At 28.2% G+C, this 57,671-nt stretch carries 54 protein-coding genes, 1 tRNA gene, 1 other RNA gene, 1 riboswitch and 1 other annotated feature (2 of these 58 running past the window's edge); of the genes, 44 read left to right on the top strand and 12 right to left on the bottom strand.

The window, feature by feature from the left end:
• From I4V63_RS06975 to ppdK, 16 genes are all read left to right on the top strand, one after another.
• On the top strand, positions 1–147 hold the 3' portion of the coding sequence (locus tag I4V63_RS06975; protein ID WP_196000571.1) for an RsmE family RNA methyltransferase. Its footprint begins 615 nt before the window's first position; 147 of the gene's 762 nt are visible here — the last part of the coding sequence; the start codon falls outside the window, past its left edge; its stop codon occupies positions 145–147.
• A complete protein-coding gene (mtaB, locus tag I4V63_RS06970) occupies positions 147–1,451 on the top strand; it encodes a tRNA (N(6)-L-threonylcarbamoyladenosine(37)-C(2))-methylthiotransferase MtaB (RefSeq protein WP_196000570.1) in 1,305 nt (434 codons plus the stop codon). The genes I4V63_RS06975 and mtaB overlap by 1 nt, the downstream gene beginning before the upstream one ends.
• A gap of 124 nt (positions 1,452–1,575) precedes the next feature.
• Positions 1,576–1,920: a histidine triad nucleotide-binding protein gene (locus I4V63_RS06965; protein ID WP_196000569.1), complete on the top strand. Its 345-nt coding sequence runs from the start codon at positions 1,576–1,578 to the stop codon at positions 1,918–1,920.
• A 123-nt stretch (positions 1,921–2,043) separates the two neighbouring features.
• The gene (gene rpsU, locus I4V63_RS06960) at positions 2,044–2,220 is read left to right on the top strand and encodes a 30S ribosomal protein S21 (RefSeq protein ID WP_003441547.1); all 177 of its coding nucleotides are present in this window, start codon (positions 2,044–2,046) and stop codon (positions 2,218–2,220) included.
• A 114-nt stretch (positions 2,221–2,334) separates the two neighbouring features.
• Complete coding sequence (locus I4V63_RS15645; protein ID WP_347707726.1) at positions 2,335–2,484, top strand: GatB/YqeY domain-containing protein; 150 nt, start codon at positions 2,335–2,337, stop codon at positions 2,482–2,484.
• Positions 2,485–2,793: 309 nt separating this feature from the next.
• Complete coding sequence (gene yqfC, locus I4V63_RS06950; RefSeq protein ID WP_196000568.1) at positions 2,794–3,072, top strand: sporulation protein YqfC; 279 nt, start codon at positions 2,794–2,796, stop codon at positions 3,070–3,072.
• A 7-nt stretch (positions 3,073–3,079) separates the two neighbouring features.
• Positions 3,080–4,219 (top strand): sporulation protein YqfD, encoded by a 1,140-nt coding sequence (yqfD, locus tag I4V63_RS06945; RefSeq protein ID WP_196000567.1) that lies wholly within the window; start codon positions 3,080–3,082, stop codon positions 4,217–4,219.
• Between the two features lie 30 nt (positions 4,220–4,249).
• On the top strand, positions 4,250–6,310 hold the full coding sequence (locus I4V63_RS06940) for an HDIG domain-containing metalloprotein (RefSeq protein ID WP_196000566.1): 2,061 nt from the start codon (positions 4,250–4,252) through the stop codon (positions 6,308–6,310).
• A gap of 119 nt (positions 6,311–6,429) precedes the next feature.
• Positions 6,430–6,930: an rRNA maturation RNase YbeY gene (gene ybeY / locus I4V63_RS06935; protein ID WP_196000565.1), complete on the top strand. Its 501-nt coding sequence runs from the start codon at positions 6,430–6,432 to the stop codon at positions 6,928–6,930.
• Between the two features lie 21 nt (positions 6,931–6,951).
• The gene (locus I4V63_RS06930; RefSeq protein ID WP_196000564.1) at positions 6,952–7,653 is read left to right on the top strand and encodes a diacylglycerol kinase; all 702 of its coding nucleotides are present in this window, start codon (positions 6,952–6,954) and stop codon (positions 7,651–7,653) included.
• A 78-nt stretch (positions 7,654–7,731) separates the two neighbouring features.
• On the top strand, positions 7,732–8,133 hold the full coding sequence (locus I4V63_RS06925) for a cytidine deaminase (RefSeq protein WP_196000563.1): 402 nt from the start codon (positions 7,732–7,734) through the stop codon (positions 8,131–8,133).
• 9 nt (positions 8,134–8,142) lie between these two features.
• The gene (gene era, locus I4V63_RS06920; protein WP_196000562.1) at positions 8,143–9,033 is read left to right on the top strand and encodes a GTPase Era; all 891 of its coding nucleotides are present in this window, start codon (positions 8,143–8,145) and stop codon (positions 9,031–9,033) included.
• A 7-nt stretch (positions 9,034–9,040) separates the two neighbouring features.
• On the top strand, positions 9,041–9,790 hold the full coding sequence (gene recO, locus I4V63_RS06915) for a DNA repair protein RecO (RefSeq protein WP_196000561.1): 750 nt from the start codon (positions 9,041–9,043) through the stop codon (positions 9,788–9,790).
• Between the two features lie 7 nt (positions 9,791–9,797).
• Positions 9,798–10,409 carry a DUF4342 domain-containing protein gene (locus tag I4V63_RS06910; RefSeq protein WP_196000560.1) on the top strand — a complete coding sequence of 204 codons (612 nt, stop codon included), beginning with the start codon at positions 9,798–9,800 and terminating at the stop codon, positions 10,407–10,409.
• A gap of 187 nt (positions 10,410–10,596) precedes the next feature.
• A complete protein-coding gene (locus I4V63_RS06905; RefSeq protein ID WP_196000559.1) occupies positions 10,597–11,235 on the top strand; it encodes a helix-turn-helix transcriptional regulator in 639 nt (212 codons plus the stop codon).
• Between the two features lie 69 nt (positions 11,236–11,304).
• The gene (gene ppdK / locus I4V63_RS06900) at positions 11,305–13,938 is read left to right on the top strand and encodes a pyruvate, phosphate dikinase (RefSeq protein WP_196000558.1); all 2,634 of its coding nucleotides are present in this window, start codon (positions 11,305–11,307) and stop codon (positions 13,936–13,938) included.
• A 152-nt stretch (positions 13,939–14,090) separates the two neighbouring features.
• On the opposite strand, the gene I4V63_RS06895 is transcribed toward ppdK, so the two are convergent.
• Positions 14,091–15,143: a CotS family spore coat protein gene (locus I4V63_RS06895; RefSeq protein ID WP_196000557.1), complete on the bottom strand. Its 1,053-nt coding sequence runs from the start codon at positions 15,141–15,143 to the stop codon at positions 14,091–14,093.
• Positions 15,144–15,302: 159 nt separating this feature from the next.
• Here I4V63_RS06895 and I4V63_RS06890 point away from each other — a divergent pair, with 159 nt between their 5' ends.
• The 8 genes from I4V63_RS06890 (at position 15,303) to I4V63_RS06855 (ending at position 23,912) form a co-directional block, all read left to right on the top strand.
• Positions 15,303–16,331, top strand: coding sequence for a deoxyguanosinetriphosphate triphosphohydrolase (locus tag I4V63_RS06890; RefSeq protein WP_196000556.1), 1,029 nt, complete (start codon positions 15,303–15,305; stop codon positions 16,329–16,331).
• Positions 16,332–16,558: 227 nt separating this feature from the next.
• Positions 16,559–18,340, top strand: coding sequence for a DNA primase (gene dnaG / locus I4V63_RS06885; RefSeq protein ID WP_196000555.1), 1,782 nt, complete (start codon positions 16,559–16,561; stop codon positions 18,338–18,340).
• Between the two features lie 8 nt (positions 18,341–18,348).
• A complete protein-coding gene (gene rpoD, locus I4V63_RS06880; protein WP_196000599.1) occupies positions 18,349–19,479 on the top strand; it encodes an RNA polymerase sigma factor RpoD in 1,131 nt (376 codons plus the stop codon).
• Between the two features lie 322 nt (positions 19,480–19,801).
• Positions 19,802–20,494 carry a class I SAM-dependent methyltransferase gene (locus tag I4V63_RS06875; protein ID WP_196000554.1) on the top strand — a complete coding sequence of 231 codons (693 nt, stop codon included), beginning with the start codon at positions 19,802–19,804 and terminating at the stop codon, positions 20,492–20,494.
• Positions 20,495–20,507: 13 nt separating this feature from the next.
• Complete coding sequence (locus tag I4V63_RS06870; protein ID WP_196000598.1) at positions 20,508–21,290, top strand: Nif3-like dinuclear metal center hexameric protein; 783 nt, start codon at positions 20,508–20,510, stop codon at positions 21,288–21,290.
• Between the two features lie 141 nt (positions 21,291–21,431).
• Positions 21,432–22,097: a M15 family metallopeptidase gene (locus tag I4V63_RS06865; RefSeq protein ID WP_196000553.1), complete on the top strand. Its 666-nt coding sequence runs from the start codon at positions 21,432–21,434 to the stop codon at positions 22,095–22,097.
• 23 nt (positions 22,098–22,120) lie between these two features.
• Positions 22,121–22,816: a response regulator transcription factor gene (locus I4V63_RS06860; RefSeq protein ID WP_196000552.1), complete on the top strand. Its 696-nt coding sequence runs from the start codon at positions 22,121–22,123 to the stop codon at positions 22,814–22,816.
• Entirely contained in the window at positions 22,806–23,912 is a 1,107-nt protein-coding gene (locus I4V63_RS06855) for a HAMP domain-containing sensor histidine kinase (protein ID WP_196000551.1), read from the top strand. Before I4V63_RS06860 ends, I4V63_RS06855 begins: the two co-directional genes overlap by 11 nt.
• A 38-nt stretch (positions 23,913–23,950) precedes the next feature.
• On the opposite strand, the gene rnpB is transcribed toward I4V63_RS06855, so the two are convergent.
• Positions 23,951–24,315: RNase P RNA component class A (gene rnpB, locus I4V63_RS06850), an RNA gene on the bottom strand.
• A gap of 462 nt (positions 24,316–24,777) precedes the next feature.
• Here rnpB and I4V63_RS06845 point away from each other — a divergent pair.
• Positions 24,778–25,440, top strand: a complete 663-nt coding sequence (locus I4V63_RS06845) for a VTT domain-containing protein (protein ID WP_196000550.1) — start codon at positions 24,778–24,780, stop codon at positions 25,438–25,440.
• 45 nt (positions 25,441–25,485) lie between these two features.
• Here the strand turns inward: I4V63_RS06845 and I4V63_RS06840 are convergent, their stop codons facing one another.
• Positions 25,486–27,036, bottom strand: a complete 1,551-nt coding sequence (locus I4V63_RS06840) for a ClC family H(+)/Cl(-) exchange transporter (RefSeq protein WP_196000549.1) — start codon at positions 27,034–27,036, stop codon at positions 25,486–25,488.
• A 225-nt stretch (positions 27,037–27,261) separates the two neighbouring features.
• Between I4V63_RS06840 and I4V63_RS06835 the strand changes: the two genes are divergently transcribed.
• From I4V63_RS06835 to I4V63_RS06770, 14 genes are all read left to right on the top strand, one after another.
• Positions 27,262–29,268 (top strand): molybdopterin-dependent oxidoreductase, encoded by a 2,007-nt coding sequence (locus I4V63_RS06835; protein ID WP_196000548.1) that lies wholly within the window; start codon positions 27,262–27,264, stop codon positions 29,266–29,268.
• Positions 29,269–29,378: 110 nt separating this feature from the next.
• Positions 29,379–29,831: a GNAT family N-acetyltransferase gene (locus I4V63_RS06830; protein WP_196000547.1), complete on the top strand. Its 453-nt coding sequence runs from the start codon at positions 29,379–29,381 to the stop codon at positions 29,829–29,831.
• A gap of 76 nt (positions 29,832–29,907) precedes the next feature.
• Complete coding sequence (gene tpx / locus I4V63_RS06825) at positions 29,908–30,393, top strand: thiol peroxidase (RefSeq protein WP_196000546.1); 486 nt, start codon at positions 29,908–29,910, stop codon at positions 30,391–30,393.
• Between the two features lie 366 nt (positions 30,394–30,759).
• The gene (gene ugpC, locus I4V63_RS06820) at positions 30,760–31,869 is read left to right on the top strand and encodes a sn-glycerol-3-phosphate ABC transporter ATP-binding protein UgpC (RefSeq protein ID WP_196000545.1); all 1,110 of its coding nucleotides are present in this window, start codon (positions 30,760–30,762) and stop codon (positions 31,867–31,869) included.
• Positions 31,870–31,894: 25 nt separating this feature from the next.
• Entirely contained in the window at positions 31,895–32,836 is a 942-nt protein-coding gene (locus I4V63_RS15920) for a helix-turn-helix domain-containing protein (protein ID WP_196000544.1), read from the top strand.
• A 196-nt stretch (positions 32,837–33,032) separates the two neighbouring features.
• Positions 33,033–33,968: a helix-turn-helix domain-containing protein gene (locus I4V63_RS06810; RefSeq protein ID WP_243280469.1), complete on the top strand. Its 936-nt coding sequence runs from the start codon at positions 33,033–33,035 to the stop codon at positions 33,966–33,968.
• Between the two features lie 260 nt (positions 33,969–34,228).
• On the top strand, positions 34,229–35,245 hold the full coding sequence (locus tag I4V63_RS06805) for a LacI family DNA-binding transcriptional regulator (protein WP_196000542.1): 1,017 nt from the start codon (positions 34,229–34,231) through the stop codon (positions 35,243–35,245).
• Positions 35,246–35,313: 68 nt separating this feature from the next.
• Positions 35,314–36,810, top strand: a complete 1,497-nt coding sequence (gene malQ, locus I4V63_RS06800; RefSeq protein ID WP_196000541.1) for a 4-alpha-glucanotransferase — start codon at positions 35,314–35,316, stop codon at positions 36,808–36,810.
• 116 nt (positions 36,811–36,926) lie between these two features.
• Entirely contained in the window at positions 36,927–37,691 is a 765-nt protein-coding gene (locus tag I4V63_RS06795) for a potassium channel family protein (protein WP_196000540.1), read from the top strand.
• Between the two features lie 66 nt (positions 37,692–37,757).
• Positions 37,758–37,844: transfer RNA gene (locus tag I4V63_RS06790), tRNA-Leu, on the top strand.
• An 83-nt stretch (positions 37,845–37,927) separates the two neighbouring features.
• On the top strand, positions 37,928–38,887 hold the full coding sequence (locus I4V63_RS06785) for a D-2-hydroxyacid dehydrogenase (protein WP_196000539.1): 960 nt from the start codon (positions 37,928–37,930) through the stop codon (positions 38,885–38,887).
• A 59-nt stretch (positions 38,888–38,946) separates the two neighbouring features.
• Positions 38,947–39,140: a binding site (T-box leader), on the top strand.
• Between the two features lie 81 nt (positions 39,141–39,221).
• Entirely contained in the window at positions 39,222–40,892 is a 1,671-nt protein-coding gene (gene leuA, locus I4V63_RS06780; RefSeq protein ID WP_196000538.1) for a 2-isopropylmalate synthase, read from the top strand.
• Positions 40,893–41,026: 134 nt separating this feature from the next.
• Positions 41,027–41,123, top strand: a riboswitch (glycine riboswitch).
• A 271-nt stretch (positions 41,124–41,394) separates the two neighbouring features.
• The gene (locus tag I4V63_RS06775; protein WP_196000537.1) at positions 41,395–42,801 is read left to right on the top strand and encodes a sodium:alanine symporter family protein; all 1,407 of its coding nucleotides are present in this window, start codon (positions 41,395–41,397) and stop codon (positions 42,799–42,801) included.
• Between the two features lie 235 nt (positions 42,802–43,036).
• The gene (locus I4V63_RS06770) at positions 43,037–43,807 is read left to right on the top strand and encodes a glucosaminidase domain-containing protein (RefSeq protein WP_196000536.1); all 771 of its coding nucleotides are present in this window, start codon (positions 43,037–43,039) and stop codon (positions 43,805–43,807) included.
• A gap of 72 nt (positions 43,808–43,879) precedes the next feature.
• Here the strand turns inward: I4V63_RS06770 and I4V63_RS06765 are convergent, their stop codons facing one another.
• The 6 genes from I4V63_RS06765 to I4V63_RS06740 form a co-directional block, all read right to left on the bottom strand.
• The gene (locus tag I4V63_RS06765) at positions 43,880–44,152 is read right to left on the bottom strand and encodes an acylphosphatase (protein ID WP_196000535.1); all 273 of its coding nucleotides are present in this window, start codon (positions 44,150–44,152) and stop codon (positions 43,880–43,882) included.
• Positions 44,153–44,304: 152 nt separating this feature from the next.
• Positions 44,305–45,366, bottom strand: a complete 1,062-nt coding sequence (locus tag I4V63_RS06760) for a spermidine/putrescine ABC transporter substrate-binding protein (RefSeq protein WP_196000534.1) — start codon at positions 45,364–45,366, stop codon at positions 44,305–44,307.
• A 1-nt stretch (position 45,367) separates the two neighbouring features.
• Positions 45,368–46,180: an ABC transporter permease gene (locus tag I4V63_RS06755; RefSeq protein ID WP_196000533.1), complete on the bottom strand. Its 813-nt coding sequence runs from the start codon at positions 46,178–46,180 to the stop codon at positions 45,368–45,370.
• A 17-nt stretch (positions 46,181–46,197) separates the two neighbouring features.
• Positions 46,198–47,025 (bottom strand): ABC transporter permease, encoded by an 828-nt coding sequence (locus I4V63_RS06750; protein ID WP_196000532.1) that lies wholly within the window; start codon positions 47,023–47,025, stop codon positions 46,198–46,200.
• Positions 47,009–48,067: a spermidine/putrescine ABC transporter ATP-binding protein gene (gene potA / locus I4V63_RS06745; protein ID WP_196000531.1), complete on the bottom strand. Its 1,059-nt coding sequence runs from the start codon at positions 48,065–48,067 to the stop codon at positions 47,009–47,011. Before potA ends, I4V63_RS06750 begins: the two co-directional genes overlap by 17 nt.
• A gap of 74 nt (positions 48,068–48,141) precedes the next feature.
• Positions 48,142–48,681, bottom strand: coding sequence for an XRE family transcriptional regulator (locus I4V63_RS06740; protein WP_196000530.1), 540 nt, complete (start codon positions 48,679–48,681; stop codon positions 48,142–48,144).
• 534 nt (positions 48,682–49,215) lie between these two features.
• Here I4V63_RS06740 and pflA point away from each other — a divergent pair.
• On the top strand, positions 49,216–49,929 hold the full coding sequence (gene pflA, locus I4V63_RS06735; protein WP_196000529.1) for a pyruvate formate-lyase-activating protein: 714 nt from the start codon (positions 49,216–49,218) through the stop codon (positions 49,927–49,929).
• A gap of 52 nt (positions 49,930–49,981) precedes the next feature.
• Here pflA and I4V63_RS06730 read toward each other — a convergent pair whose 3' ends face one another.
• A complete protein-coding gene (locus tag I4V63_RS06730) occupies positions 49,982–50,608 on the bottom strand; it encodes a 3'-5' exonuclease (protein WP_196000528.1) in 627 nt (208 codons plus the stop codon).
• Positions 50,609–50,719: 111 nt separating this feature from the next.
• On the bottom strand, positions 50,720–51,619 hold the full coding sequence (gene rocF, locus I4V63_RS06725; RefSeq protein ID WP_196000527.1) for an arginase: 900 nt from the start codon (positions 51,617–51,619) through the stop codon (positions 50,720–50,722).
• Between the two features lie 430 nt (positions 51,620–52,049).
• Between rocF and I4V63_RS06720 the strand changes: the two genes are divergently transcribed.
• Both I4V63_RS06720 and I4V63_RS06715 read left to right on the top strand, forming a co-directional pair.
• A complete protein-coding gene (locus I4V63_RS06720; RefSeq protein ID WP_196000526.1) occupies positions 52,050–53,447 on the top strand; it encodes an LCP family protein in 1,398 nt (465 codons plus the stop codon).
• 118 nt (positions 53,448–53,565) lie between these two features.
• Positions 53,566–54,213 (top strand): site-2 protease family protein, encoded by a 648-nt coding sequence (locus I4V63_RS06715; RefSeq protein WP_196000525.1) that lies wholly within the window; start codon positions 53,566–53,568, stop codon positions 54,211–54,213.
• 13 nt (positions 54,214–54,226) lie between these two features.
• On the opposite strand, the gene I4V63_RS06710 is transcribed toward I4V63_RS06715, so the two are convergent.
• Complete coding sequence (locus I4V63_RS06710) at positions 54,227–55,744, bottom strand: Ppx/GppA phosphatase family protein (RefSeq protein ID WP_196000524.1); 1,518 nt, start codon at positions 55,742–55,744, stop codon at positions 54,227–54,229.
• A gap of 126 nt (positions 55,745–55,870) precedes the next feature.
• Between I4V63_RS06710 and I4V63_RS06705 the strand changes: the two genes are divergently transcribed.
• Together I4V63_RS06705 and I4V63_RS06700 are read left to right on the top strand one after the other, a co-directional pair.
• Positions 55,871–57,307 (top strand): DALR anticodon-binding domain-containing protein, encoded by a 1,437-nt coding sequence (locus tag I4V63_RS06705; protein WP_196000523.1) that lies wholly within the window; start codon positions 55,871–55,873, stop codon positions 57,305–57,307.
• Between the two features lie 125 nt (positions 57,308–57,432).
• Positions 57,433–57,671, top strand: partial view of an AI-2E family transporter gene (locus tag I4V63_RS06700; protein WP_196000597.1) — the 5' portion only. The gene runs 124 nt beyond the window's last position; 239 of the gene's 363 nt are visible here — the first part of the coding sequence; it begins with the start codon at positions 57,433–57,435; the stop codon falls past the right edge of the window.

The raw sequence follows: 57,671 nt of genomic DNA, 5'->3' as shown, positions 1-57,671 counted from the left end.
ATTGAAGAAGAGGAAATAGAAAAGCTAAAAGAAAAAGGTGCTCATATAGTGACACTTGGAAAAAGAATATTAAGGACTGAAACAGCTGGTTTTGTTGCAACAGCTTTAATACAATATGAGCTTAGTGATTTAGGAGGAAATAATTAATGAAAGTTGCATTTGCTACATTAGGTTGTAGAGTTAATGTGTATGAGTCAGAAGCTATGGCTGAAAAGTTCATTAGAGAAGGATATGAAGTTGTAGATTTTAATGAGTTTTCAGATGTGTATGTAATAAATACTTGTACAGTTACTAATATGGGAGATAAGAAATCTAGACAAATAATAAGTAGAGCTAGAAGAACAAATCCAGAAGCAATAATTGCAGCTGTCGGATGTTATTCTCAAATGGCGCCAAAAGAAGTTTCAGAAATACCGGGTGTAGATGTAGTATTAGGTACAAGAAATAAGGGTGATGTAGTTTATTATGTTAATAAAGCTAAAGATGAAGGACAGCCACAGGTTCACGTGCAACCAGTACTTCAAAATAAAAAGTTTGAAGATTTAAAAATTGAAGATTATCAAGATAAAACAAGAGCATTTTTAAAAATTCAAGATGGATGTAATAGATTCTGTACATACTGTACAATACCTTATGCAAGAGGTTCTGTTTGTTCTAAGGATCCTGATAAGGTGTTATCAGAAGTTAGAGAGCTTGCAGCTCATGGATTTAAGGAAGTAATACTTTCAGGAATACATACAGCTTCTTATGGATTAGATTTAGAAGGTAATATAAATTTAATTAACATAATAGAAGAAATAGAAAAGATTGATGGAATAGAAAGAATAAGAATAGGGTCTATAGAGCCTGCATTCTTTACTAATGAAGTAGTTGAAAAAATTAAAGGATTTAAAAAGCTATGTCCACACTTCCATTTATCTCTTCAAAGTGGATGTGATGCAACACTAAAGAGGATGAATAGAAGATATACAGCTGAAGAATATGAAGCATCAGTTAATATGTTAAGAGAAACATTGCCGGATGTATCTATTTCTACGGATGTAATAGTTGGATTCCCAGGAGAAACAGAAGAGGAATTTAATGAAACATATGAATATTTAAAGAGAATCCATTTAACTAAAACTCATGTGTTTAAATATAGTCCAAGAAAAGGTACAAAGGCAGCTGATATGCCAAATCAATTAGATGGAAATATTAAAGATATGAGAAGTAAGGAATTAATAGAATTAAATGATATTAATGAGCATGCATTTACAGAAAAGTTTATTGGAAGAATAATGGATGTATTAATAGAAAAAGAAGTTAAAGATAAGCCAGATTTCTATGAAGGATATACAAGAAACTATATTAAGGTAATAGTACATTGCATGTCAGCTAATATTACTGGTAAAATAGTAGATGTTAAGATAGAAGAAGCTATAGAAGATTATGCTATAGCGACCATGGTTTAGGATAGTTAATAGTTTATTTTAACTATTAACTAGTTAAAAGGGAAACTCCTTCTCTTGAAATCGAAGGAGTAACTTCAACTAGCCAAATTGAAAATTTGGAGTTTCAGTTAAAGGAGGTGAGTTTATGGGAGATTGTTTATTTTGTAAAATAGTAGCAGGTGAAATACCGTCAAAAAAAATATATGAAGATGATAAAGTATTAGCTTTTTATGATATAAGTCCAGCTGCTCCAGTTCACTTTTTAGTTATACCTAAAGAACATATTAGTAGTGCTAATGAATTGAATGAAAAAAATTCTAATATAGTTTCACACATATTCATGGTTATCAATAAAATAGTAAGAGAACTAAATATTGCTGATTCAGGCTACAGAATTGTCAATAATTGTGGTACAGATGGCGGTCAAACAGTAAATCACTTACATTTTCATGTTTTAGGTGCACGTGAATTGAAATGGCCACCGGGTTAATAGAAAAATAGTATAAATAATATTGACATTTTCGTAATCATTATTGTATAATACAATATGTGTTATTAAGCCCGTAGCTGAGTTAAAGATACTAATTTGAGCTAGCGGAGGGAGGGATAATAGATGTCAGAAATCAAAGTTGGAGAAAACGAAACACTAGAAAGTGCATTAAGAAGATTTAAGAGAAAATGCGCAAGAGCTGGGGTTCTTTCAGAAGTTAGAAAGAGAGAACATTACGAAAAACCAAGTGTTAAGAGAAAGAAAAAATCAGAAGCTGCAAGAAAGAGAAAATTCAAGTAGTTTTTAGTTTTTTAAAACGGTATTTAAGTATGCCAACAATAAAAGTAGACTACAAGGAAACTGAAAATATTAAATTCTAAAAGTTATTTTAGAATTTATTTTAGAGGTTATTCTGTGATATTACTAGTAAAAAAGACCTGCGGTGTTACGCTTGAGGACGATAAGGTTATAGAGATATTAGCAAAAGAAGTCAAGCAAAGTAATGCAATGCTTGAATTTGAAAAGGGAAATAGACAGGATTTTATAGAAGAGAATAAATCTTAAGTTGAAATCTTGCTAGGTTACCTTCCTCAGCAATTAAGTGAAGAAGATATTTTACGAATTGTAAAAGAACAGCTACAGAATTGGGTGCATATAGCATGTAAGACATGGGTAAACTTATGTCAGCAGTTAGACCAAGGGTTGTAGATAGAGCAGAGGAGAAGCTTGTAAGTCAAATTGTTTAAGAGTATTTAAATAGTAAATATAAAAAAAGAACTCAATGTAAATTGAGTTCTTTTTTTATTTTTGTGATTTTCTTTAAAATTAAATCATAAGGTACAATGAGAGAGTATTTAAAAAAGGAGAGAAGTTATGGAGAAAAAGTTTAATAGAGGAAAAGAAATATTAGTAGAAAAACTAGATCTTCCTAAAGATGTACTTTTAGATTTACCAAAGATTATTGTTATAGGGAGAAATGAAATAACTATAGAAAATCACAAAGGAATAATGGTATTCGAAAAAGATAAGATAAAAATTAATACTAATATGTCACCTATAGAAATAAAAGGCAATAGTTTTGAGATACTGTATATAGCATCAGCCACAATAACTATTAAAGGTTATTTTGATTCAATTGAATATGTGAGGTGAATGATAAATGGCTTTTGATAAGATGAAAAAGGGGAAAATATTAGTTGAAATTAAAATATTAAATACCGAAAGATTATTAAATCTTTTTTGGAGTAAAAATATAAGGGTATATAAAATAAAAAGAAAAGACGCAGCGACACTAATATTGGAAATAGATTATTTAGATTATGCTGATGTTAGAGAGTTAGTTGTAAATTTAGGTGGCAGAATAAATATTATAAAAAGTGATGGATTTGTATTTTTTTTAGGTGGTATCAAAAAAAGAATGTCATTAGCAATTGGAGCTGTACTTTTTTTAGGAATAATATTGTATTTATCTACTTACATATGGTCTATAGAAGTAGAGGTTCAAAAAAATATTCCTCCATTTGAAATTAGAAAAGAATTAAGTGAAATAGGGATAAAACCAGGAATATCTAAAAACTCTATTGATGTAAAGGAGATAGAGAAGAAATTAGAAAATATGAGTAATGAAATTTTATGGCTTAGAGTAAGAATTGAAGGTTCTACATTAAAAGTTACAGTTGAGGAGAAGATTAATCCGCCGCAAGCTGAAAATTATGAGTATGGAAATCTTGTAGCTACTAGAGAAGGAGAAATAAAAAGAGTATATACTTTTGCTGGAAGAAGTACTGTAAAAGTAGGTCAATTGGTTAAAGTAGGTGATGTTATAATTCAAGGAATTGATGGAGCAGAGGGTGGAGAATATATCTTGCCACCAAGAGGAATAGTAATTGCAAATACTTTTTATGAAAAATCTATAAATGTAAAAGTTAGTGGAACTTCTTTAGAAAGAAGTGGGAGGAAGGATAGCGATATTTATATATCTATTTTTGGTAAAAAAATATACTTGAAAAAGGCTACAAAAGATTTCGAGCAATATGATAAAATAGAAAAGAGTGGAAATTTATTTAATAAGGTGTTATATTATGAGAGAGTAGAGAAAGAAATTAATTTATCTCAGGAAGAAGCAATTGAAAATTCAGTTAAAGAATTAGAAAACTCGTTGTTAAATGATTTAAATAGGGATGCAAAGATAGTAGATAAATTAATAGATAATGAAATGCAAGATGATGAGAATTTATTAGTAAAGGTAGTATTTGTTGTAGAACAAAACATAGTTAGTGAAGAAACCGTAGGATATTAAATATTAGGGGAAGATGAGAAGGTGAACTAAATGAAAGATAAAAGTGATGTTTTAAAAAAGGTGCATATGGATAAATGGAAAAGAATATTTTTATTTACTATTACATCTATTTTTATTTATTTTATAGTGTTGACTGTTGTCACACCAAAGAGATATAAATTAAATGAAGGTGACATTGCAACTGTAGATATTAAAGCACCACGTGATATAATCGATGAAGAAGCTACTAAAGCTAAAGAGCAAGAGGTTACGGCAAAAGTAGAAAAAAAGTTTACGCTTAAAAATGAAATTAAAATAGAGGCAAGTGAAAATATAAAAAGCTTTTTTGATAAGTTAATTAATTTAAAGAGCAATGAGATAGATGAAAAAAGTAAGATAAGTGAATTGAAAAAGATAGATGCATTTAAGCTTTCGGATTCAGAATATAAAACTTTGCTAGACTTAAGCGTTGATAAGGATACCGAATTACAATGGATAGCATTAACTGCTATAGATAAAGGCTACGAAAAGCAAATAGAAGATAGTAGCGAAGATATAGCAGAAGCAAAAACAATTGTCGCTGATTATTTATCAAGTCAAGATTTAGAGTCAAATATAGAAGTGATTTTGAGAGAAATGTGTGAAAGTCAGATTAAGGCTAATTATTTCTTTGACCAATCTAAAACTGATGAAGCTGTAAAGGAAGCATTGAAAAGTGTTTCTAAAGTTATGATTAAAAAAAATCAGACTATTGTTAAAGAAGGAGAGCCGATTACTCAGCAGCAAATAAATATTTTGACAGAACTAGGACTTGTAGGAGAGGATGTTAGTAAAGACTATATTTATACTTATATAATATTAGCCTTTTTTGTTTTATTTGTATTAGGAATGCAGTATATGTATCTAAAAAAAGAAAAGAAAGAAATTTTAGTAGATACAAAATTAGTATTTTTAATTTTATTATTAAATTTATTATCAGTAATTTCAGCAAGGGTATTTACATTTGTATCACTATTTATAATACCTATAGCTTGTGCCCCTATACTTATGACTGTATTTTTAGACTCAAAGATTTCTATTGTAATAAGTTCTTTAAATTTATTGTTTATAGGAGTTATTGTTGGATTTGATCCACAGGTAATTTTAATTGGAATTGTATCAATTATAGTATCATCAACTACATTAAAGAAGATTAGTCAAAGAAATGACATATTATATTCAACTGTTTATGTATCAGCTTCTGCTGCTGTTGTAGTTTTATCTAGTGGAATGCTTTTATCAAATAATATAAAGCAAATATTATTTGATGTGATATTAGCTGTATTTGGTGCATTTATTTCGGGGATTCTAGCAATGGGATTATTGCCATTCTTAGAATCAAGCTTTAGCTTAGTTACGAATATGAAGTTATTAGAACTTTCTAATCCTAATAATCCTTTATTAAAAAGGCTGTTAATGGAAGCACCAGGAACATATCATCATAGTGTAATGGTGGCTAATTTAGCTGAAGTTGCTGCAGAGGAAGTTGGGGCTAATCCTATGTTAGTAAGGGTAGGTGCTTATTATCATGATGTAGGAAAGATAAAGAGACCATTTTTCTTTGGAGAAAATCAATTGGGTGGAGCAAATCCACATGATAAAATTTCACCAGCTTTAAGCACTACAATAATAATATCCCATGTTAAGGATGGGTTAGAGTTAGCAAAGGAATATGATATTCCTAAGGTAGTAAGTGATATGATTGTTCAACATCATGGAACTACATTAGTTAAGTATTTTTATTATACTTTAAAAAATAGTAGTGAAAATCCAGATGAGGTAAAAGAAGAGGATTTTAGATATCCAGGTCCTAAACCTCAAAGCAAAGAAGCTGCAATTATTATGATGGCAGATAGTGTTGAAGCGGCTGTTAGATCAATTCAAGAGCCTACATTAGAGAAAATTGAAGATATGGTAAATAATATTGTTAAAGATAAAATGAACTCTAATCAGTTAAATGAGTGTGATTTAACATTTAGAGATTTAGAAGCTATTAAAGCATGCTTCTTAAGAGTTTTAAAAGGTATTTATCATCATAGGATAGAATATCCAACTGAAAAGGGGAAAGAGTAAAAAGGGAGGGAAACCTCCCTTTTTATATAAGTTGCGAAGTTTAAGTAAAAGACGTATAATGAATAAACGCAAGCAATAATATTACATATTATATGATAAGTATAAAGGAAGGAGTAAGTATGTTATATACTGATAATAGACAAAATGTAATTGAGGTAACAGATGAACTTATTAATATTATTAATGAAGTGTGTGATGTAACGTTAAAAGATGAAGAAGTTGTAATACCATATCAAATTTCACTTTTGTTTGTAGATAATAATGAAATAAGGCAAATAAATAATGAAACAAGAGGGATAGATAAAGCAACAGATGTATTATCTTTTCCTATGTTGGACTATCCAGAAAATATGGTTTTTAAGAATGTTTATAAAAATAAGAAGTTTAATGAGATATATTTAGATGGAGATGAATTAGTGCTAGGTGATATGGTTTTATCATTAGAAAGGGCTAGAGAGCAAAGCATAGAATATAATCACTCTTTTGAGAGAGAGGTTTGTTATTTAGTTGTACATTCAATACTTCATTTGTTAGGATATGATCATATGAATGATGAAGATAAAGCTAAAATGAGAACTAGAGAAGAAGAGATATTGGGAAAATTAAATATAAAGAGATAGATATGGTAAGAGGGTGAATTTATGGAGATGAAAAAGTTATTAGAGAGCTTTAATCATGCAATTAATGGAGTGATTGATGCCGTTAGAACTCAAAGAAATATGAAGATACATGTTATAGCTTCAATAGCTGTACTTATAGCTTGCTTTTTCTTTGATATTTCTAAGGCTGAGTTTTTAGCATTAGCAATTACAATTACAATGGTAATTAGTGCTGAACTTGTAAACACAGCAGTAGAAGCTGCAGTAGATTTAAATACTAATTATTATCATCCATTAGCAAAAGTAGCTAAAAACACTGCAGCAGGAGCTGTATTAGTAACAGCAATAAATGCATTGTTAGTAGGATATATTGTATTTTGGGATAAATTATCTAATTTTTCTTATGAGGTAGTATACAAGATTAAGCACTCAGAACCATATATGATTTTTATTGCATTAGTAATAGTTGTATTAGCTGTATTAATAATTAAGGCTATATTTGGTGAAGGTACACCGCTTAAAGGTGGGATGCCAAGTGGGCATAGTGCCTTGGCGTTTTCAATATCAACAGCCATTTCGCTTATAACAGAGAAACCTATTTGTATTATATTAGCTTATTTAATGGCATTTATTACAGCTCAAAGTAGGGTTGATTCAGAGGTTCATACTGTTTTTGAAGTGATTGTTGGTGGTGTATTAGGAATTTTATTAACATTATTAATATTTACTATATTTAAATTATAAAGTTAGTTATAAATATTTAGTTTTTATGAGATATTAAAATTAATATATATGATATACTATTTAAATGGAGGAATAAGAATGAAATATAGAGAGTTAATTTTAAGTGCATTAGAAGCAAGAGAAAAAGCTTATTGTCCATATTCAAATTTTAAGGTAGGTGCTGCTGTACTATTTGAAGATGGAAAAATATATGATGGAAGCAATATTGAAAATGCTTCTTTTGGCGGAACAAATTGTGCTGAAAGAACAGCTATTTTTAAGGGTGTTCATGAAGGAAATAGAGAAATTCAAGCTATAGCAGTGGTTGGTGATGTAAATGCATATACTTATCCATGTGGAATATGCAGACAGGTAATAGCTGAATTTACTAAAGATGAAAAAATACCAGTAATAATTATAAAAAATGAAAATGACTATATAGTGAAAACTTTTGAAGAAATACTTCCAGGTGTTTTTTCGAAGAAGGACTTAAAAGGCTAGGAGGATAAAATGTTTAAATCAGGATTTGTAACAATAGTAGGAAGACCAAATGTAGGGAAGTCTACATTATTAAATGAAATAATGGGGGAAAAATTATCAATAGTATCTAATAAACCTCAAACAACAAGAAATAATATTCAAACTATATTAACTGGAGATGATTATCAATTAGTCTTTGTAGATACTCCAGGGATACATAAGCCTAAACATAAATTAGGTGAGTACATGGTAAATTCAGCTAAGGATTCAATAAAAGAAGTTGATTTAGTTTTATTTTTAGTTAATCCATGCGAAGAAATTGGTAGAGGTGATAGATTCATATTAGAAGCCTTAAAAACTCAAAAAGCACCAGTTTTTTTAGTTGTAAATAAAGTTGATGAAAATTCACATGATAAGGTTGCAAAAACTTTAGAGATGTTTTCTAAGGAGTATGAGTTTGAAGAATTAATACCGATATCAGCTCTAAAAGGAAAGAATGTTGATTCATTAGTAAAATTAATGGTTGATAAAATGCCAGAGGGACCACAATATTATCCAGAAGATATGATTACTGATGTTCAAGAAAGATTTATTGTAGCTGAAATTGTAAGAGAAAAAGCACTGAAGAACTTAAGAGATGAGGTGCCTCATGGAATAGCTGTTGATGTTATTCAAATGAAACAAAACGAAAAAGGTACATATCATATTGAGGTAGACTTAATTTGTGAAAAAGACTCACATAAAGGAATAATAATAGGTAAAAATGGAACAAGTTTAAAGAAAATAGGTGAAACTTCAAGATATGAAATAGAAAGATTCCTTCGTGCTAAAATTAATTTAAAAATTTGGGTTAAGGTAAGAAAAGAATGGAGAGATAATGGACTTCTACTTAGAGAATTAGGATACAAAAAAAATAAGTAGATAGGAGTTGATTATTCTGTCTATTACAAAGACTAAAGGTATAATAATTAAATCAATAGATTATAAAGAAAATGACAAGCTTATTTGGGCTTATTGTGAAGAGTTAGGGAAAATAACATTCATAGCAAGAGGAGCTAAGAAGAGTAAAAGTAAAAACTTAGCACTTACATTGCCATTATGCTTTGCAGATTATATATTTTTTAAAGGAAGAAATTTATATAACTTACAAGAAGGAAGAATTATAAATTCATTTCAAGGGTTATTGGATAATTTGGATAAATTAACATATTCATCGTATATTTGTGAATTAATTGATATTTGTGTTCAAGAAGGAGAAGTCAATAAAAACTTATTTAGAGACTTTATTACATGCACATATTTATTAAATACAGATGCTATGGATTATGAAATGTTGATTAGAGCATTTGAACTAAGATTACTTGATGCAACGGGATATGGTCTGCAATTTGATAAATGTTGTATATGTAAAAAAGCAATAAGTACAAGTGATTATATTTCTTTGTCGTATTTTGGTGGAGTTTGTGATACATGTAATAAAGAACATGGAATATATATATCAAGGGCGGGGTATAATGCTCTTCGATTTTTAAGCAATACACCTATGGATAAGATATATAGATTAAATGTTACAAAAGAGGTTAAGCAACAAATAGAAAAAGTAACAACATTTATAATTAATTCGAATTACTCAAGAAGGCCTAAAAGTTTAGAAATGTTAAAATATATAAAGGAGTAGAGAGAGTATGGATATTACATTGGAAAAAGTTGATAAGGTAAAAGAAAGAACTGGAGTTAGCTATAGTGAAGCAAAAGAAGCATTAGAAGTGTCTAACGGAAGTGTTTTAGATGCAATAATATTTTTAGAAGAAAAATCTAAAAATAATGCACAAAATGAAGAGAACATGGAATATAACAAGAAAACTGAAACTATAGATGAATTAAAAGTTTGGCTAAAGGATTTAATAAACAAAGGTAATGTTACTAGAATTAAAGTAAGTAAAGATGGGAAAAAATTAGTTGATGTACCTGTAAATGCAGGAATAGCAGCAGGGGTTATTGCTATTGTTATTCCGCCTATACTAGCATTTGTAGTTGTTGCAGCAGTAGTTACGCAAGTAACTATAGAAATAACTAAAGCTGATGGAAGCGTTGAAGTAGTTAATAAATACATTTCAGCAGCTGTAAATGAAGCAAAAGATAAAGCAAGTGATTTTGCTGATAAGGTAAAAGAAAAGGTACAAGATGTTAACATTGATAGTATTAAAATGCCTGGAAAAGATAAAGGCAAAGAAAATGATGATAATAACACATTTACTTACACTGTAAATTTTAATGATGAAGATGATAAAAAATAGCAAATCGAAGAAAAACAAAGATATAATATAGGAAATTAGAAAAGAATAGGAATATTCAAACTAAATGGAAGATTTTTCTTAAAATTAGGTATAGTAAAAAGATTATAAAATGTTATAATTATACTGTAAATAGAAAAAATTCTTAATTGTCTGAATATTCCTTTAATAGTCGAAAAGAGGGGTAGCATTGAAGTTTACAAACAGACAAGAGGAAATAATTAAAATAGTTCAGGCAGGTGAGCCGGTTACAAGTGAAGCGATAGCTGAAAAGTTAGGCGTGACAAGAGCAGCTTTAAGAGCTGATTTAGCAATACTTACAATGACTGGTACTTTAGATGCTAGACCAAAAGTGGGTTATGTTTATTTGGGTAAAAAAGTTGACGGGGACATATTAGAAAATATATCCAAAATAAGAGTGGGAGACATTATGTCGAAACCTGTAACCGTTAACGATGCTACTACGGTTTATGAGGCAATTGTTCATTTGTTTTTGCATGATGTAGGAACGTTATTTGTTGAAAGTAATGGTAATTTAGTTGGTGCAGCTTCTAGAAAGGATTTCTTGAAAATTGCAATAGGGGGAACTGATATACATAAAGTCCCTGTTGGAGTAATTATGACTAGAATGCCTAATATAATTTATGGTTCACCAGATGATAGTGCTTATTCACTAGCAAAGAAAATAATAGAACATGAAATTGATAGTATACCAATAGTAGAGAAATCTTGCGATTCAGACGATGGAAAGTTTAATTTAAAAATAGTGGGTAAAATCTCTAAGACTAATATAACTAAGTTATTTGTTAATCTAGGAGAAGCAAAGTAAATTAAAGGGTAACTGCAAGATTATAATCTTGTTAGTATATATTTATTGTATGAACGGAGGAGTATTGAGATGGAGAATAAAAAGTATGTTTATCTTTTCAGTGAAGGTGACGGGTCAATGAGAAACCTTCTTGGAGGTAAAGGGGCAAATTTAGCAGAAATGACTAGAATAGGGATTCCAGTTCCTCAAGGATTTATAGTTACAACTGAGGCTTGTAATAAATATTATGAGGATGGAAAACAAATTTCAAATTCAATTGTAGAAGAGATCCATGCAAATATCAAAGAACTAGAAAGAATAACAGGAAAAGAATTTGGAAGCAACACTAATCCATTATTAGTTTCTGTAAGATCTGGTGCGAGGGTATCAATGCCAGGTATGATGGATACAATATTAAACTTAGGATTAAATGATGTTGCTGTAGAAGCTGTTGCAAAGTCAACGAATAATCCAAGATTTGCTTATGATTCATATAGAAGATTTATTCAAATGTTCTCTGATGTTGTTATGGGGATAGAAAAGAGATTATTTGAAGATTTAATAGATGAAGCTAAAGAAGCAAAAGGTGTTAAATATGACACTGAATTAGATGAAAGTGATTTAAAAGAATTAGTTGTAAAGTATAAGGAATTATACAAGAAAGAAAAAGGTGAAGAGTTCCCACAAAATCCAATAGATCAATTGACAGAATCTATTACGGCTGTATTTAGATCATGGGATAATCCAAGAGCCATCGTTTATAGAAGATTAAATGATATTCCAGGTGAATGGGGAACTGCTGTCAATGTGCAACAAATGGTTTTTGGTAACAAGGGAGAAACTTCAGGTACTGGTGTTGCATTCTCAAGAAATGCTGCAACAGGTGAAAAAGAAATTTATGGTGAATATTTAATGAATGCTCAAGGTGAGGATGTTGTTGCGGGTATTAGAACACCACTTCCAATATCTAAGTTAGAAGAACAAAACCCCGCTATATATAAACAATTCATGGATATAGTTCATACTCTTGAAAATCATTATAGGGATATGCAAGATATGGAATTTACTATTGAAGAAGGTAAATTATACTTTTTACAAACAAGAAATGGTAAAAGAACAGCTCAAGCAGCATTAAAGATTGCGGTTGATTTAGTTGAAGAAGGTATGTTAACTAAAGAAGAAGCAATACTTAAAGTTGAGCCTAAACAATTAGACTCTTTATTACATCCTACTTTTGATGCTAATGAATTAAAGAAAGCAAATGCTATAGCTAAAGGTCTTCCAGCATCACCAGGAGCAGCTTGTGGGAAAGTTGCATTTACTGCAGAAGAAGCTAAAGAAAGAGCTGAAAAAGGCGAAAAAGTAGTATTAGTAAGACTTGAGACTTCACCAGAAGATATTGAAGGTATGATTGCAGCTGAGGGTATTTTAACTGTAAGAGGTGGTATGACATCTCATGCAGCCGTTGTTGCAAGAGGTATGGGTACTTGCTGTGTTGCAGGTTGTGGAGAGTTAAAAGTTAATGAAGAGGCTAGAACTTTAGAAGCTAACGGAAAAGTTTACACAGATAAAGATTATATTTCAATAGATGGCTCTACAGGAAATATATTTGGTGAAGCTATAAAAACAGTTACTCCAGAAATTTCAGGCCATTTCGCAACATTCATGGGATGGGCAGATGATATTAGAAAGCTTAAAGTTAGAACTAATGCAGATAATCCAAGAGATACAAAGCAAGCTGTTGAATTTGGAGCTGAAGGTATAGGGCTTTGTAGAACAGAGCATATGTTCTTTGAAGAAGATAGAATTATGGCTATGAGAGAAATGATAGTAGCTAAGAATGAAGATGAAAGAAGAGCTGCACTTTCTAAATTACTTCCAATGCAAAAGAAAGACTTTATTGGAATGTATGAAGAATTAAAGGGAATGCCAGCTACAATTAGATTCTTAGATCCACCACTACATGAATTTTTACCTCATAATGATGAAGAAATTGCAGATCTTGCAAAAACAATGGGATTAACATTTGATGAGCTTAAGGGAACAGTGGAAAGTTTACATGAGTTTAATCCTATGATGGGTCATAGAGGTTGTAGATTAGCTGTTTCTTATCCAGAAATTGCTGAAATGCAAACTAGAGCTGTTATTGAAGCTGCAATAGATGTTAAGAACAATAAAGGATATAATATAGTTCCTGAAATAATGATTCCATTAGTTGGTGAAGTAAAAGAATTAAAATTTGTTAAGGATATAGTTGTTAGAACAGCAGAAGAAGTTATGGAAGAAAAGGGAGTTAAATTAGATTATCATGTTGGTACAATGATTGAAATTCCAAGAGCAGCTATAACTGCAGATGAAATAGCTAAAGAAGCTGAATTCTTCTCATTTGGAACAAATGATTTAACACAAATGACATTTGGTTTCTCAAGAGATGATGCAGCTAAATTCTTATCAGATTATTATGAGAGAAAAATATATGAACAAGATCCATTTGCTAAGCTTGACCAAAAAGGTGTTGGTCAATTAGTTAAGATTGCAGCTGAAAAGGGTAGAGCTTCAAGACCAAATATTAAATTAGGTATTTGTGGAGAACATGGAGGAGATCCATCATCAGTTGAATTTTGTCATGATATTGGATTAAACTATGTATCTTGTTCACCATTTAGAGTGCCTGTGGCAAGGCTTGCAGCTGCACAAGCACAAGTTAAGAATCCAAGAAAATAAAAAGAGATAAAAATAAAGGAGTGTGAAAACACTCCTTTATTTTTATTTCAGTTTGTTGAAAAACTCCCTGTTTAAAAACAGAGGGTTTTTCCATTATTAGTTGTGGATAAAACTTAAGATTCAAAATATCATTAAGACTAGTAATATAATATTTAAAATTTTATATCATAATAACGTTTGTAGATATCAATCATATTATTAATATAATCAAGTTGGGCTTGTGAATGATTTAAGCCTTTGTTCAATAAAGAAATAAATGAATTTTTATTGCATTTATCAATGTTCTTATAGTAATCTCTAGAAATTTTCCAGTATTTTTGAGGAAATGCTAAATAAGCTAAAATATACTTTAAATCGGATTTGCTTAAATCATTATTCTTTCTATAAGCGTTAAGGATATTGATAGTTAAGGCAGAATTCCAGTTAGTTGTATTACGTTTAAGTAATCTTCTTAAAAAATAAGAAATGTCATGAGCAGAATAATCTATTTTACATTTATCAAAGTCAATAATCCAAACATCATTATTAGATTTATTTATTAATATATTTTTATTTACATAATCGCCATGACATAGGGAGATATTTAAATCACTGTTGTCTATTGATGAAGATATTTCAAGCGATAACTTTGCAAGAGCTAAGTTATTATCAAGATTATTTAAATATATTTTTGAAAATTTATCCTTGTATGAAAAAGCCAAATTTGCATTTTCTAGAAGTTCATTAAAATGCTTACTTACAGAAAGGTGATAATCCTCTAATCCAATTCTTTTTTCACTACCATCAATTGGTCTGAAGTCTTTAGAACATTTATGTAATTTTGCAAGAGTTTTAATAGATAAATTTAAATCACTTAGTGAATCAAAATCGCATTTTTCACCTTCAACCCAAGGCGTTAAAATAAAAAGCATATCTTCATAAATAATATATCTGCACTTATCATATGAAGGAAGTAATTTGGGAACCTTGATATTATTTCTGTATAACCACTCCATTGCTGAATAAACAAACAGTAAATTTTTCTCATCATAATAAACTTTTTTTAAGCAGTAATTTTTGTTGTTTAAGCTTACTTTAAATACCGCTCTTTGTTTATCAGTATCCTTAAATTTAATCATTGTAATATCAGCATTATCTAAAAAAAATTTTGGTAGTATATTTTTTCTTATATTATCAATATCAATGACTTTATTTTCATTGTTCATTGTAAATCTCCTTATTAAATTTCTTATTATAATAATATTATGAAAAACATATAAATATACATAGCTTAGAGAGAGAATAAAATATAATCATATGATACCTATTATAAATTAGAGGAATTATGAGAAAAATATAGAATAGATTATTTTGAGGTGAGTTAGATGGAAATAAGAGAAAGAATAGAAAATAATGAAGACTTGACATTAATTCCAGAAGCTATTCATAGTAATAAAAGTGTAGGGAGAGAAATAGAAGAAGAGCCTGATAATATTAGAACTTGTTTTATGGTAGATAGAGATAGAATTATACATTGTAAATCTTTTAGAAGATTAAAGCATAAGACGCAAGTATACATACGAACTTTTGGGGATCACTATAGAACTAGACTTACTCACACTTTAGAAGTTGCACAAATAGGAAGAACTATAGGTGCAGGCATAGGTTTAAATGAAATGCTTATTGAAGCAATTGCATTAGGACATGACTTAGGGCACGTTGCTTTTGCACATAATGGCGAAGAAGTGCTTAATGAGTTTTTAGACGGTGGATTTAGGCATAATGAACAAAGTGTAAGGGTAGTGAAAAAATTAGAGAAGGATGGAAAAGGGTTAAATCTCACTGAAGAGGTTATAGATGGTATACTTAATCATAGTGGATTAGGGCAAAAAGAAAATATAGCAAAAACATTAGAAGGAAGAATAGTAAAATATAGCGATAAAATTGCATATTTAAACCATGATATTGATGATTCAATTAGAGCGGGTTTGTTGAAAGAAGAACAATTACCTAAGGAGATTATTAAAGTATTAGGTAAAACTCATTCAGATAGAATACAGGTACTTATTAACGATATGATAAATGAAACAACAGAAAATTTGAAATGTGGGAAATATGATATTAAACAAAGTGATGAAGTTAAGGAAGCTATGATTGAATTAAGGAAATATATGTTTAAAAATATTTATTTGGCAGATGTTTTAAGGGAGGAACGTGGTAAAGCGAAATTTATATTAACGCATGTAATAGATTATTTTTATAAACATAATGAAGAGTTACCTAAACTTTATAAAGACATATCTTGTGAGGAAGGATTAAAAAGAGGAGTAGCAGATTATATAGCAGGAATGACAGATGACTATTGTATTTCAACATTTAATAAGATATATGTTCCAAAGTTTGTAATTTATTAGTAAAAAAGTTGTATAATACAAAAAAATTGGGAACAATAAATTTTGTAGAATAAAAAGGATTTTAAGAATTGAGATAGAATTAATAATATTAGGGTAGAATAACAATAAAAATTCTATGAGTATGACATAATAAAATAAATTTAATTAAAAAAGTTAGAAGGAATTTATAATAATATGTCGAAATGTATAGAGTGGGAAAAAATTATATTAAGTAAGGAGGGATCTCCTTGCAGATTTCTGAAGAAATTTTAGAAAAAATAAAATCACAAAATGATATTGTAGATGTAATTTCTGAAAGGGTTAGACTAAAGAAGGCTGGTAGAAACTTCACGGGGCTATGCCCTTTTCATAATGAAAAAACACCTTCTTTTTCGGTGTCTCAAGAAAAGCAAATTTATAAGTGCTTTGGATGTGGAGAAGCTGGAAATGTCATTTCCTTTGTTATGAAAGATAAAAATTTACCTTTTATCGAAGCTGTAAAGTATTTAGCAAATAGAGCAAATATTCCTTTGAGGTTAGGAAATGGAGAACAAAGTCAAAGTAATAGAAAAAAAGATTTGTTATATAGAGTAAATGTTGAAGCAGCAAAATTTTTCTTTTCAAATCTTATGAATAACCAAAATGCAAAAGAATATTTTTTAAATAGAGGAATTAAAGAAGAAACAATTAAAAAGTTTGGCTTAGGGTATGCCAATGATAGTTGGAATAGTTTAATGTTTTATTTAAGAAAAAAAGGCATTAATGATGTGTTATTAGAAGAAGCAGGTCTTATTTCTGTTAATAAAGAGAAAGGAAGAAAGTATGACAGGTTTAGAAATAGGGTTATGTTCCCAGTATTTGATTATCAAGGTAAGGTAATTGGATTTGGCGGAAGAGTATTAGATGATTCAAAACCTAAGTATTTAAATTCACCTGAAACTTTAGTTTTCCAAAAAGGCACTAATTTGTATGGATTAAATTTTGCTTTAAAGCATAATATGAGCGAAAGGTATTTTGTTATCGTAGAAGGATATATGGATTTAATATCATTACATCAATATGGAATAACTAACGTTGTTGCATCTTTAGGAACTGCATTAACAATAAATCAAGCGAGATTATTAAAGAGATATGCAGACAAAGTAGTAATATCTTATGATGCTGATTTAGCAGGACAGATGGCAACGTTAAGAGGGCTGGAAATTTTAAGAACTGCAGGTTTTGATGTAAGGGTATTAAGCATCCCACAAGGAAAAGACCCAGATGAATATGTCAGAAGTAATGGGAGAGAGGCATTTTTAAAATTAATAAATAATGCAGAGCCGTTAATTGATTATAGAATTAAGAAGGCTGAAGAAGGAATTGATTTTAAAAATAGTCAATCTGTGATTTTATATTCAAAGAGAATAATGGATATAATTTCAGATTTGGATCCTATAGAAAAAGATGTTTACATTAAAAAAGCATCTGAAAATACTGGCATAAAAGAGCAGGCATTGTATGATATCCTTAAAAGTAAAATGAAAGATAATAGAGAAAATGATTTTAGGAATAATAAGGCAGAAGATAGGTCAAAATTATATGTAGAGCCTGGATTTTTAAAAGCAGAGAGAACACTCTTAAAAATGATGCTTGAAAATGAAGAGTATTTACAGTATATAGAGGAAAGAATATCAGAAAACGACTTTATTTTGCTAGAACATAAAGAAATTTTCACTGTTATTATATTGGCAAAAGGGGAAAATATAAATAACATAGAATCATTTATAGAGTCAAGACTAAGTAATGCAAAAAGCATTGGAGAATTAGTTAAGATTAAAGAAGAGAATATATTCTTTGCTGATAATATAAAGGTACAAATTGATGATTTAATTAATGAAATACATTCTTATAAATTGAAGCAAAGAATCGATCAACTAAGAAAAGAGCAAAAAGAACTTGAAAATCAAGGCAGAGTTGAAGAATCAATTAAATTAGCCATTGAATTAGCAAGTATTACTAAAAAGTTGAAAGAGAGTAAGAGAGTGTAGTTGGTCATATAACGAAAGGAGGTAGTCAGCTAGTGGAAGAAAAAACAAAAGTAAATAAGAATAAGCCTAAGGATGGTCAAGATAGAAATAATAGAATGAGTATCGTAAAGAATTTACTTGACAAAGGTAAAAAGAATGGGGTACTAACATATCAAGAAATATTAGATGAGGTAGAAAATATAGATTTAAGTCCAGAACAAATTGAAAAAATTTATGAAGTTCTTGAATCAATGGGAATCGAAGTTCAAGGTGCAGCTAACGATGTTGACATTATTGAAGAGGAGATTGATTTATCAGTACCAGAAGGTATTGCAATTGATGACCCAGTAAGAATGTATTTAAAGGAAATAGGTAAAGTTCCGCTATTATCATCTGAAGAAGAAATGGAGCTTGCTAAGCAAATCGAAGAAGGAAGCCAGTATGCTAAAAAGAAACTTGCTGAAGCCAATCTAAGACTTGTTGTTAGTATAGCTAAAAGATATGTTGGTAGAGGAATGCTATTCTTAGACTTAATTCAAGAAGGAAACCTTGGATTAATTAAAGCTGTAGAAAAGTTTGACTTTAGAAAGGGATTTAAATTTTCAACTTATGCTACATGGTGGATAAGACAAGCGATTACTAGAGCCATAGCTGATCAAGCAAGAACAATAAGAATACCAGTTCATATGGTAGAGACTATTAATAAGTTAATAAGAGTTCAAAGACAATTATTACAAGAATTAGGTAGAGATCCATTCCCAGAGGAGATTTCTAAAGTTATGGATCTTCCAGTAGAAAAGGTAAGAGAAATACAAAAAATTGCTCAAGAACCAGTTTCACTTGAAACACCTATTGGTGAAGAAGAAGATTCTCACTTAGGAGACTTTATACCTGATGACGATGCACCTGCACCAGCTGAAGCAGCAGCATTTACTATGCTTAAAGAACAATTAATTAATGTTTTAGATACATTAACTCCTAGAGAAGAAAAGGTACTAAGATTAAGATTTGGATTAGATGATGGAAGAGCAAGAACTCTTGAAGAAGTTGGTAAAGAGTTTAATGTTACAAGAGAAAGAATTAGACAAATAGAAGCAAAAGCATTGAGAAAGCTTAGACACCCATCTAGAAGTAAGAAATTAAAAGATTACTTAGATTAGTGAATTAGCACCAAAATTGGTGCTAATTTTTGCATTAAGTAGATAAATTTAATTAAATAAAATTTCAAAAATGACATAACTTAATAAAGTGAAAATAAATAGAGTTATTAGATTCAGATTGAGTTTTAACTCAATCTGAATATTAGAATTGGTTATGCCCTAAAAGGCACTTAGTCTAGTGGTGTGTCTATTGTTATCTTCAAGTTGAAAAAGAGGCGGGAATGTTACAATGGATAGCCATTGATAAATAATAAACATGGATTTGAAAAATAATATAAAATATATAGCAAATGATTAAATAATATATATAGAGGTAGTTAAAATGGAAGTTAGTAATAGAATAGAATTTATAATCGACAATTTAGAAAATGTAGAAGTACTTGCGGATATAGGTACTGATCATGGATATGTTCCATTAATAGCGCTAGAAAGAGGAATATGCAATAAAGCTATTGCTTGTGATATTAATAAAGATCCGTTAGATAAAGCAAGATTAAATGCAATATTAGAAGGCGCTGGAGATGAACTAGAATTTAGATTAGGTGGAGGGTTTGAACCCCTAAAACTAAATGAAGCTAATGAAGTCGTAATAGCAGGAATGGGCGGTAATTTAATTAGAGATATATTAGAAGCCGATTTAGAAAAGGTTAAATCAGCAGAATATTTAATTTTGGTTCCAGCACAAAATCCAGAAGTATTAAGAGAATATTTATATAAAAATAATTATGAGATTATAAAGGAAGACTTATGCTTTGATGAAGGAATATATTATGAATTATTTAAAGTAAGAAGTGCAGAAGGGCAAACAACTGAACTAGATAGTATATATTATGAAGTAAGTCCAATATTATTAAGAAGTAAAAATCCATTAATGAAAGATTTCTTACAAAATAAAATAGATGAATATAATAAAATTTTAGGATTTATAACTGAAGCAACTGTAAGTGCAAATAACAGAAGAGAAGAAATAAAGGAAAAAATTAGTATTATAACTGGTATGTTAAATTATTTATAAGGTGATTTTTATGATAAAGGTAAATAATATTATTAAAGAAATGGAATCATTAGCACCAATATATTTAAAAGAAGATTTTGATAATGTTGGTTTAATGGTTGGTGATAGAGAAAAAGAAGTTAAAAAAGTGTTATTAGCATTAGATTGTACTTTAAAGGTAATTGAAGAAGCAAAGAATGAAAATGCTGATTTAATTATAACTCATCATCCTCTTATTTTTAGAAAACCTAGTAGTATTACAACTGATACTTTGCAAGGAAAGAAAATAATAGAACTTATAAAAAATGATATTTCTCTTTATTCAAGTCATACTAATTTAGATTCAGTAGAAAATGGATTAAATCATACAATAGTTTCTATATTAGGGTTTAATGATTCTACAATATTAGAAAAGAATATGAAAGATGATAATGCTGGATTAGGTAGATTAGTATCTTTAAATGAGGAAATAACTTTAGAAGAGTTAGTAAACAAAATTAAGGGTGCTTTAAATATATCTAATTTAAGAGTTGTTAAAGGAAATAATAAAGTTTCTAAAGTTGCAGTAATAAATGGTAGTGGGCAAGATTTTATTGGTAAAGCTGTTGCATTAGGAGCAGATTGTATTGTTACAGGAGATACAACATATCATTTTGCATCTGATTATAAGGAAATGGGAATAAGCATTTTAGATGTAGGGCATTTTGCATCTGAGCAAATAATTTTCTTTAACGTAATGGAAAGATTAAAGGAAAAGTTTAAAGATATTGAGATTGTTACTTCTAAGGTTGAAGAGGATCCATTTAGTTTTTATTAAAAATATAAGGTATAAGTTTTACTGAATAGTAAAAATTATACCTTTTTGCTTTAACTTAAGATTTTGTAAGGTTTTCTTAAATAGGATGTAAAGTATAGATTCTATAATGAAATTAAAGTTTTTGTTATAGGAGTGAAGAAAATGAAAAGAAAGAGTAATTTTAGAAGAAATATATTAATTGGTATAATATTAATTGTAGGAATATGGTATTTAAAAAATTATAGTGAAAATGAATTAATAAATACAAAAGAAGTTAATAGTAATTTTTCACAGATGATAGTAAGTAAAAATTATGAATTAGATGAAGAATATAAACCTAACAAGTTACAAAAACCAAATATAAGTTTTGCAGATGAATCTACCAAGGAGGAAAAGCTTGTAGATAAAGTTATTAAAGAGCCGTTAGAACAATTGGTAAAGGAAGCTAAAAGTGATGGAATAATATTATTGGGTAATTCAGGATATAGATCTTATAATACTCAAAAAAAACTTTATGATATGAGGGTGTTATCAGATGGTAAGGAAATGGCTGATAAATATGTTGCTAAAGCTGGATTTAGTGAACATCAAACAGGTTTAAGTATTGATATTACAAATGAAGAGAGATATTTTGTAAAAGGCACAAAAGAAGCAGAATGGTTGGCAAATAATTGTTATAAGTATGGATTTATTATTAGGTATCCAGAAGGAAAGGAATATATAACAGGTGTAGCATATGAACCATGGCATATAAGATATGTTGGGGAAGAAGCTGCTAAGTATATTAATGATAACAATTTAACGTTAGAAGAATATTTAGGGAAATAGAAGGAATAATTTATGGAGGAAAAATGAATAATAATATTTTAGTAGTAGATGATGAAAAGGAAATAAGAGAATTATTAAATATAAATCTTATAAATGAAGGATTTAACGTATTTAAGGCTAGTTCTGGCAAAGAAGCTTTAGAAATTATAAATAAGGAAGAAATTTGCTTAATGGTATTAGATGTTATGATGCCTGATATGGATGGGCTTGAGGTATGTAGGAGAGTTAGGGAAAAATGTAATGTACCAATTCTTATGTTAAGTGCCAAGAGTGAGGATATAGATAGGATACAAGGGATTTTGACAGGAGCAGATGATTATCTATGTAAACCATTTAATTCATTAGAGCTTATTGTTAGAATAAGGGCTTTGATTAGAAGAACTTATTTTTTGAATGTAGAATCAAAAAATATAGATCATAATATAATATGTGTTGAATCTATGATTATTGATAAAAATAGGCATATAGTTAAAGTTAATGAAGAAGAGGTAACTTTAACTGCAAGAGAGTTTGAAATAGTATACCTTTTGGCAACTAATAGAGGAAGAGTATTTAGTGCTGAAGAAATATTTGAAAAAGTTTGGAAGGAAAAGTATTTTCAATCAAACAATACTGTTATGGTTCATATGAGTAGGATAAGGGATAAATTAGAATCTCATACAAAAGGTGATAAAATAATTCATACAGTATGGGGAGTTGGATATAAAATTGAAAAATAATAGGTTGGTTATATATTATTTAAAAGAAATGTTAAAAATAATATTAGCTTTAATTCTTATGGTAATAACTTTTTTTATAATAAAAATGGGATTAGATTTTTGGTATAGATATTATAGTGGATACACAATAAATTTGCTATGGTATTATTGGAGACAAATAAAGGATACATTTTTTGGTGCTTTTGCTTTGGGAATAAGTGGATTTGTTTTGTTTTTTACATGGTATGTTATCTTGACATATAGAACTAAAAATGGATTAATTGAAATTATCAATGAAACAGAAATCATGGCAAAGGGTGATTTAGATAGAGTTATTAAACCTAAAGCTGATGGAGAAATTAGAGAATTGGCTGAAAATATTAATAAGATATCTAGGGTACTTAAAAATTTAACTATAGAGGAAAGAAGAGCACAAAAAACAAAAAATGATTTAATAACTAATGTTTCACATGATTTAAGAACGCCATTGACATCTATATTAGGATATTTGGAATTTATTGACTCTGATAAGTATAAGGATGAATTAGAATTAAGGTATTATGCCAATATTGCATATGAAAAATCTAAAAGTTTAAACTTACTTATAAATGATTTATTTGAACTTACAAAGATGCAAAATAATACTGTAGATATAAATAAGAGTAATATTAATTTAGTTGATTTATTAGGACAAATAATTGCATACTTTGAATATCAATTTAAAGTTGCTGAGATGAAGGTGAGAGTAAATTTTTCTAATGAAAAGTTAATTATAAATGCAGATGGTGAAAAGTTAGTCAGAGCTTTTGAAAACTTATTAACTAATGCAATTAAATATGCAAGTGATGGATATTTTGTAGATGTAATTATACAGAAAGAAGAAGATATGGCTGTTGTACAAATAATTAATTACGGAGATGCTATACCATCAGTTGATTTACCCTATATTTTTGATAGATTTTATAGAATTGAAAAATCAAGAAATAGTAATATAGCAGGGTCTGGGTTAGGATTAGCTATTACTAAAAATATTATAGAGCTACATGGTGGAAGCATAGAAGCATATAGTGATAATGATAAAACTATATTTGAAGTTAAATTGCCAATTGTAGAGTAATAAAGAAAAACACTAGGCTTAAACCTAGTGTTTTTCATGATGCGAGATAATCCGTAAGCGGAGTTCTGTATTAAGCAATCATCTATCTAGGCTTACTGTTACCAGTAAGCTCAAGCGACACACCACATGGCGGGACGGGCAATCCCATAATGCCATTACTCGGTCTTGCTCCAGGTGGGGTTTACATAGCCATGATGTCACCACCATGCTGGTGAGCTCTTACCTCGCCTTTCCACCCTTACCAGTCATATAAAATGAACTCAGTTAAAAAACTTCTGGCGGTATATCTCTGTTGCACTATCCTTCAAGTCGCCTTGACTGGCCGTTAACCAGCACCCTGCCCTATGGAGCTCCGACTTTCCTCTCCTAGCTTAAAGCTAGCAGCGATTGCATGTATTACTCGCAGGATTTATAATAACATAAATTTTTTAATAATACAAATTTTTTTTTAAACAAAAGATAAAATAATAAACAACATGATGATTATTATCCAACTATAGATACCAATTCCAGAAAAAAGTAATGTAATTCCAATAAGTATTAAAATACATATTCGAGCTTTAGGATTTGGACAATTCGGTTGTTTAGGTTTTGAAGAAGGTGTTTTAATAGCACAAATTATATCATTAACAGTTTCTCTGACTACTTTGCCCCAATCAGTTTTCTTTGACAATTATTTCAACTCCAGAAATTTATATTACTATAATATATGCATTTTTATTGTTACAATAACAAAAATTTTTGTTAATACTTTATTACGTTAATAGAAATTTAATAGTAAATTAATATGAAATTATGAAAAGTTATTTTATAATAAATAAAAGATAAGAAAATTAGTTGGTATATGAGGAGTGAATCATAAAAAGTGAATAAAAAGAAAAAAGTGTATATGGCTATTTTTATTATTATAGCAATTACATTGGGAATTATAGGAATTAAAACTTTAGTTAATAATTTAAATATAGATTTTAGTGTGGATTCTTTAAGACTAATGATTGATTCAATGAAATATTCTGAGCTTATGTTCATAATGCTATGGTGTATCAGATTAATTAGTCTTATTCCAGGTGTTACATTAATGGTATTAGGAGGACTGATATTTGAACCCGAAAAAGCAGTTATATTATCATTAGTAGGTGTTTTAATAAGCGGTATAATAGTTTTTGCGGTTGCAAGAATTAGTGTATTTAAGGGGTTAAGAGAAAAGATAAATGAAAAGCATCCACAAATAATAGAACTTATTGATTTATATAATTATAAGATACTTGCAGTAGGTGTTTTATGTCCTGTAGCACCTACAGATGTATTAGTCTTTGTATCATCATATATGGGAATTAGTCTTAAGAAGTTTAGTTTAATATTTACACTTGCAAATATGCCTGCTATATTTTTATATAGCTATTTAGGAGAAAGTTTTGATGGATCTATTTTTAATACTATAATGATAGTTATTACTTTAATAATAACAGGAGCTTTTTCAATAAAACTATGGAATGAAATGAAATATAGATTAATAAAAGATAAATAATATAAAAAGCAAATTAATCTTTGTAAGGTTAATTTGCCTTTTTCTCTATTCTATAGTTGTTAGAGAATCCATTAATTCTCGAACTTTCCATTCATTCTTTAAATCAGTCATAGTAAGAAGGGTATCACCAGCTTTAATAAGAGTATTTCCTTTTGGAACAATAGAAATTTCATCACGCTTAATTGAAACAATAAGCGTATTCTCAGGTAGCTTAAGATTATTTAAGTATGTTTTTTCTATTTTTGAACCAAAATGAACTACGTTAGTAATAATGATTTTTTTAGTGCTTTCACTATGATATTCATTAATATTATTTTTAAGTAAAAGTCCTTTAAGTAATGAATCATATATAGGAGTGCTTTTTAATAAGTCTGCAACTATATATGAAATTATAGATACTACAGAAAGTGATAATAAATGAGTAAATGACCCAGTCATTTCTGTAATAAGAATTATTCCTGTAATAGGAGCTCTAACTATTGCAGTAAAGTAACCAGCCATAGAAATTATAATAAAATTATTAAATAGTGCAGGACTTATTCCAAGATAGTTAATTGAAATATATCCAAATACTGCACCAAAGGTTCCTCCAATAATTAGAAGTGGAAAGAAAATGCCACCAGGAGCACCAGAACCAAAAGATATAATAGAAAATAAAAATTTTGCTATAAGCATTAATAAAAGCAAACTTAAAGTTGTTGTTAAAGATAGTTCTTCGACTATTGCATGCCCACCACATAAAACTAAAGGGAATAATAAACCTAAAATTCCTGCAAGTAAAAAAGGTATCATTAATTTCATTGAAGTAGAGCATTTTAATTTACTATATAAATCTTGTGTTTTTAAGGTCAACCAGTTATAAAAGACACCAAAAAGCCCTAAGCAAATTCCTAAAATTATCAATATCCAATAGTTGTTTAAAGGAATAGCTTGGGATGTGGAAAAATTAAATATTGGATCTAAGCCGAAAAATTGCTTTGAAATAAAATCAGCAGCTACTGCAGAAGTAATTGTTGATATTAATACAAGTGGTGAAAAGTATTTGTAAATTTCCTCAAGAGAAAATAATACACCTGATAATGGGGCATTGAATGCTGCAGCTAATCCAGCAGTTGCACCACTACTTATAAGAAGTCTTCTTTCAAGTCTTGTACTTTTGAATTTTTTGCTTACTATATCACCTACGCTGGACCCAAGTTGTACAGAAGGACCTTCTCTACCAAGGGATAAGCCAGAAACAATACAAAGTGTGCCTCCAATAAATTTGTTAATTATAATTGAGAGAGGTCTGTTTTTAATATATCCTCCCATTACACCTTTAACTTGTGGAATACCACTTCCGCTTATATAAGGTTCCTTATCGATTAGCTTTCCTATAAAAAAAGCTAATAGTATTAAGATAATGAACCATATTGGTATAAGATATTTTTTGTCTTTAATAAATGAATAAATAAAAAATGAAAAATCTTCTGCATAGGATAGTGCGAATCTATATAATACAACTACAAAGGTAGTAATAACGCCAACGAGAAGACCTTTAAGAACGAGTTTAGAATGATCTTCTCTATCGTTAGTGATTATATCAAAGTTTTTCATTTATCATCACCTCCAGTTAAATTGATATAATATTAGTATAGCATTGGTAAATGTTTTCGTAAAAATAAAATAAGATAAGCATAGGAAAAATCATTAGGAAAGTATTTACTTCCATTTAAATAAGTTTTTTAGTGAGATAAAAAAGGTTATAATATAAATCAATATAGCATACTTAGAGTCTTTTAAAGAGAGGTTATTAATTAAAGATAATTATGGGGGAAGTAAATGATAAAATTAAGCCATGGATGTACATTAGATTGTGCTGATTGTTGTAAATTTAATGTGTATATAGATAAGAATGAAGTTATAAAAATAGAAGGTGATAAAGAGCATCCTTATACTAAGGGATTTATATGCAAAAAAGGTTTAGCTCATTTAAAAAGAGTAAATCATGAGAAAAGATTATATAATCCGTTATTGAAAGTAAATGGAGAGTGGAAAGAAGTATCTTTTAATGAAGCTATAGATATTATGGCAAAAAGATTAAAAGAATATAAAAATGAATTTGGAAGTAAATCTATTTTATATTATGAGCAATATGGAAATGGTTCATTATTAAAAAGTATAGGTGAAAAATTCTTTAATTTTTATGGTGGTGTTAGCTTAGCAAAGGGGGGACCTTGTTGGAGTGCAGGAATTGCTGCTCAAAAGTTGGATTTTGGAGATTCTAAAAGTCATTCATTAGAAGATATGATGAATAGTAATAGTATTTTGGTATGGGGTAAAAATCCTGCTAATACAACAATACATACTATGCAAATGATAAGAAAAGCTAAAGCGAATGGAAGTAAAATAATAGTTATAGATCCAATAGAAACTGCAACTGCAACCTTAAGTGATAAATATATTAGAATTAAGCCGAATGGAGATTTAGCCCTAGCATTAGCAATGGGAAAGGTAATAATTGAAAATGAATTTTTTGATGAAGAGTATATAAAGTCATATGTTAATGGATTTGAAGAATATAAAGAATATGTTTTATCTTTAAATATTGAAGAGTTAAGTCTTGAATGTGGAGTAGAAATTAATGAAATTAATGAATTAGTAAGATTATATTGTGAAAAGTATTCTACTATTTTATTAGGGTTTGGAATGCAGAAATATAAAAATGGAGGAATTACTATTATGGCTATAGATGCTTTAGGTGCTATAACAGGACAAATAGGATTTAGTGGTGGGGGAGTAAATTATGCAAATAAAGTTTATCCTAAAATATTAAATAGTGATCCTTATAATAGTGGAAAGATAGCTTCTAATAGATATTTTTATACTAGTGAGATTAGTGAGTTTATAGAAAAGTGTTCTTTAGGTAAAACTTATTATAAAGATAATATATTTATTGGTAATAAAGATGAAAGTGATTATGATTTAAATATTCCTGTAAAAATGGCCGTAATAACTAAAAGCAATTTAGTAAATCAGCTTCCGAATGTAAATAAATTAAAAAAATCATTATCGAAAATAGATTTTAAGGTGTGTTTTGATATGTTTATGACTGATACTGCAAAGGTATGTGATTTGATTATACCAACCAGTAGTCAACTTGAAAGTGAAGATTTATTATTTAGTTCAATGATGAATCCTTATTTAATATACAATGAGAAATTAATAGAACCTAGAGAAAAGTTAATGGATGAATATTATTTCTTCATGGAATTAGCAAAGGCAATGGGCTTAAATGATTATCCATATGTAGAAAAGATAGATTATCTTAAAAAAGTAATAGAGCCATTAAAAGATATAAATAGCAATATAAACTTGGAATTTATAAAAAATAACTATCTTACTTTACATAAAAATATTGCTTGGGAAGATAAAAAGTTTATGACTAAAAGTAGAAAATTTGAAATTATAAGAATTAGTGACTTTAATAAAAAGGTTAACTGTAATGAAAATAAAGGAAAGATAAGATTATTGACTAACCATGGAAGAGATAGTCTATCAAGTCAGCATTTCTTGGACGAAGATGGAATAGCTATTGCATATATTAATGAGAATATATCAAAAAACTTAAATATAGATAGTAATGAAATAGTATATTTAAAGTCAGATAATGGACAAATAAAGGTAAGGATAAATATAGATAGTTCTATAAGTGATAATGTTGTAATGATGTTTGTTGGTTGGTGGGGAAAGCATGGAAATCCTAATGTTTTAACTAATAGTGGTATTTCAGATATTGGTGGACAAATTACTTATAATGAAACTTTTGTGGATATAATTAAAATATAATGATTAATTTATGAGTCAGCATTTTATGCTGGCTTTTTCTTTTAAGTGAAATTTTCAATTTATAATTGTTCTAAATTAATGGAATTAATAAAAGTTATTCTGCAATTAAGATGAAGTTAACTGATAAAACTATCAGAGAGAAAACATTAAATTTAGAAGTATTAACAAAAGAAAATTCAAAAAGGTATCAAGAGGTATATAATGATTCATTTAGTGATATGCCTCATGGCACTTGGTTAGATAATGAAGGACTTAATGAATATTTAAATAACGAAAATGATAATAAATATTATTTTGTGGTTAAAGATAATAACAAAATAATTGGATTTATGAATGCGGAAATTGAAAATAATGAAGGTGTTTTTGATATAGGTTTACTTAAAAGATATAGAAGTAAAGGATTTGGGAAAAATCTTTTAGAAACTGCTATAAAATTTCTAGTTGATAAAAATGTTGATAAAATAGGACTAATAGTAATTGAGAAAAATAAGGTAGCTTATGAACTATATAAAAAGAAAGGGTTTATGAAAGAAAATACCATAAGTGAGTGGATAGAACTATAAATATAATAAAATTACATCCTATTGGGGAATTATATTAATGTAGCAAGTATTAATAAGTTTAAGGGAGGTATAATTTATGCAAATAACATTTAATGGTGATCCTATTACACTTGTTGGAAATATGCTTAAAGTAGGAGATGATGCACCAGATTTCTTAGTGGTAGATAATACTTTAAAGGATGTAAAATTAAGTGATACGAATGGAAAGAGAATATTTGTAACTGTACCATCAATAGATACTTCTGTATGTGATATGGAGGTAAGAAAGTTTAATGAAGAGGCTTCAAAGTTAAATGATGTTACAGTGTATGTAGTATCAATGGATTTACCATTTGCACAAGTAAGATGGTGTGGAAATGCTGGAGTTGATAGAGTAAAAACAGTATCAGATTTTAAGCAAAAAAGCTTTGGTAAGCAATATGGAACATTGATACAAGAATTTGGATTTTTAACTAGGGCTATATTTGTAGTGGATGAAAATAATAAAATTACATATGTTGAATATTGTAATGACGTAATAAATGAACCAAATTATGAAAAGGTATTAGATGCCGTAAAATAATTATTATAAAAGGAGATTTTATTATGAGTATAAAAGAATGAATTGAAGAAATGAAAATTCATTATGAAGACAGAAAAGAAGAAAAAGAATTTGCTCATGAATTAAAAAAGCAAATGGAGAGGGAGAATAAATAATATAAATTGTTATAAAGGCATATAGAAAGTTATTTTCTATATGCCTTTTAGTTTATTATATAATATAGAAAAAGTAAAAATATCATTTTAATAATAGTTTTAGAAAAATATACAAAATAAAGGCAACATATTTGTAAATATTGAATATGGATGAAAATAGTTACAAGTTGTACAATAAATATATCAAGTGAAGTTAATAAATTTAGAAGTTAATTTATGGGAGGAATAAAGAATGGCAAATTTATCATTACAACATATTTACAAAATATATCCAGGAGACGTAACAGCGGTTAAAGATTTTAATTTAGAAATAGAAGATAAAGAATTTATAGTATTTGTTGGGCCATCAGGATGTGGTAAGTCAACAACTTTAAGAATGATTGCAGGTCTTGAAGATATCTCTAAAGGAGAATTATATATTGGGGACAGGCTAGTTAATGATGTCGAACCTAAGGAAAGAGATATAGCTATGGTTTTCCAAAACTATGCATTATATCCACATATGACAGTATTCGATAATATGGCATTTGCATTAAAGTTAAGAAAAGTTCCTAAAGCTGAAATAGAACAAAAGGTAACTGAAGCAGCTAAAATATTAGATATTGAACATTTATTAAAGAGAAAGCCAAAGGCTTTATCAGGAGGTCAAAGACAAAGAGTTGCGTTAGGAAGAGCTATTGTAAGACATCCTAAAGTATTCTTAATGGATGAACCTTTATCAAACTTAGATGCTAAATTAAGAGTTCAAATGAGAACAGAAATAACTAAGTTATATAGAAAGTTACAAACTACATTTATATATGTAACACATGACCAAGTAGAAGCTATGACAATGGGAACTAGAATTGTTGTAATGAAAGATGGAGTTATTCAACAAGTTGATTCTCCAATAAATATTTACAATAATCCAGCAAATCTTTTTGTAGCAGGATTTATAGGAAGTCCTCAAATGAACTTCTTAGAAGGTAAAGTAGAAAAGAATGGAAATGATGTTTTTGCTGTATTTGGTGAAAATAAAATAACATTACCAGCTGAAAAGGCTGAAACATTAATTAAATCTGGATATGTTGGTAAGTCAGTAACATTTGGTATTAGACCAGAGCATTTAAGTGACAATGCAGAGTTAATTGCAGCTAATCCAGGAAGTATTGTAAAAGGTCATGTAGAAGTTATCGAACTTATGGGTTCAGAAAGTTACATCTACACTAAATGTGGAAATAGCCCAATGAACATTAAAATTGAAGGTAGTACAGAATTAAAGATTGGTGAAGTAGCAAATCTTTACTTAAAGGCAGAAAAATTGCATGTATTTGATAAAGAAACAGAATTAAGAATTGTATAATAATTAATTCGTTGGAGGAGATATTGTGAAGTGTATTGAGAAACTGGTAAATGAAGTATATAACAGTTGTAAAATACCTTTCCAATTAATAATGCAAGATGTAGGAGAATATTCTACACCGCAATTTGAAATTGCTCAAAATGAAGTTAATAAAACATTTGTTAATAATAACACTGAGTGCTGCATCAAGATAAATGCAGCATTTAGTGTTACAATTGATTTATTACAACTTTATGTAGAGGAAAAGTTAAATAAAGTATTTTTAAATAAAAAGAGCATTATTTCAGCATTGTTAGATGGTAGGGAAATTGAAGAAGAGGTAATTAAAGCTAGTTGGCCAGTGCTAACAAAGGATTTTGATTTAATTAACATATATATTGATAATTATAAGGATGAAATAATATCCTATCTTAAACAAGGATATTCTTGTAGTGAAGTGGATATTATCGATTATAAGGGGCAAATCCTTATGCTTGGAAAGTTTGAAGATATGCTAGAGCACGCTAAAAGTATTAAGGATACTATAGAAAGTGTAATTATTTGTAAGTGTTATATTAGTTATTGCTATGTTGAAAACTATTTAGCATTAAAAAAACATTATGATGATACAAGATATAAAATTGATTTAGCATTTAAATATAATATTATTGATTGCATATTTGATGCGAACAAGCTTATTTTAGAAGAAATAATAGATTCAGTTTCTGAAGAAATGAAAAAAGGTGTATATGATAGATTTGAAACAGGAATATCAAAATTAGATAATGAAATGATAAGAACTATGGAAGTTTTCTTTAAATGTGGATTAAATTTAAGTGAAGCCGCAAAAGAATTATATATTCATAGAAATACATTGATTTATAGATTAGATAAGATTCAAAAATATACAAACTATGATATAAGAAATTTTAATGATGCTGTACTGTTAAAAATTATTTTCTTTATTTGGAAAGAAAAAAAATCTTGAGAATATTTTGAAAATGGTATATAATAACATTGAAAACGATACCGAGGAACTATGAGTTTAAGGGTGATTAGAATCTCCTAATATTTCTACCAAGATATTTATTTTAATTGGTAGAAATATTCCTTAAGCTAAGTGAAAATGACTTATCAAAACACTATTAGTATATAAGGTATTAGGAGGAGATAGTTTGAGAAACATGGCTGCCTTAGTTAATGAAATATATAACAATTCACAAATACCGTTTCAATTAAATATCGATGGAGTTGGTAAATATACTACACCTAAGTTTAAATGTGCAAATAATACTGTAGAAAGAGCGATTAAATATAAAGGAGTAGATTATAAGGTTATGGTAAATAATCAACATAACCTAGCAATTAATTTATTAATGTTTTGTTTAGAAAGTGCCCTTAAAAACATAGTTATTGAAAAAGAAAATTTAATTTCTATATTATTAGATGATAATGAGGTGGAAAAATCAATAATATTGGATACATGGCCACGATTAAATGGAAAATTTCAATTAATGAATATATTTATTGAGGGAGATACTACTCATATATTAGAATGCATTAAGAAAGTATATAGAGATGTTGAAGTAGAGGTAATTCCGTATAATGGAAATGTAATAGTAACAGGGGATTTGCAAGAAACTATTAGTCATGCACGAAGTATAAAAGAAATTATAAATACTGAATTAAATAAAAAGTGCTATATAAGTTATTGTGAAGTAGAGAATTATAAAAAGATAAGACAAGCATATATTGAAAATCTTAAAAAAATCCAAGTAGCATTAAAATATGAAGTTAATGGAGATATTTTTGATGATAATAAATTGATCTTAGAAGTAATAGTTGATTCAATTTCAGATGAGATGAAAATTAAAATGTATGAAAAATTTGCTTCTAAAATAGCAAACTTAGATGAAGAAATGATAAGAACAATAGAAATATATTTTAAGTGTGGCTTAAACACTAGTAAAGCGGCTAAAGAATTGTTTATCCATAGAAATACATTGCTATATAGATTAGATAAGATACAGAAAATTACTTCCTATGATATAAGGGAATTTAATAATGCAATGTTGGTAAGAATAATGTTTTTTTATTTAGGAATAAAAAAACAATTTTGATATTGAAAATATTAAAATTATAAGATACAATTATATTTGGAAACGGTACCGAATGGATGGTATTTAAAACAAGTATATTTAGTGTAAGTATTATTTAATCAAGTATAGACATAGGTGACTCATTAGTGTAAGATTTACTAAGATTAGTGAAGCACTCCAATATAAAAATATTTTTGGTGTGGTCCACGTCAGATTTTTTTTTGATTTAATAGGTAACGATACCATAAATATTTAAAAATATTTTTTGAGGAGGTATATTGATGAATATAAGAGATATCGCAAGAATATCAGGGGTCGGAGTTAGCACTGTGTCCCGTGTTTTAAATAATCATCCTGATGTAAAAGAAAGTACTCGTGAAAAAGTTTTAGCGGTTATTAGAGAAAGCAATTATGTACCCAATAATAGTGCTAGAATATTAAAACAAAATAGTACTAAAAACATAGGAGTTTTAGTAAAAGGGGTTTTTAATCCATTTTTCTCTGAGCTTATTAATGTTATTGGAAGCAAAATTAACGAAAAGAATTATACAATGATTTTACAACAAAATGATTATGTGTTAGAGCAGGAAGTAGAAAATATAATTTCATTTGTAAAAGAAAAGAGATTACAAGGAATAATCTGTCTTGGAGGTAACTTTATTGATTTAGATGAAGATAGTTTTAGGAACATTGATGTTCCAGTAGTCTTAACTTCAGTTAATACTGTATCTCCTTTAGGTAGAGATAAATATTCTACTGTAGGGATAGATAATCTTCAAGCCTCATATTCTGCTACGGAGTATCTTATAAAAAAAGGCCATAAAAACATAGCATTAATGATAGGTGAAGAAAATGACTTTTGTGTTAGTTGGTGGAGATATAAGGGATATATAAAGGCTTTAAGGGAATATAATATTGAAGTAAATGATGATAATTTACTTATTGGAGATTATGACACTAAGAGGGCTTACGAAGAAACATTAAAGTTTTTAGAGCGTAGAAAAGATATTACTGCAATTTTTGCAATTTCAGACTTTATGGCTGTAGGAGCAGCTAGGGCTGTTGTAGATAGTGGGTTGGTTGTAGGCAAAGATGTATCTATTTTAGGATTTGATGGTATGGATATTAGTTGTTATTACAATCCAGGAATTTCTACTATAAAGCAACCTAAAAAAGAAATGGCAGAGAAGAGTGTAGAGATATTATTTGAGCTTTTAATGGGTAAAGGAGAAAATAAACATATTTTATTAGATACAGAGCTTTTGGAGAGAGAGTCAAGTTCTAGTTTTAATAAATAATAAGATATTTATTAATGTAAATATAATATAATCAATTAAAATTATCGTGATAAAAGGAGCAGAATTATATGGAAAGAAGTGCAGGGGTTATAATGCATATAGCATCTTTACCAGGAAAGTTTGGAATAGGGACTTTTGGTAAGGAGGCATATGAATATGTTGAATTTTTATTTAAATCAGGGTTAAAATACTGGCAAATATTGCCTTTAGGACAGACGGGATATGGAGATTCTCCTTATCAATCATTTTCAGCATTTGCGGGAAACCCATATTTCATAGACTTTGATATTTTAAATAAAGAGGGAATTCTTAATGAAGAAGATTATGTAAATGAAAATTATGGAGATAACGAAGAGTATATTGATTATGGTCGTTTATATGAAGTTAAATATATAGTATTAAAAAGAGCTTATGAAAATTTTAAAAGGTTAAATAATATAGATTTAAAAGATAAATTTGAAAAATTTATAAAAGAAAATAATTCATGGTTAGATGATTATTCACTTTATATGGCGGTTAAAGGTAGATTTGGACTAGTTAGCTGGCAAGAGTGGGATGAAGATATTAAGAAGAGAGAACCAGAAGCAATTAATAGATATAGAGAAGAGTTGTCTGATGAAATAGGATTTTGGTCTTTTATTCAATTCTTATTCTTTAGACAATGGAATGAATTAAAGAGTTATGCTAATGAAAAAGGAATAAATATTATAGGTGATATTCCTATATATGTAGCTGAAGATAGTGCTGATGTATGGAGTAATCCAGAAGCATATTTAATATATGAAGATACGTTAAAGCCAATATCAGTAGCTGGATGTCCACCAGATGCTTTTTCAGAAACAGGACAATTATGGGGAAATCCTCTTTATGATTGGAACTATATGGAGAAGACAGGCTATAAGTGGTGGATTAAAAGAGTAGAGGAAAGTTTAAAGATTTATGATGTAGTTAGAATTGATCATTTTAGAGGTTTTGAGAGCTATTGGGAAATTCCTTATGGAGAAGATACAGCTATTAATGGTAAGTGGGTAAAAGGACCTGGAATTAAGTTATTTAAGGCAATTAAAGAAACATTAGGAGAAATAAATGTTATTGCAGAAGATTTAGGGTATTTAACAGATGAAGTTATTGATTTCTTACAAGAAACAGGATTCCCAGGAATGAAGGTATTACAATTTGCTTTTGATGCAAGAGAAGAAAGTAATTATTTACCTCATACTTATACAAGAAATTGTATAGCATATACAGGAACTCATGATAATGATACTTTTAGAGGTTGGTTTGAATTAACAGGAAGTAAGAGTGATGTTGAATATTGTAAAGAATATTTAGCGTTATCAGAAGAAGAGGGATATAATTGGGGCTTTATAAGAGGTGCTTGGGGTAGTGTTGCAAATGTTTCAGTAGCATTAATGCAAGATTTCTTAAACCTTGGAAATGAGACAAGGGTTAACTTTCCATCAACCTTAGGTAATAACTGGAAATGGAGAGCTAAAGAAGGAAGTTATACTACTGAATTAGCGGATAAAATTTACAAGTATACAAAAATGTATGGAAGATGTTAATTGTAATAAAGGACTATTGCGTAAGTGCAATAGTCCTTTGCTGTTATATTCATCATATATCAGTTAGATATAACATAAATATAAATATATAAATTTGTATTTTATGAGGCAATAGTATGAATAAGAAAAGTGTTTATGATTTTTTTATAGGATTGCTTGCGCTTATGTTAACGTTAATGTTCATTATAGAAATTTTTATTAATATACCAAAGGAGGTAAGTTGGACATTTTATTATATTGATAATATAGTTAGATTAGTTTTTATAGGTGATTACGTTACAAGACTTGCAATAAGTAAAGAAAAAAGGAAATTTATAAAAGACAATTTAATAGATTTGATTTCGATATTTTCCATAAGATTTTATGTTAGAATTTTAAGTTTTACTATTATTCCTTCTAAAATTAATCATTCATATTGCATAAAGGCTATTAAATGTATCATGTTAATTATATGTGCAATGAAATTTAAAGTAAGGGTTAAAGATGAAATTAGAAAAAGTAGGTTGAATTTTTTATTAGTTGTTTCTACTATTTTTATAGTAATAGGAGCTGTATTAATTTCTATAGTTGAAGGGATGTCAATAGGAGATGCCTTATGGTGGAGTTTCGTAACATTTACCACAGTTGGATATGGTGATATTTTACTAAAAACTCAATTAGGTAAAGCAATTGCAGTTTTATTAATGATTATAGGTATAGGAGTTATAGGGGTCATAACAACAAGTATTACGTTATATATAATAAATGGTGGTAAAAAGATGGAAAAAACATATGAAGAAAAGGTTATTGAGGATATAAAGAGTATGCTTGATAATTTTGATGATTTAAGTAAAGAGGATTTAGACAACATTGTAAAGATATTAAAAGCTTTAAAGAAATAAATGGAAAATAGGCTTGAAATTAATGTATTATTAACATAAAATTATATTATAGCTTTTAAATTTTGCGCAGGTGTGCTGGAATAGGCAGACAGGATAGATTGAGGGTCTATTGAGGGACTCCTCGTGTGGGTTCAAGTCCCACCATCTGCACCAACAATAGAACTACATCAAAGAGATATGTGAGTAGATTTTTGATGTAGTTCTTTTTTTATAGAAATTTTTAGGAGGATTTGTAAATGAAAAAAATAGTAATACTTGATGGTAAAACTTTAGGTGATATTAGTATAGAAAAGCTTAAAGAAATTGGAGAAGTTAAATATTATGAAGCTACAGATGAAAGTGAAGTAAGTGAAAGAATAAAGGATGCTAATATAATATTAACTAATAAAGTAGTATTAAATAAAAATAATATGAAATATGCAAAAAAACTTGAATTCATAGCAGAAACAGCTACTGGGTTTAATAACATAGATATAAATTATGCAAAAGAACATAAAATAGGGGTAGCTAACGTAGCTGGATATTCAACTAATGCTGTAGTTCAACATACATTTGCTAGTGCATTAGCACTATTAGATCAAGTAGTATATTATGATAGGTATGTTAAGAGTGGTGAATATTCAAAATCAAGGTCTTTTACATGTTTAAATAAACCTTATTATGAAATTGAAAATAAAGTATGGGGAATTATAGGACTTGGAGCAATAGGAAGTAAGGTAGGAAAGATAGCTGAAGCTTTTGGTGCAGAGGTAATATATTATTCTACTTCTGGTAAAAACTCTTCAAGTGAATTTAAAAAGGTATCTTTTGAAGAGTTATTAGAGAAAAGTGATATTATTTCTATACACGCTCCATTAAATGAAAATACAAAGGGGTTAATTAATTATGAAGCATTATCTAAGATGAAGGGTAGTTCAATATTAATAAACATGGGGAGAGGATCTATTATTGTAGAAAAAGACTTAGCTAGGGCTATTGAAGAAGATGAAATAAGAGGGGCTGCGCTAGATGTATATGAAATGGAACCAGTTAGTGAGGATAATGTGTTATTATCAATAAAAAATAAAGATAAGCTTCTTTTATCACCACATATTGCATGGGCAAGTATAGAAGCTCGTGAAAGATTATTTAATGAAATTATAGAAAATATTAAAGCATTTTATAATGGCGAGGAGAGAAATAGAGTTGATAAATAAAAGTATTATGTTTATTGACAAAAATAATACAATATAGTAATATTATAGAAAAATAAATAAATATTGCTAAGAATGAGAGTAGTAAAAAATCCATGATTTTTCAGAGAGTAGACGGTTGCTGTGAGTCTGCAAATTATATTTTTGAACTCGCTCATGAGCTATAAGGGTGAACTTTTAGTAGTCCTTATCGGATGATACCGTTATTTAAATTAAGTATAAATTTTGGATGGTACCGCGTAAATACGCTCCAATGGAGGGGGATATTACGCGGTTTTTATTTATTACAAAATATGTTACTAATTTATTTTATTTATATATAAGGGGGCATTTATACATGTTAAATTACAGTAAGTATAGGAGATTTGAAACAATCAATTTGAAGGAAAGAACATGGCCAAATAATGTTATTGAAAAAGCACCAATTTGGTGTAGTGTTGATTTAAGGGATGGGAACCAAGCTCTTATAAATCCAATGAATATAGATGAAAAAGTAGAATTCTTTAATATGTTAGTTAAATTGGGGTTTAAAGAAATTGAAGTTGGTTTTCCTTCATCATCTCAAATTGAATTTGATTTTTTAAGAAGGCTAGTAGAGGATAATTGTATTCCAGATGATGTAGTAGTACAAGTATTAACTCAGGCAAGGCCACATTTAATAGAAAGGACTTTTGAAGCTTTACAAGGGGTAAAACAAGCTATAGTTCATATATATAATTCAACTTCAGTTTTACAAAGAGATGTAGTATTCAATATGAGTAAAGAAGAAATAAAGAATATTGCCGTTGAAGGCACAAGTCTTGTAAAAAAATATGCTTCAGATTTAGAAGGTAAGATATTTTTAGAGTATTCACCTGAAAGTTTTACTGGAACAGAAGTAGAATATGCATTAGAAGTTTGTGATGCAGTTGCTGATGCTTGGGGAGCATCAAGTAAAAATAAGATTATTATAAATTTACCATCAACAGTACAAATGGATACACCAAATGTATTTGCTGATCAAATTGAATATATGTGCCAAAATTTTAAGAATAGAGATAGAATTATTGTTAGTGTCCATCCGCATAATGATAGAGGTACAGGAGTTGCTGATGCTGAATTGGCGTTATTAGCAGGAGCTGATAGAATTGAAGGAACATTATTTGGTAATGGAGAAAGAACAGGTAATGTAGATATATTAACTGTTGCATATAATATGTTTTCACATGGGGTTAATCCAATGCTAAATCTTGAAAATATAAACGATATAATTGAAGTTTATGAAAGATGTGTGAAAATACCAGTACCAGTTAGGCATCCTTATGCAGGTAATTTAGTATTTACTGCGTTTTCAGGTTCACATCAAGATGCAATAAATAAAGGTATGAAGAAGTATGAGGAAAGAGGTTCAAAAATATGGGAAGTACCATATTTGCCTGTTGATCCAAGTGATCTTGGAAGAGAATATGAGCCTTTAGTTAGAATAAATAGTCAATCTGGTAAAGGCGGAGTTGCATTTGTGATGGATCATTGTTTTGGATTTAAATTACCTAAGTCAATGCAACAAGAATTTGCTGAAGTAGTACAAAAAATTTCTGAGAAAAAAGGTGAAGTTCAGCCAAATGAAATTATGGAAGCATTTAAAGAGCAGTATTTATCCTTAGAAGAACCTTTTAAATTAATAAGTATTTCTATATCAGATATTAATAGTGATACAGAGAAAACAACACAAGTAAATGCTGTTATTAATTATAAAGGGGAAAAGCGTGAAATAGAAGGGGTAGGTAATGGACCAATGGATTCATTGGGTAAAGCATTATCTAATAGTAAATTAATAGATGTTAGTATAATTGACTATAAAGAGCATGCATTAAGTACTGGATCTGAAGCAGAAGCAGCAGCATATGTTTATATGAATAGAAATGATATTAATAAAAAGACATTTGGTGTTGGAGTTGATAGTAATATTACGAGAGCTTCAATAAAATCTATAATAAGTGCTTTAAATAGATTGTATGGAAGTAAATAATAATTTCCATATTGATTAATTTGAAATTTATGTATATAATAAACTTTATAACTTAATATGTTCGGATGAAGGTAATGGGAGAGCGATTTAGATCCACCGAAGAAGTAAATCTTTCAGGTATTAGGACCGTTACTGGACGAGCCTCTGGAGAGACTCATAAGAGCACCGAAGGAGCAAGGTTTAATTTAAAATTAAACTGAAACTCTCAGGTAAAAGGACAGGGGATTAAGATTAGTTAAAAGTTAAAAGTTAAAAGTTAATAGTTAAGGTTTAAACTCATTATAGAGTTTATTGGTTTTATCTTATGGCTAGTAATTGTTTGTAATACTCCAACCTATTTTTAGGTTGGAGATAACGAGAAATATGCCTTAGATAACTAATTCTAATATTAAAAAAAATCAGCTTAGCTGAATTTTTTCCTTAACTCTTAACTAAAAACTCTTAACTAAAAACTAACTCTAATCTCCTCCTATAAATTTATAATTTTAAGGGGGATTTTTTTATGGAATTTTTAAATGGAGTTGAAAAATTATTAAATAGTATTGATGGAATAGTATGGGGACCGCCTCTGCTAATACTATTGGTGGGAACAGGAATATATTTTACCTTTAAATTAAAGTTATTACAGGTATTTAAATTACCACTAGCACTTAAATATTTATTTGTTAAAGATGATGAAGAAGGAGATGAAGATGCAAAGGGTGATGTATCAAGTTTTGCAGCATTATGTACTGCTTTATCAGCTACAATAGGTACAGGAAATATTGTTGGTGTAGCAACTGCTATTGCAGCAGGTGGGCCAGGTGCTTTATTTTGGATGTGGATTGCTGCATTTTTTGGAATGGCAACTAAATATGCAGAGGGAGTTTTGGCTATAAAGTATAGAGAAGTAGATGAAAATGGGCAAATGTCAGGTGGGCCTATGTATTACATAGAAAAAGGGCTTGGTAATAAATTTTTAGCTAAAATGTTTGCTGTATTTGGTGTTGGTGTAGCACTTCTTGGAATAGGTACTTTTGGGCAAGTAAATTCTATATCTAAAGCAGCGTTAATATCTTTTAATATTCCTTTATGGTGTACTGCAATTATAGTAACTGTATTAGTTGCATTAGTAACTTTAGGTGGTATAAAAAGAATATCAAATGTTGCTGAAAAGATTGTACCATCAATGGCTATATTATATATATTAGGAGCGTTATTAGTATTAGGATTTAATTTCAAGGAAATACCTTCAGCAGTAATGTTAATAATAAACAGTGCATTTAATCCAAAGGCAGCATTAGGTGGTACAGCAGGTATTACTGTAGCTTTAGCTATTCAAAGAGGTGTTGGAAGAGGAGTGTTTTCAAATGAAGCAGGTCTTGGTAGCGCACCAATAGCAGCTGCTGCGGCTAAAACAAAATCACCAGTTAAGCAAGGTTTAATTTCAATGACAGGTACATTTATTGATACAATAATAATATGCACTATGACAGGTCTTGCAATTGTATTAACAGGAAGCTTTAATAGTGGTCTTGAGGGTGCTGAAATGACCACATTTGCATTTCAACAAGGATTACCATTTGCAATTATAGGAAAGTATATAGTAAATATAGGATTAATTTTCTTTGCATTTACTACTATAATAGGATGGAATTATTATGGAGAAAGATGTATTCAGTATTTAACAGGTGTAAAAGGAATTATATTTTATAAAATAATATTTATTGCTTTTGTAGCAGTAGGACCATTCTTGTCATTAGATTTAGTATTTATAATAGCTGATATAGTAAATGGATTAATGGCATTACCTAATTTAGTTGGATTAATTGGATTAAGAAATGTTGTAATAAATGAAACTAATGAGTTTTTTGAAAAACTTAAGAGTGAACAAAGTAATGATTTAGGAAATGATTGTGAAATAGAATAATTAGAAAGTTGAATCTGTTATAGGGGAGATTATAAATTTAGCCTATAACAGATTCTTTTTATTATATATGTATTTTTTAAATTATGGTTACTTTAGTAATAAAAATATACTTAAAAAGGTAAAATAAAGTATAGGAGGTAAATATGATTTGTAAATATCCAAGGGCGTAGCTTTAAAACATAGATGGAAAAGTGAAGCCACTAAAGAGTATTTGAAAATTATAGGAGAGTTTAAGATGAAAAGTAATATTAAATACAGAGGTTTAAATAGCTATGTTTTATCTGGTAAAAAAACTATGCTTTATAAATTTGCTATGATAATAACTTTATCTTTATTAATGATTGTAACCATATTTAGTACATTAAAAATAAAAATTTCTCAAAGTGTTACAAATATAAGATATATAAGTGAAGAAACAGTAAATAAAGATATAAACGCTAGTAATGTAGAAGAAAATAGTGCAGATGTAAATTCAGATATAAGTAATGAAGAGGTAGTAGAGGTAAATTTAAATGTTAATTTAGATGAGGATAAAATAGAATTTTTAAAAAAAGTATCTCAAGGTGCTATTAAAAGTTATGATGAGTATAGGATTTTACCATCAATTACTATAGCACAAGCCATATTAGAATCAGGATGGGGGCAATCCGATCTTGCAGTTACACATAATAATTTATTTGGAATAAAAGCAGATTCTAGATGGAGTGGAGCTATTGCAACAATTTCTACAAGTGAAAATTATAATGACACAACTATAGCTAATTTTAGAAAGTATGATAATATTGAAGACTCAATTGAGGATCATGGAAGATTTCTTTATGAGAATTCAAGGTATGCTGAATCAGGATTGTTTTCTGGAAAGGATTATAAGGAGCAGGCACAAGCATTAGAAAATGCAGGGTATAGTACAGTTAGAAACGCGGATGGGGTAGCTGTTTATGCAGATAAATTGATTGCATTAATAGAAAAATATAATTTAATGGAATATGATAATAAGGTTAAATAGTAATATTAGTAAAAGAGTTAAATGCTTAAGGCTTTATGAACATTTAACTCTTATTTTTTTATATAGATATTATTAATATTTTTCTGTAAATTTACGCTCATTTGGAAGAACTTCAATTTTCTTTTGATAAAGTTCATCAACTCTAATGAATCTGTTACCTTTTTTTATATCTTTAATATATTTAGATATAGAAGAATCATCTCCTTGAACTTCCATTTCAACCATACCATTTTCCATATTTCTTACCCAACCAGTTAAATCATACTTTCTTGCAGTCATAGTACAAAAAAATCTAAATCCAACTCCTTGGACACGACCATCCACTATTATGTAGTATCTAACCATAAAACCCTCCTAAAGCTACTATAATCTAATATAAATTATAACATATATAATTTCGATTTTAATAATATGTTCATTTAGAAGTTTAAAGTATAGTATTTATAAAAAAACAGAATTATATACTTTCATAGTATATAATTCTGTTTTTAATAATATTATTGAGAAAGAACTTCAGTAAATGCTGATTCGTATAATTTTAAAGTTTCTTGATCTAAATTAGTAAATAATACACATTTATCTAATACAGAGTCAGAAGGATATGCAGCTGGGTTATTTTTAGTTTCATCATCAAGTAAATCATATGCTGCAGTATTAGGAGTGGAATAACCTATATAATCAACATTTTCTTTTGCATTTTCAGGATCACATAAGAAGTTTATAAATGCTTCAGCTCCAGCTTTGTTAGGGGCATCCTTAGGAATGCATAAAGCATCAACCCATTCATTTGAGCCTTCCTCTGGAATGACATATTTCATATCAGGATTTTCATTCATTATATAAATTGCATCTCCAGACCAAACGGCAGCAAGCATTTTTTCTCCAGTAATCATGTTATCTTTAACTTCATCAACAACATAAACAGGATTTGTTAAATTTCTTTGTTCTAATAATTCATCCTTAGCTGCATCTATTTCACTAGGAACTTTTGAATTGATAGAATATCCAGCTTTAATTAAAGCTATAGCTAAAGAATCTCTTAAAGAGTTAAACATATAAACTTCATTTTTGTATTTACTATCCCAAAGTATATCCCAGCTAGTTACAGGTTCTGTAATTCTAGAACTGTCATAGATAATACCAATAGTACCCCACATATATGGTACAGAGTATTCATTTGTTGGGTCATAAGATAAGTTTTTATAATTTTCACCTATATATTGATAGTTAGGAATATTGTTATAATCTATTGTTTCTAGCAAGTCTTCTTGTATCATTTTTTCAATCATATAATCAGAAGGAACTACTAAGTCGTATGTACCAGGATTAGTTTTTATCTTTTGATACATAATTTCATTAGTATCATAAGTAGAGTAGTTAACTTTAATTCCAGTTTCTTTTTCAAATTTTCTAATTAGAGCCTCATCAATATAGTCTCCTACATTAAAGAAGTTTATTGTTCCATTTTCACCAACATTACTATTTCCACAGCCGGTGAAAAGAGAAGTAGTTAATATTGCAGCAGCTGCTAATGCAACTAATGATTTAAATTTTTTCAATCTACACACCCCTTGAAGTAAATTCTTTTCTATTAACAATTAATAATAAAATTAATACAGTAATAAACATTAAAGTTGATAATGCATTTATTGATGGATTGATACCTTTTCTAGCCATAGAATATATTTCTATAGAAAGATTAGTAACTCCAGGACCAGTTGTAAAGAAACTTATTACAAAATCATCAATAGACATAGTAAATGCCATTAATAATCCTGCAAATATCCCGGGCTTTATTTGAGGAAGTATTATTTTCCACATTGCATAACCCGGTGTTGCACCTAAATCTAAAGCTGCTTCAGTTATATTATGAGGCAATTGCTTTAATTTGGGTAATACTGATAATATCACATAAGGAATATTAAAAGTAATGTGTGCTAAAAGCATTGTTCCAAATCCAAATTGAGCATTTATTCCCAACTTATGCAAAATAGGGAATATAAAAATAAATAAACTCATAAGTGAGATACCTGTAACTATATCAGGATTTAATACAGGTAGATTATTTATATTTAACAGTGTTTTTTTAGGAATACCTTTCATTCTATGAATTCCTATTGCAGCTAAAGTTCCAATTATAGTTGCTATAATTGAAGCAAGTATAGCAATTATTAATGTATATTTTAATGCATCCATTATTCTTGTATTTTGGAAAAGTTCACTATACCATCTTAATGTGAATCCATTCCACTTTGCAGTTGATTTCGAATCATTAAAGGAGAATATCATTAAGGTAACTATTGGTGTATATAAAAATACAAAAATAATTAGTAGATAAAATCTTTTAATGAAAGATTCAAGCTTTTTAACCATAATATATGTCCTCCTTATTATTTATCATCGGTACCTTCAAATTTATTCATGAAGGCCATAGATATTAAAATTATTATCATCATGAAAATTGCAATTGCAGATCCAAAGTTCCAATCATCCATTGAAGTATATTGAGTTTCAATTAAATTACCAAGTAGCATGTATTGGCCTCCACCTAATATTCTTGAAATAACAAAGGTAGAAACAGCAGGCATAAATACCATAGTAATACCAGAAATTATTCCAGGCATGCTTAGAGGAAAAATTATTTTTGTGAAAATTTCCTTTCTACTTGCACCTAAATCTGAAGCTGCATTAATTAAATCAGTATCCATTTTTATTAAAACAGTATAAATAGGTAAAATCATAAAAGGTAAAAAGTTATAAATCATACCTAATAAAACCGCAAAATCATTATAAAGAAGGTTAACGCGTCCAAATCCTAGCATAACTAAAAGGGAGTTAATTAATCCGTTCTTACCTAAAATAGGTAACCAAGCATAGGTTCTTAATAAGAAATTCATCCACATTGGTATTATGAATAGCATAATTAAAATATTTCTTTTACCTTCACGCATTTTTGAAATTAAATACGCAACAGGATAACCTAATATAAGGCAACCTAAAGTAGCTTCTACAGCTAAGAGAATACTTCTCCCAAAAACTTTTAAGTATTTAGGGTCCATTAATCTTTGGAAATTCTCTAGTGAAAAATGATAACTATCTCCAGATTTTATTGTGAAACCAAAGAATACTACTATTAATAGTGGAATAACAATAAAAAGTGAACTCCAAACAATATAAGGTGCTGCAGGTAAAGCGCTTTGATTATTTTTCTTTCTCATAGTCTTTCGCCTTTCTCATTATATGTATTGATTCTGGATCTATTATTAAACCAACAGTACTTCCCACATTTGCGGTTTTTATATTATGAATAATCCAATTGTTATTTTCTGTAACAACCTCAATTTCGTAATGAACTCCTTTGAAGGTAACAGAGTTAACCTTACCTGATAACATTCCTTTTTCGACAGTAGTTATTTCTATATCTTCAGGTCTAATTACAATATCGATATTTTCAGATGGATTAAATCCACTGTCTACACATTCAAATATAGTATCTGCAAATTTAACTTTATAATCCTCAAGCATTACTCCATCTAAAATGTTACTTTCGCCAATAAAGTCAGCAACAAAAGCATTTGCTGGTTCATTATAAATATCTTCAGGAGATCCCATTTGTTGTATTTTTCCCTTGTTCATTACAACTATTGTATCAGACATAGTAAGAGCTTCTTCTTGATCGTGAGTTACAAAGATAAAAGTAATACCAAGTCTTTTTTGAATTTTTTTAAGCTCTAATTGCATTTCTTTTCTAAGTTTTAAATCTAATGCACCAAGAGGTTCATCTAATAAAAGAACTTGAGGTTCATTAACTAAAGCTCTAGCAATTGCAACTCTTTGTTGTTGACCACCACTAAGTGAATCAACAGATCTTTTTTCAAAACCTTCTAAAGCCACCATTTTTAACATTTCATGAACTTTTTTATCAATTTCATTTTTTGGTAGTTTTTTAATTTTTAAACCAAATGCAATATTCTCATAAATATTCATATGAGGGAATAAAGCATACTTTTGGAATACTGTATTTAATTGTCTTTTGTAAGGAGGCACATTAGAAATATCATTTCCAGCAAAGACAACCTTTCCACTGTCAGCAGTTTCAAAGCCTGCTATTATTTTAAGAGTCGTAGTTTTACCGCAGCCACTAGGACCAAGTAATGTTAAAAATTCATTTTTTCTTATATTTAATGAAAGATTATCTAAGACAGTATTATCACCGTAAACTTTAGATACACCTTGTATTTCTATAATATTTTGACTCAAAAAAAACACCTCTTTCTTTAATATTAAAAGGAAACACCTTATCACATTTCTCTAATGATTATATGTTAATTTCTTTAAAATGATGGGGGAGTAGAAATCCAAATAACCTTAGCTGTAGTTTTACCATCATTGCTAATATAATGATTTGCCCTAGGTTTAAAATAAAAACTTTCGTTTTTACGAACTTTATATGATTTATCTCCTAAATGTAGAGTTATACTTCCAGATAAAACATATCCAAATTCTTCGCCTTCATGAGGTTCTTCTTCTATATACTTTCCACCAGCTTCAATTGTTATCATTATAGGTTCCATTTCATTTTTTTGTGCATTAGGAACTAGCCACATTAATTTATATTTCAAATCAGAGTTTTCTGTCTCAAACATATCTTCATATGTATAAGTGATTTTTTCGTCCTTATCATCACTAAAAAATTCTTTTAGGTTTGTCCCTAGTATTTCAAGAATATCTATTAGTGTTGCTATAGAAGGAGAAGTTAAATCATTTTCTACTTGAGATATAAATCCCTTAGATAATTCGCATCTATTAGCAAGTTCTTCTTGTGTTAATCCTTTTTCAATTCTCATTCGTTTAATTTTATCACCAATTTGCACAATTTCACCTTGCCTTTCATTTTGTTTGATAATAACTATTACTAAACTAAAGGTTTAAAATTACTAAACAAACAATGTTATTATATAGAGATATAAATAAAAAATCAATAATTTTAAAAAAAAATGTTAAAAATATAATTTTCAATTTTCCTTTAGAAATAAGGGGTTAAAGTAAAAGGGAGAAACATAAGTTTAACATTTATACATTAAAAGTTTAGTAAAACTAAGAATTGTAGAATTAAAATAAAAAATTAAAAAATAAATTATAGAGATAGTAGGAGCATTAACTTAAATTAATACTATATAAATTTATAATTAGTAAACTAAGAAAAAAATATCCATATAATAAAAAAATATAAAATTAATAATTATGTAACGTATTGTCTTAAAATAAATAATAATTATTATGAATAAATAACGATTATGATAGAGTATTAACAAATATAAGATTAAGGTGTATAATGAAAGAAAAAAAGTTTAACAATAAATAAAATTAATTGTTTAAGAACTTATAGATAAATTGGAGGAAGTACTATGTTAAAAGGAACAATACATTCAATAGAAACAATGGGACTTGTCGATGGACCAGGAATAAGAGTTGTAGTATTTATGCAAGGGTGTGCATTAAGATGTCAATATTGTCATAATCCTGATACATGGAGTAATAAGGGTGAAGATACTTTAGAATTAACACCGGAAGAATTAGTTAATAGAATAGCTAGATTTAGAGCTTATTTTGAGAGATCTGGTGGTGGTGTTACTTTTTCAGGAGGAGATCCTTTAAGACAACCAGAATTCTTAAAGGAATGTTTAAAGCTTTGTAAAGAAAAAGGAATACATACAACATTAGATACTTCAGGTGTAGGATTTGGAGATTATGAAGAAATATTAAAATATACGGATTTAGTTCTTTTTGATATTAAGCATTTAACACCGGAAGGGTACAAGTATATGACATCAATTAATATTGATGAAAGTTTAAAATTCCTTGAAGCATGTAAAAAATGTAACACCAAAATGTGGATAAGGCAAGTAGTTGTTCCAGGATTAACAGATAGTGAAGAATATATTACTGAACTAGGTAAATTTATTAAAACTTTAAATAACGTTGAGAAAGTTGAATTATTACCATATCACTTACTAGGAGTAAATAAGTATGAAAGTATGGGAATAAAGTATAGATTAGACGGAACTCCAGCAATGGACAAAGAAAAATGTAAAGAGCTATACAAATTATTAGATATATAAAGTATATAAAAGAGGATGTTAATTAAAAAATATCCTCTTTTAATATTTATAATTAAAGCTGACTTGAAAAAAATCCAGGTTTAATATATTTCTTTTTCATACCTTCTATAACTAAAAGATAAACTGCAGCGGTATCAAATCTTGCATCATGATAATTTCCACTTCCTTGGAATAATTCATCAGCCTTTTTTGCAATAGTATCATCAGATATTCCTAAAAAGTTTATTACTTCAGATAGTTTAGGGTTTTTTATTCCATTCCCACTTGGTGAAGGAATTTGACAAATATTTTTATAATAAGCCATAGTACAAAATGTTTTTTTAGGCTCCCAAGAACAATCAATCATACCAGCTTCATATAAAGAGTTAACTTCATGTTTTAAGAACTTAACGTCAAACTGAACATTATGACCAATTACAAAGTCAGCATCAAAGAAGTCAGACATAAAATCTTGAATTTGTTCAAGAAATTCTAAACCATTAGATAATTCATATAATTTTTCTAATGAAAATCCATGAACTTCTTCTGCTGCAGGATCCATTTCATCTACTGTAAAGAAGAAGTTTTTTCCTATTGTAGTTTGTGGTTTAGTTGATGTATCAACTGTTATATAACTTAACTGACAGATATGGCCAGGTCTTACACTAGTTGTTTCAGTATCAAAAAATAAAAGTTTCATCTGTGCCTCCAAAAATATTTTTATTGATTTTATAATATCATAAGTTATATTAATTAACAATTTTTCATAAAAAAATGCTTTTTACTTATTTGAAAGTAAAAAGCATTTTTATTAATTTAATTCATTTGAGATTAAATTTAGTAATTCAATACAAGTTTCTTTTGTTTTATTATTTTTATCTAAATCAGGATTATATTCTACAAAATCCATAGAACTTACTAAGCTTGTACTCATAATTCCTTTAAGAAGTTCTTTACTTTGAGTATAAGTTAATCCATCACTTACAGGAGTTCCTGTACCTGGTACATAATCAGGATCTAAACAGTCAATATCATAAGAAAGATGAATATTTTTTATATTCTTTTCTTTAATTAGTAATAATAATTGATTTAATACTTCACTTGTACCTAAGCTATTAATTTGTTCATTTGTCCATACATTCATATTTAATTCATTTATTAAATCTACTTCACCTTTGTCTAAATCGCGGCAAGCTAAAATAAAAACATTTTCTGGTTTAATTTTAGCTTCATCAAAGAAAATTGAAGTTAGTTTTTCATAACCATAACCCATTGAAGCAGCTAAAGGCATACCGTGAATATTTCCTGAAGGTGAGGTCTTGTCTGTATTAATGTCTCCATGAGCATCTATCCAAATTACTGCTAAATCATCTCCAAAATATTTACTTGCGCCTGCAAGTGATCCTAAGGCTAAAGAATGATCTCCACCAACTATAAATGGGAAGGTATCATTTTCTAATGCTTCTAAAACTTTAGAAGCTAGTCCATTATTTGCATTAACAACTTGTGTTAAATATTTTAAATTTTGATCATCTTTATATTTTTCTTTTTCGCTAACTATTTCAACTTCTATATCTCCTAAATCATAAACAGTATGATTTTTTTCAAATATATCAATGAGGTTGTTTTTTCTTAACTCTTCAGGGCCCTTTTCTACTCCAGGTTTATCACAACCATAAAAAAGAGGCATTCCAATAATACTTATATTCATAAAAAGACCTCCATTAATCTACTAATTTTTCATATTACTTATAATAATACTTTAAAGTATATAAGTAAATATTAAAATTTTTTTATTTTTAAATATTATATAATAATATTTTCTTTAGTAATAGTTTATCCAAAATAAGTAGAATAATGTTAATATAATTAAAGCATATAAGTAATAAACTACAAATTAATTTATAATGAAAATAACAAAGCATAAATACAACTTAAATGAACAAAATATTCCACTTTTTTTGAAAAAAATACTAAATATCTAAAAATTTAATAAAACTTTGAAACAAATTGTGGTATTATTATATTTATTATTTTATAATTATAAAATGTAAGTTGCATAAACTACATTTAGGAAAATAATAATAATGCAATATTTAACTTAAAAAATGAATAAATATTTTCGAAGGGATGGCACAGCTATGAGTGAACAAAAAAAGAAGAAAAAAAAGCGTTCTAATAAAAAAAGATGGTCTATAAAAAAGAAAATAATAGTATCGACTGTAGTTGTTTTTGCATTAATAATCGGTATGTTAGCTTCGGGATATCTTTATGTAAGAAGTAGAATATATTCAGGATTAAATCCATCAGAAATAACAAGTGATACTGAATACCACGAAGTTGACGGAATTACAAATGTTTTATTATTAGGAACAGATGCAAGAACATTAGATGAGGCTGCTAGAGCAGATTCGATTATTATAGCAACATTAGATAATAACAATAAAAATATAAGATTAACATCATTATTTAGAGATACATTAGTAAATATACCTGGACATGGCGAAGGGAAATTAAATGCAGCTTTAGCTTATGGCGGACCAGAGCTGCTAATAGAAACTATTAAAAATACATATGGAATAAGTTTAGATAAATATATTATAATTAACTTTTGGGGATTTGAAGCTATAATCGATCAAATGGGAGGATTAGAATTTGATGTTGAAGAGTATATGCTTGAAGAGTTAAATAAATATATTGGAGAGTCTACTGGTGGAAATGATTGTCCAGTAACTGAAGCAGGAGTGCAAGTTTTAAATGGTAAACAAGCACTATCATATGCGAGAATAAGAAAAGGCGTTGGAGATGAATATGCTAGAACTGATAGACAAAGAGAAGTTTTAGTTAAGGTTGCAGAAAAATTAAAAGAAACAAAACCAAGTAAGTACTTAGGAATTATGAATAGTATGCTTGATTATATTAAAACAAATATTGATCCACTAGAAGCATTAAATATGGCTTATACTATTTATAAATTCCCAGCTTTAGAAATAGAGCAATTACAGATACCAATACCAGATTTAGCAGATGGAAGATTATATAAAAATTTAGGTTGGGTATTTTTAATGGATACAGAACAAAATGCTAAATATTTAAGAGAATTTGTTTTTGAAAATAAAATACCAGACTCATCAACTTATGATTATGATTCATTTAAGCAAGCAATGGCAGATTACAAGGCTGAGGAAAGTGATTATAATGATAGGCATAATATAAATCCTGAAGACTATGAAGATAATAGTGCAGATGTTACTGAACCGCCAGCATCTAATAATAGTAATCAAGGTGGAACAACAGGTGGAAGTAATGGAGGAACAACAAAACCACCAGTAAGTGATGAAAAGGAAGAGGAAGTAACACCGCCAACAACACCACCAACAGAAGAGCAAAAACCAGTAACGCCACCAAGTGATGAAAAGGAAGAAGAAGAAACACCACCAACAACACCACCAACAGAAGAGCAAAAGCCAGAAACACCACCAAGTGATGATGGAGGACAACAAGAAACTAATCCAACTGAAGTAAAACCAGCTGAATAGTAAAAGATAAAGCGATGAACTTAGGTCATCGCTTTATTTATTAAATTATTTTAAATAAGATAATATGTACCATAATATGTGATATAATGTTTTTAAAAGAAATGAAAGGAGTGGAAAGATGAGCTCATTTAGATTGCAATTGCTTTACCTTATTTTAAAAATTCCGGCTATATTAATAGCTTTTACTGCACAAGGATATGCAAAAGCTTTGGTTGCAGATAAATTAGGTGATAAAACACCTAGGTTTCAAGGAAGATTGACTTTAAATCCAGCAGCTCATATAGATTTAATAGGGTTTATAATGATTTTAATAGCTGGATTTGGATGGACTAAACCATTAAATACAAATCCTAGCGCATATAAAAGAGGATATAAGGATGCAATAAAGGTTTCTATTGCAGCACCTTTAGCAAATTTATTAGTAGGTTTTATAGGTATGATTTTACTTGTATTTACATCAAAATTTTTATCAAGTATATTACCTGAAACAATATTCTTTATAGTATTTTATATGTTGAGATTTATCACTGTAATAAACATAAGTTTATTTGTATTTAATTTATTGCCATTACCAGGATTAGCTGGATTTGAAATATTTAGAGATATATGGCCAAAAACATTTTATAAGGTTTCAGATAAGATATATCAATATCAATTATTAATACTTATATTAATAATTTTGGGTGGTGGAACTATATTATCAATTCCAGTTAACTTAATTTATAACTTTTTCTATACAATAGCTAAATTAATTTTTGGAATGTAATAAAAGGTGGCAATTAATTTTGCCACCTTTCCTTTTCTATAAATAAATCTCTATGGTATATTTCTTTAAAGAAATTCTTTCCTCTAAGCGCTTGATGAATTTCAACATCCAAGTTAGAAGGTGATGATACAGTAATTATTACTTTTTCATCATCATAATAAACATTTAATTTTTTAACAACACCAACTAGACTTCTATCTAAACCTTCAGCAATTTTAACTAAAGCGCCTAATTTATTAATTATATCAATATCTAATTTGTTAATTAAATAAGAAAACTGTGCCAAAGGTAAATGATAGTCGTTAAATCTATGAGAAGCTGCAACAGCTGCACTCATTAAATGCTCTTTATGAGTTAACTCATTAATTAAAGAATTTAAAATTATATAAAATGAATGCTTATGATGATTTTGATAGTTTATACTAGTACCACAATCATGAAGCATTGAACCTGTTTTTAATATATTTAAATATTTATCATCTAATCTGTGAAGAGGTTTTAATTCCTCAAACAATTGAGCAGATATAAAATATACTTGTTCAGCATGAGTAATATTAGAATTTAGAGAGTTCAAAATACCATATATACTATAATCTAAAATATCATCCATAACATTATAATTTTTATAAAGATAATCATAAAGAATACCTTCTCTTATAGTATTATTACAAATTCTAATAATTTCAGGTGAAACCATTTTTACTAATTCATTTAAAATTAGTAATGAGCTAAACATGCTATCAACCATATCTAGATCAATTCCATCTATTTTTCTACGTAATTTTAAGTCTTTGCATTTTATTGTATTATAAATTTCGTGTATTCCTACAGGGGTAATTTCGTAATTATTGATTATTTCTAAAGGATAATGAGTTTTAAATTTATCCATTTTAAATATAGTTTTAGCCAAATCACCTAGGAAGATTATTGACTCATAATCATTATTTAGCCAAGAGATATCATCTAATTTATCTTTTACATATGAGGATGAAATATCTAAATTAGTATTTAAAATTCTATCATTAATATTAAAAGTATATGCTAAATTTATTCCGCCAAAAGGAAGAATAGCAAAGTTATTTATTTTACCATCTTTAACATCAATTAAATTAGTTGATGTGCCTGTTATTTCTACAATAAGAGAATTACTTAACTTCATACTTCTATTTACAGCTAATACAGTGAATTTAATTTCTTCTTCTTGTGATAGTATTTTTAAATCTAAATTAAGATTTAATTTAATCATAGAAACAATAGATTCACTATCTTTTAAATCGTTAAAGAAGCTAGTTGTTATTGCAAAAATTTCTTTAGCACCAGAAGCTTCACAAAGGGATTTATATGTTTTTATTGTAGATAATATATAATTTAACTTTTCTGAGCATAAAATACATTCCTTAGATAATTCATAACAAATTTTAAAAGGAGTTTTTAATTCATCAATAACTTTAAAATATCCCATTTCCTCTACTTCAGCTAATATTAATCTAATTTTACTAGAACCTATGTGTATTACACCTACTCTAATCATATTTAATCATTCCTATCAAAATACTTTATATAATTCTATCTTATATAAAAACTATATAAAAATAAAGGGTAGTTGACAAAAAATATTTTTAATACCTAAAATATTATGTAAATAGGAGAAAATAAAATGGATTATAAGAGAGATGTAGCAAAAAAAATAAATGAATATATTAATGTATCTATTGATGAGATAGAAAGTATATTAGAAATTCCGGAAAAGTATGAAAATGGAGATTATTCATTACCTTGCTTTCGATTAAGTAAAATATTGAAAAAGTCACCTAATTTAATTGCCGAAGAATTAAAAAAAGAAATAAAAGATGATATGTTTGAAAAAATCGATAATTTAGGGCCATACTTGAATTTCTTTGTTAATAAAGTTATTTATATTAAGACTATATTAGAACAGGTTATACGGCAAGGTGATGGCTTTGGGGGGAGTTGTATAGCGAATGGGAAAGTTGTTTGCATTGAACATTCAGTTTATAAAAAATCAGGATGTTTTGATATAAGTAATCCATTTACTATTGTAGTTGCTAATTCATTATGCAATTTATTAAGAAATAGAGGTTTTAATGTCATAGATATTAATAATGTAAATAAAGCATGGAATGAGTTTGATAAATTAATTTTAAATCAGTTTTATTATAAAAATACGATTTCAAATAGTGAATTAGATTTATATTGTAACAAGCTAATATCAGAATTAAGCGAAAAGAAGTTATTAGTAAAGTGTAATGAAACTTATGCAGTAAATCTTGAAAATTATAACATGCCTCCATATATAGTAAGTAATGAATATAAAAAAGATAAAAAAGTATTAAAGATAGCACATTTAATGCATATAAATAATAAATATAATTTTCATAAATATTTATATTTAGCTAGTAGTTCAGAAAAAGTAAATGTAAATCAGGTTTTTAATGTATTAGAATTGTTAGACTATGAGTGGGGTAAAGAATGTGAGCATGTAAAACTTGGACTTGTTAAATTTGCAAAAAGTGATACATTTATTAGAAGTGAAAAATATTTGAGTTTTAATAACTTACTAAGTAATAGCATTAATGAAATAATGAAAAAAAATATAGAATTAAAAAAGGATAAGAAATTATTAAAAGCTATATTACAAAGCGTATTAGTGTTTACTTATTTAATGGATTATAGAATAGAAAATAAAATAATAGATTTTGATAAAATCTTTTCATTTGAAGATAAGACTGGTCCTTATGTTATATATTCATATATTAAAATAAAAGATATATTGTTAAAGTTTGAAAATTTGGATTGTAACTGTGATTATAGTAAAGTGAATTTTAATGAAGAAATAGAATTAGTAAAACTATTAGATAGATATGAATATTTTATACAAAAAGCTATTGAGGAATTAGAACCTTCAATAATAAGTAGATATATAATTAAGTTAACAGATTTAGTTAATGAAATTTCAAACTCTATATTTAATTTAGGGGGGGAGGAGTTTACTAAGCCTAAATTAAAATTAATTAAAGCTACAAGGATAGTACTAAAAAACTCATTAAGATTACTAGGAGTATATATAGATTAATGTTGTAAATCTAAGAAAGAACCTAAATGATAAATAATGGTTTTTAAATTTTAATATTTAAATAATGGTATATTTGATATAATTATTTAAATGATAGATTAAAAGGTAAGGGAAGAGGAAAATTAATAAATATAGTAAAATCTGAATATGTTATTTTATTAGCAATATTAGTAGGGATAACAAAAATGATTCCTTATTTTGAACCATTTGTAGGTGAAATTATAGGATTTTTAATTAATGTATTTGTATCACCAGCTAAAGGCATAGTTGTCTTTTTAACTTTATTTGGATTGCAAATGTTTGATGGGTGGTACTTAGATCAGAAGCTTATAGGAGATAAGGTTGGAGTCAGGCCTTTTTGGAT

It is taken from the genome of Clostridium sp. 1001271B_151109_B4 (genome assembly GCF_015670405.1).
Lineage (GTDB): Bacteria > Bacillota > Clostridia > Clostridiales > Clostridiaceae > Clostridium.
This window is presented reverse-complemented; position numbering and strand designations above follow the sequence as displayed.

Coding starts and splice junctions, on each gene's coding strand:
- I4V63_RS06830 (WP_196000547.1), top strand. CDS start 29,379: ATGAAGTTAACTGATAAAACTATCAGAGAGAAAACATTAAATTTAGAA.
- I4V63_RS06755 (WP_196000533.1), bottom strand. CDS start 46,180: ATGGTTAAAAAGCTTGAATCTTTCATTAAAAGATTTTATCTACTAATT.
- I4V63_RS06730 (WP_196000528.1), bottom strand. CDS start 50,608: ATGAAACTTTTATTTTTTGATACTGAAACAACTAGTGTAAGACCTGGC.
- I4V63_RS06930 (WP_196000564.1), top strand. CDS start 6,952: ATGGAGATGAAAAAGTTATTAGAGAGCTTTAATCATGCAATTAATGGA.
- I4V63_RS06775 (WP_196000537.1), top strand. CDS start 41,395: ATGGAATTTTTAAATGGAGTTGAAAAATTATTAAATAGTATTGATGGA.
- I4V63_RS06910 (WP_196000560.1), top strand. CDS start 9,798: ATGGATATTACATTGGAAAAAGTTGATAAGGTAAAAGAAAGAACTGGA.
- I4V63_RS06770 (WP_196000536.1), top strand. CDS start 43,037: ATGAAAAGTAATATTAAATACAGAGGTTTAAATAGCTATGTTTTATCT.
- pflA (WP_196000529.1), top strand. CDS start 49,216: ATGTTAAAAGGAACAATACATTCAATAGAAACAATGGGACTTGTCGAT.
- ppdK (WP_196000558.1), top strand. CDS start 11,305: ATGGAGAATAAAAAGTATGTTTATCTTTTCAGTGAAGGTGACGGGTCA.
- rocF (WP_196000527.1), bottom strand. CDS start 51,619: ATGAATATAAGTATTATTGGAATGCCTCTTTTTTATGGTTGTGATAAA.
- era (WP_196000562.1), top strand. CDS start 8,143: ATGTTTAAATCAGGATTTGTAACAATAGTAGGAAGACCAAATGTAGGG.
- leuA (WP_196000538.1), top strand. CDS start 39,222: ATGTTAAATTACAGTAAGTATAGGAGATTTGAAACAATCAATTTGAAG.
- I4V63_RS06795 (WP_196000540.1), top strand. CDS start 36,927: ATGAATAAGAAAAGTGTTTATGATTTTTTTATAGGATTGCTTGCGCTT.
- I4V63_RS06720 (WP_196000526.1), top strand. CDS start 52,050: ATGAGTGAACAAAAAAAGAAGAAAAAAAAGCGTTCTAATAAAAAAAGA.
- I4V63_RS06890 (WP_196000556.1), top strand. CDS start 15,303: ATGGAAATAAGAGAAAGAATAGAAAATAATGAAGACTTGACATTAATT.
- I4V63_RS06805 (WP_196000542.1), top strand. CDS start 34,229: ATGAATATAAGAGATATCGCAAGAATATCAGGGGTCGGAGTTAGCACT.
- I4V63_RS06865 (WP_196000553.1), top strand. CDS start 21,432: ATGAAAAGAAAGAGTAATTTTAGAAGAAATATATTAATTGGTATAATA.
- I4V63_RS06750 (WP_196000532.1), bottom strand. CDS start 47,025: ATGAGAAAGAAAAATAATCAAAGCGCTTTACCTGCAGCACCTTATATT.
- rpsU (WP_003441547.1), top strand. CDS start 2,044: ATGTCAGAAATCAAAGTTGGAGAAAACGAAACACTAGAAAGTGCATTA.
- I4V63_RS06840 (WP_196000549.1), bottom strand. CDS start 27,036: ATGAAAAACTTTGATATAATCACTAACGATAGAGAAGATCATTCTAAA.
- yqfC (WP_196000568.1), top strand. CDS start 2,794: ATGGAGAAAAAGTTTAATAGAGGAAAAGAAATATTAGTAGAAAAACTA.
- I4V63_RS06710 (WP_196000524.1), bottom strand. CDS start 55,744: ATGATTAGAGTAGGTGTAATACACATAGGTTCTAGTAAAATTAGATTA.
- ugpC (WP_196000545.1), top strand. CDS start 30,760: ATGGCAAATTTATCATTACAACATATTTACAAAATATATCCAGGAGAC.
- I4V63_RS06810 (WP_243280469.1), top strand. CDS start 33,033: ATGGCTGCCTTAGTTAATGAAATATATAACAATTCACAAATACCGTTT.
- yqfD (WP_196000567.1), top strand. CDS start 3,080: ATGGCTTTTGATAAGATGAAAAAGGGGAAAATATTAGTTGAAATTAAA.
- I4V63_RS06925 (WP_196000563.1), top strand. CDS start 7,732: ATGAAATATAGAGAGTTAATTTTAAGTGCATTAGAAGCAAGAGAAAAA.
- I4V63_RS06785 (WP_196000539.1), top strand. CDS start 37,928: ATGAAAAAAATAGTAATACTTGATGGTAAAACTTTAGGTGATATTAGT.
- malQ (WP_196000541.1), top strand. CDS start 35,314: ATGGAAAGAAGTGCAGGGGTTATAATGCATATAGCATCTTTACCAGGA.
- I4V63_RS06965 (WP_196000569.1), top strand. CDS start 1,576: ATGGGAGATTGTTTATTTTGTAAAATAGTAGCAGGTGAAATACCGTCA.
- I4V63_RS06895 (WP_196000557.1), bottom strand. CDS start 15,143: ATGAACAATGAAAATAAAGTCATTGATATTGATAATATAAGAAAAAAT.
- I4V63_RS06940 (WP_196000566.1), top strand. CDS start 4,250: ATGAAAGATAAAAGTGATGTTTTAAAAAAGGTGCATATGGATAAATGG.
- I4V63_RS06835 (WP_196000548.1), top strand. CDS start 27,262: ATGATAAAATTAAGCCATGGATGTACATTAGATTGTGCTGATTGTTGT.
- I4V63_RS06705 (WP_196000523.1), top strand. CDS start 55,871: ATGGATTATAAGAGAGATGTAGCAAAAAAAATAAATGAATATATTAAT.
- I4V63_RS06715 (WP_196000525.1), top strand. CDS start 53,566: ATGAGCTCATTTAGATTGCAATTGCTTTACCTTATTTTAAAAATTCCG.
- I4V63_RS06860 (WP_196000552.1), top strand. CDS start 22,121: ATGAATAATAATATTTTAGTAGTAGATGATGAAAAGGAAATAAGAGAA.
- tpx (WP_196000546.1), top strand. CDS start 29,908: ATGCAAATAACATTTAATGGTGATCCTATTACACTTGTTGGAAATATG.
- I4V63_RS06875 (WP_196000554.1), top strand. CDS start 19,802: ATGGAAGTTAGTAATAGAATAGAATTTATAATCGACAATTTAGAAAAT.
- I4V63_RS06765 (WP_196000535.1), bottom strand. CDS start 44,152: ATGGTTAGATACTACATAATAGTGGATGGTCGTGTCCAAGGAGTTGGA.
- ybeY (WP_196000565.1), top strand. CDS start 6,430: ATGTTATATACTGATAATAGACAAAATGTAATTGAGGTAACAGATGAA.
- mtaB (WP_196000570.1), top strand. CDS start 147: ATGAAAGTTGCATTTGCTACATTAGGTTGTAGAGTTAATGTGTATGAG.